This is a genomic window from Lentzea sp. NPDC003310 (assembly GCF_040610935.1).
Classification (GTDB): Bacteria; Actinomycetota; Actinomycetes; order Mycobacteriales; family Pseudonocardiaceae; genus Lentzea.
In genome coordinates this window covers 1-57,121 of sequence record NZ_JBEXNC010000013.1, presented here as the reverse complement: position 1 = coordinate 57,121, position 57,121 = coordinate 1, and the positions used below count along the sequence as shown (strand labels likewise).

General features: G+C 70.6%; 55 protein-coding genes and 1 rRNA gene (1 of these 56 cut by a window edge). 11 read left to right on the top strand and 45 right to left on the bottom strand.

Features of this window, described 5'->3' with window-relative positions; genetic code table 11:
• Window positions 1–1,848: the 5' portion of an immune inhibitor A domain-containing protein gene (locus tag ABZX02_RS26460; RefSeq protein ID WP_355301711.1), read on the bottom strand. It extends 477 nt beyond the left edge of the window; the window shows 1,848 of its 2,325 coding nt (coding positions 1–1,848); it begins with the start codon at window positions 1,846–1,848; the stop codon falls past the left edge of the window.
• A 165-nt stretch (window positions 1,849–2,013) separates the two neighbouring features.
• Between ABZX02_RS26460 and ABZX02_RS26455 the strand changes: the two genes are divergently transcribed.
• A complete protein-coding gene (locus ABZX02_RS26455; protein ID WP_355301709.1) occupies window positions 2,014–3,492 on the top strand; it encodes an Nramp family divalent metal transporter in 1,479 nt (492 codons plus the stop codon).
• Here ABZX02_RS26455 and ABZX02_RS26450 read toward each other — a convergent pair.
• From ABZX02_RS26450 to ABZX02_RS26440, 3 genes are read right to left on the bottom strand one after another with little or no spacing between them, the layout of a single operon-like run.
• Entirely contained in the window at window positions 3,464–3,922 is a 459-nt protein-coding gene (locus ABZX02_RS26450; protein WP_355301707.1) for a hypothetical protein, read from the bottom strand. The two genes, ABZX02_RS26455 and ABZX02_RS26450, sit on opposite strands and share 29 nt — an antisense overlap.
• A gap of 25 nt (window positions 3,923–3,947) precedes the next feature.
• On the bottom strand, window positions 3,948–4,466 hold the full coding sequence (locus tag ABZX02_RS26445; protein WP_355301705.1) for a hypothetical protein: 519 nt from the start codon (window positions 4,464–4,466) through the stop codon (window positions 3,948–3,950).
• Window positions 4,463–4,792: a TfoX/Sxy family protein gene (locus ABZX02_RS26440; protein ID WP_355301703.1), complete on the bottom strand. Its 330-nt coding sequence runs from the start codon at window positions 4,790–4,792 to the stop codon at window positions 4,463–4,465. Before ABZX02_RS26440 ends, ABZX02_RS26445 begins: the two co-directional genes overlap by 4 nt.
• Window positions 4,793–4,875: 83 nt before the next feature.
• On the opposite strand from ABZX02_RS26440, the gene ABZX02_RS26435 reads away from it, so the two are divergent.
• The gene (locus ABZX02_RS26435; RefSeq protein WP_355301701.1) at window positions 4,876–5,148 is read left to right on the top strand and encodes a YggT family protein; all 273 of its coding nucleotides are present in this window, start codon (window positions 4,876–4,878) and stop codon (window positions 5,146–5,148) included.
• On the opposite strand, the gene ABZX02_RS26430 is transcribed toward ABZX02_RS26435, so the two are convergent.
• From ABZX02_RS26430 to ABZX02_RS26410, 5 genes are all read right to left on the bottom strand, one after another.
• On the bottom strand, window positions 5,129–6,661 hold the full coding sequence (locus ABZX02_RS26430) for an FAD-binding oxidoreductase (protein ID WP_355301699.1): 1,533 nt from the start codon (window positions 6,659–6,661) through the stop codon (window positions 5,129–5,131). The genes ABZX02_RS26435 and ABZX02_RS26430 overlap by 20 nt on opposite strands.
• A 22-nt stretch (window positions 6,662–6,683) precedes the next feature.
• A complete protein-coding gene (locus ABZX02_RS26425) occupies window positions 6,684–6,860 on the bottom strand; it encodes a DUF397 domain-containing protein (protein ID WP_355301697.1) in 177 nt (58 codons plus the stop codon).
• A gap of 10 nt (window positions 6,861–6,870) precedes the next feature.
• A complete protein-coding gene (locus ABZX02_RS26420) occupies window positions 6,871–7,701 on the bottom strand; it encodes a helix-turn-helix transcriptional regulator (protein WP_355301695.1) in 831 nt (276 codons plus the stop codon).
• An 86-nt stretch (window positions 7,702–7,787) separates the two neighbouring features.
• Window positions 7,788–10,376 (bottom strand): CHAT domain-containing protein, encoded by a 2,589-nt coding sequence (locus ABZX02_RS26415; RefSeq protein ID WP_355301693.1) that lies wholly within the window; start codon window positions 10,374–10,376, stop codon window positions 7,788–7,790.
• On the bottom strand, window positions 10,373–10,795 hold the full coding sequence (locus ABZX02_RS26410; protein ID WP_355301691.1) for a hypothetical protein: 423 nt from the start codon (window positions 10,793–10,795) through the stop codon (window positions 10,373–10,375). The genes ABZX02_RS26415 and ABZX02_RS26410 overlap by 4 nt, the downstream gene beginning before the upstream one ends.
• Between ABZX02_RS26410 and ABZX02_RS26405 the strand changes: the two genes are divergently transcribed.
• The 5 genes from ABZX02_RS26405 to ABZX02_RS26385 all read left to right on the top strand — a co-directional run bounded on the left by ABZX02_RS26405 (window position 10,757) and on the right by ABZX02_RS26385 (window position 15,481).
• Window positions 10,757–11,653 (top strand): S8 family serine peptidase, encoded by an 897-nt coding sequence (locus ABZX02_RS26405; protein ID WP_355301689.1) that lies wholly within the window; start codon window positions 10,757–10,759, stop codon window positions 11,651–11,653. The genes ABZX02_RS26410 and ABZX02_RS26405 overlap by 39 nt on opposite strands.
• A 54-nt stretch (window positions 11,654–11,707) precedes the next feature.
• Window positions 11,708–12,325, top strand: coding sequence for a sigma-70 family RNA polymerase sigma factor (locus ABZX02_RS26400; RefSeq protein WP_355301687.1), 618 nt, complete (start codon window positions 11,708–11,710; stop codon window positions 12,323–12,325).
• Entirely contained in the window at window positions 12,303–12,746 is a 444-nt protein-coding gene (locus tag ABZX02_RS26395; protein WP_355301685.1) for a hypothetical protein, read from the top strand. Before ABZX02_RS26400 ends, ABZX02_RS26395 begins: the two co-directional genes overlap by 23 nt.
• Before the next feature lie 99 nt (window positions 12,747–12,845).
• The gene (locus tag ABZX02_RS26390) at window positions 12,846–13,646 is read left to right on the top strand and encodes an SAM-dependent methyltransferase (protein ID WP_355301683.1); all 801 of its coding nucleotides are present in this window, start codon (window positions 12,846–12,848) and stop codon (window positions 13,644–13,646) included.
• Window positions 13,646–15,481 (top strand): diguanylate cyclase, encoded by a 1,836-nt coding sequence (locus ABZX02_RS26385; RefSeq protein WP_355301681.1) that lies wholly within the window; start codon window positions 13,646–13,648, stop codon window positions 15,479–15,481. The genes ABZX02_RS26390 and ABZX02_RS26385 overlap by 1 nt, the downstream gene beginning before the upstream one ends.
• A 285-nt stretch (window positions 15,482–15,766) precedes the next feature.
• Here the strand turns inward: ABZX02_RS26385 and ABZX02_RS26380 are convergent, their stop codons facing one another.
• From ABZX02_RS26380 to ABZX02_RS26360, 5 genes are all read right to left on the bottom strand, one after another.
• Window positions 15,767–16,282: a snapalysin family zinc-dependent metalloprotease gene (locus ABZX02_RS26380; protein ID WP_355301679.1), complete on the bottom strand. Its 516-nt coding sequence runs from the start codon at window positions 16,280–16,282 to the stop codon at window positions 15,767–15,769.
• Window positions 16,283–16,617: 335 nt separating this feature from the next.
• Entirely contained in the window at window positions 16,618–17,214 is a 597-nt protein-coding gene (locus tag ABZX02_RS26375) for an ATP/GTP-binding protein (RefSeq protein WP_355301677.1), read from the bottom strand.
• Between the two features lie 16 nt (window positions 17,215–17,230).
• Entirely contained in the window at window positions 17,231–17,653 is a 423-nt protein-coding gene (locus tag ABZX02_RS26370; protein ID WP_355301675.1) for a roadblock/LC7 domain-containing protein, read from the bottom strand.
• Window positions 17,650–20,430, bottom strand: coding sequence for a nitrate- and nitrite sensing domain-containing protein (locus ABZX02_RS26365; protein WP_355301673.1), 2,781 nt, complete (start codon window positions 20,428–20,430; stop codon window positions 17,650–17,652). Before ABZX02_RS26365 ends, ABZX02_RS26370 begins: the two co-directional genes overlap by 4 nt.
• Window positions 20,431–20,649: 219 nt before the next feature.
• The gene (locus tag ABZX02_RS26360; RefSeq protein WP_355301671.1) at window positions 20,650–21,669 is read right to left on the bottom strand and encodes an ABC transporter substrate-binding protein; all 1,020 of its coding nucleotides are present in this window, start codon (window positions 21,667–21,669) and stop codon (window positions 20,650–20,652) included.
• A gap of 179 nt (window positions 21,670–21,848) precedes the next feature.
• Between ABZX02_RS26360 and ABZX02_RS26355 the strand changes: the two genes are divergently transcribed.
• Entirely contained in the window at window positions 21,849–23,018 is a 1,170-nt protein-coding gene (locus ABZX02_RS26355; protein ID WP_355301669.1) for a 4-hydroxybenzoate 3-monooxygenase, read from the top strand.
• A 174-nt stretch (window positions 23,019–23,192) separates the two neighbouring features.
• Window positions 23,193–23,918 (top strand): IniB N-terminal domain-containing protein, encoded by a 726-nt coding sequence (locus tag ABZX02_RS26350; RefSeq protein WP_355301667.1) that lies wholly within the window; start codon window positions 23,193–23,195, stop codon window positions 23,916–23,918.
• Between the two features lie 145 nt (window positions 23,919–24,063).
• Here the strand turns inward: ABZX02_RS26350 and ABZX02_RS26345 are convergent, their stop codons facing one another.
• The 14 genes from ABZX02_RS26345 to ald all read right to left on the bottom strand — a co-directional run bounded on the left by ABZX02_RS26345 (window position 24,064) and on the right by ald (window position 41,282).
• On the bottom strand, window positions 24,064–24,864 hold the full coding sequence (locus ABZX02_RS26345; RefSeq protein WP_355301665.1) for an ABC transporter ATP-binding protein: 801 nt from the start codon (window positions 24,862–24,864) through the stop codon (window positions 24,064–24,066).
• On the bottom strand, window positions 24,848–25,615 hold the full coding sequence (locus ABZX02_RS26340) for an ABC transporter permease (protein WP_355301663.1): 768 nt from the start codon (window positions 25,613–25,615) through the stop codon (window positions 24,848–24,850). Before ABZX02_RS26340 ends, ABZX02_RS26345 begins: the two co-directional genes overlap by 17 nt.
• Window positions 25,612–26,355 carry an ABC transporter permease gene (locus tag ABZX02_RS26335; protein WP_355301661.1) on the bottom strand — a complete coding sequence of 248 codons (744 nt, stop codon included), beginning with the start codon at window positions 26,353–26,355 and terminating at the stop codon, window positions 25,612–25,614. Before ABZX02_RS26335 ends, ABZX02_RS26340 begins: the two co-directional genes overlap by 4 nt.
• Before the next feature lie 81 nt (window positions 26,356–26,436).
• Complete coding sequence (locus ABZX02_RS26330; RefSeq protein WP_355301659.1) at window positions 26,437–29,169, bottom strand: helix-turn-helix domain-containing protein; 2,733 nt, start codon at window positions 29,167–29,169, stop codon at window positions 26,437–26,439.
• Window positions 29,170–29,284: 115 nt separating this feature from the next.
• Window positions 29,285–31,999, bottom strand: a complete 2,715-nt coding sequence (locus tag ABZX02_RS26325; RefSeq protein ID WP_355301657.1) for an XRE family transcriptional regulator — start codon at window positions 31,997–31,999, stop codon at window positions 29,285–29,287.
• A 173-nt stretch (window positions 32,000–32,172) separates the two neighbouring features.
• A complete protein-coding gene (locus tag ABZX02_RS26320) occupies window positions 32,173–34,896 on the bottom strand; it encodes an XRE family transcriptional regulator (RefSeq protein ID WP_355301655.1) in 2,724 nt (907 codons plus the stop codon).
• Window positions 34,897–35,062: 166 nt separating this feature from the next.
• On the bottom strand, window positions 35,063–35,797 hold the full coding sequence (locus tag ABZX02_RS26315) for a pseudouridine synthase (protein WP_355301653.1): 735 nt from the start codon (window positions 35,795–35,797) through the stop codon (window positions 35,063–35,065).
• A complete protein-coding gene (gene scpB / locus ABZX02_RS26310) occupies window positions 35,790–36,794 on the bottom strand; it encodes an SMC-Scp complex subunit ScpB (protein WP_355301651.1) in 1,005 nt (334 codons plus the stop codon). The genes ABZX02_RS26315 and scpB overlap by 8 nt, the downstream gene beginning before the upstream one ends.
• The gene (locus ABZX02_RS26305; protein ID WP_355301649.1) at window positions 36,791–37,636 is read right to left on the bottom strand and encodes a segregation/condensation protein A; all 846 of its coding nucleotides are present in this window, start codon (window positions 37,634–37,636) and stop codon (window positions 36,791–36,793) included. Before ABZX02_RS26305 ends, scpB begins: the two co-directional genes overlap by 4 nt.
• Window positions 37,633–37,953 carry a hypothetical protein gene (locus ABZX02_RS26300; RefSeq protein WP_355301647.1) on the bottom strand — a complete coding sequence of 107 codons (321 nt, stop codon included), beginning with the start codon at window positions 37,951–37,953 and terminating at the stop codon, window positions 37,633–37,635. Before ABZX02_RS26300 ends, ABZX02_RS26305 begins: the two co-directional genes overlap by 4 nt.
• The gene (locus ABZX02_RS26295) at window positions 37,950–38,873 is read right to left on the bottom strand and encodes an AAA family ATPase (protein ID WP_355301645.1); all 924 of its coding nucleotides are present in this window, start codon (window positions 38,871–38,873) and stop codon (window positions 37,950–37,952) included. The genes ABZX02_RS26300 and ABZX02_RS26295 overlap by 4 nt, the downstream gene beginning before the upstream one ends.
• Window positions 38,874–38,973: 100 nt before the next feature.
• Window positions 38,974–39,303, bottom strand: coding sequence for a helix-turn-helix domain-containing protein (locus tag ABZX02_RS26290; protein WP_355301643.1), 330 nt, complete (start codon window positions 39,301–39,303; stop codon window positions 38,974–38,976).
• A 24-nt stretch (window positions 39,304–39,327) separates the two neighbouring features.
• Window positions 39,328–40,203 (bottom strand): site-specific tyrosine recombinase XerD, encoded by an 876-nt coding sequence (gene xerD, locus ABZX02_RS26285; protein WP_355301641.1) that lies wholly within the window; start codon window positions 40,201–40,203, stop codon window positions 39,328–39,330.
• Window positions 40,204–40,211: 8 nt separating this feature from the next.
• Window positions 40,212–41,282, bottom strand: coding sequence for an alanine dehydrogenase (gene ald, locus ABZX02_RS26280; RefSeq protein WP_355301639.1), 1,071 nt, complete (start codon window positions 41,280–41,282; stop codon window positions 40,212–40,214).
• Window positions 41,283–41,334: 52 nt separating this feature from the next.
• Between ald and ABZX02_RS26275 the strand changes: the two genes are divergently transcribed.
• Window positions 41,335–41,922 carry an NINE protein gene (locus ABZX02_RS26275; RefSeq protein WP_355301637.1) on the top strand — a complete coding sequence of 196 codons (588 nt, stop codon included), beginning with the start codon at window positions 41,335–41,337 and terminating at the stop codon, window positions 41,920–41,922.
• Here the strand turns inward: ABZX02_RS26275 and ABZX02_RS26270 are convergent.
• From ABZX02_RS26270 to ABZX02_RS26260, 3 genes are read right to left on the bottom strand one after another with little or no spacing between them, the layout of a single operon-like run.
• Window positions 41,919–42,314: a DUF2752 domain-containing protein gene (locus ABZX02_RS26270; protein ID WP_355301635.1), complete on the bottom strand. Its 396-nt coding sequence runs from the start codon at window positions 42,312–42,314 to the stop codon at window positions 41,919–41,921. The genes ABZX02_RS26275 and ABZX02_RS26270 overlap by 4 nt on opposite strands.
• Window positions 42,315–42,323: 9 nt before the next feature.
• Window positions 42,324–42,941: an NUDIX hydrolase gene (locus tag ABZX02_RS26265; protein WP_355301633.1), complete on the bottom strand. Its 618-nt coding sequence runs from the start codon at window positions 42,939–42,941 to the stop codon at window positions 42,324–42,326.
• Window positions 42,938–44,623 carry a CTP synthase gene (locus ABZX02_RS26260; protein WP_355301631.1) on the bottom strand — a complete coding sequence of 562 codons (1,686 nt, stop codon included), beginning with the start codon at window positions 44,621–44,623 and terminating at the stop codon, window positions 42,938–42,940. The genes ABZX02_RS26265 and ABZX02_RS26260 overlap by 4 nt, the downstream gene beginning before the upstream one ends.
• Before the next feature lie 176 nt (window positions 44,624–44,799).
• Here ABZX02_RS26260 and ABZX02_RS26255 point away from each other — a divergent pair, with 176 nt between their 5' ends.
• Complete coding sequence (locus tag ABZX02_RS26255) at window positions 44,800–45,459, top strand: hypothetical protein (RefSeq protein WP_355301629.1); 660 nt, start codon at window positions 44,800–44,802, stop codon at window positions 45,457–45,459.
• Here the strand turns inward: ABZX02_RS26255 and ABZX02_RS26250 are convergent.
• From ABZX02_RS26250 to rrf, 14 genes are all read right to left on the bottom strand, one after another.
• Entirely contained in the window at window positions 45,456–46,394 is a 939-nt protein-coding gene (locus ABZX02_RS26250) for a copper transporter (protein ID WP_355301627.1), read from the bottom strand. The genes ABZX02_RS26255 and ABZX02_RS26250 overlap by 4 nt on opposite strands.
• Window positions 46,391–47,575, bottom strand: a complete 1,185-nt coding sequence (steA, locus tag ABZX02_RS26245; RefSeq protein ID WP_355301625.1) for a putative cytokinetic ring protein SteA — start codon at window positions 47,573–47,575, stop codon at window positions 46,391–46,393. Before steA ends, ABZX02_RS26250 begins: the two co-directional genes overlap by 4 nt.
• Window positions 47,576–47,637: 62 nt before the next feature.
• Window positions 47,638–48,078, bottom strand: coding sequence for a hypothetical protein (locus ABZX02_RS26240; RefSeq protein WP_355301623.1), 441 nt, complete (start codon window positions 48,076–48,078; stop codon window positions 47,638–47,640).
• Window positions 48,075–48,509, bottom strand: coding sequence for a hypothetical protein (locus tag ABZX02_RS26235; RefSeq protein WP_355301621.1), 435 nt, complete (start codon window positions 48,507–48,509; stop codon window positions 48,075–48,077). Before ABZX02_RS26235 ends, ABZX02_RS26240 begins: the two co-directional genes overlap by 4 nt.
• The gene (locus ABZX02_RS26230) at window positions 48,506–49,156 is read right to left on the bottom strand and encodes a hypothetical protein (protein ID WP_355301619.1); all 651 of its coding nucleotides are present in this window, start codon (window positions 49,154–49,156) and stop codon (window positions 48,506–48,508) included. The genes ABZX02_RS26235 and ABZX02_RS26230 overlap by 4 nt, the downstream gene beginning before the upstream one ends.
• Window positions 49,149–49,751, bottom strand: coding sequence for a hypothetical protein (locus ABZX02_RS26225; RefSeq protein ID WP_355301618.1), 603 nt, complete (start codon window positions 49,749–49,751; stop codon window positions 49,149–49,151). Before ABZX02_RS26225 ends, ABZX02_RS26230 begins: the two co-directional genes overlap by 8 nt.
• Window positions 49,752–49,830: 79 nt before the next feature.
• Entirely contained in the window at window positions 49,831–50,007 is a 177-nt protein-coding gene (locus ABZX02_RS26220; protein ID WP_355301616.1) for a hypothetical protein, read from the bottom strand.
• Window positions 50,008–50,057: 50 nt separating this feature from the next.
• Window positions 50,058–51,839, bottom strand: a complete 1,782-nt coding sequence (recN, locus tag ABZX02_RS26215; RefSeq protein ID WP_355301614.1) for a DNA repair protein RecN — start codon at window positions 51,837–51,839, stop codon at window positions 50,058–50,060.
• Between the two features lie 80 nt (window positions 51,840–51,919).
• Entirely contained in the window at window positions 51,920–52,810 is an 891-nt protein-coding gene (locus tag ABZX02_RS26210) for an NAD kinase (protein WP_355301612.1), read from the bottom strand.
• Window positions 52,807–53,604: a TlyA family RNA methyltransferase gene (locus tag ABZX02_RS26205; RefSeq protein WP_355301610.1), complete on the bottom strand. Its 798-nt coding sequence runs from the start codon at window positions 53,602–53,604 to the stop codon at window positions 52,807–52,809. Before ABZX02_RS26205 ends, ABZX02_RS26210 begins: the two co-directional genes overlap by 4 nt.
• Before the next feature lie 6 nt (window positions 53,605–53,610).
• Window positions 53,611–53,823 (bottom strand): hypothetical protein, encoded by a 213-nt coding sequence (locus ABZX02_RS26200; protein ID WP_089914144.1) that lies wholly within the window; start codon window positions 53,821–53,823, stop codon window positions 53,611–53,613.
• Complete coding sequence (locus ABZX02_RS26195) at window positions 53,783–54,577, bottom strand: HAD-IIA family hydrolase (protein ID WP_355301607.1); 795 nt, start codon at window positions 54,575–54,577, stop codon at window positions 53,783–53,785. The genes ABZX02_RS26200 and ABZX02_RS26195 overlap by 41 nt, the downstream gene beginning before the upstream one ends.
• A complete protein-coding gene (locus ABZX02_RS26190) occupies window positions 54,574–56,925 on the bottom strand; it encodes a hypothetical protein (protein WP_355301605.1) in 2,352 nt (783 codons plus the stop codon). Before ABZX02_RS26190 ends, ABZX02_RS26195 begins: the two co-directional genes overlap by 4 nt.
• Before the next feature lie 92 nt (window positions 56,926–57,017).
• A 5S ribosomal RNA gene (rrf, locus tag ABZX02_RS26185) occupies window positions 57,018–57,121 on the bottom strand; the annotation flags it as partial.

Sequence of the window (57,121 nt, the reverse complement as noted above, 5' to 3'; positions counted from 1 at the left end):
GTTCGACGCGATGTAGAACTGGTCGAACGTCTTCGTCTCCTTGCCCGCGGTCGTGCGGAAGCCGCGCGTGGTCCACACGCCCGCCGTCTCGCCGCCGTCGGTCAGCACCGGCGCGCCGTCCGCGGTGACCACGATCTGGTCGGCGAAGAAGCCTTGCAGCGCAAGGGCTCCGTCGGTGCGGTAGGCGAAGCGGAGCTTGGTGTTCTTGCCCGCGTAGGCGGCGAGGTCCACGTTCACGTCGACCCACTGGCCACCGGACGAGCTGCTGATCGCGGGCGAGTTACCGGAGTCGCGGGCGAACGGCTGACCGCCGGCCGTGCCGTCGAGCTGCGTCCAGCTGCCGTCCTCGTTGGACGCTTCGACGTAGAGGTAGTCGTAGTCCACCTCGATGTCGAAGCGCGCCTTCAGGGTGAGCGACGCCGTCGTCTTGCCGCGCAGGTCCAGCGGAGCCGTCATGGAGTGGTCGAGGTCGTTGCCCTTCTCGCTCCACCACATCTTGCCGCCGGCGAACGGGGCGCCGTAGTCGAAGTCCTTCGAGATGTCGGGCAGCACGACGACGAGGCCCTGGGCCTTGGCGCTGTTGTACTCGTGCGGGCCGAGCTCGAAGACGCGTTCCTGACCGGCGACCGCGACCTCGTAGTCGAGCCAGCCGAGCTGCAGCTTGTCCCACGCGGAGAACTCGTTGGCGCGCTCACCGGGAGCCTCGCCCGGCGCGTTCACGCGGTTCTGCGCCATGATCGACCACCAGTTGACGCCGTTCGAGCCGCCGTTGGTGTCGTAGTGGTCCGGCAGGCCGAGGTCGTGGCCGTACTCGTGCGCGAAGACGCTCACGCCGCCGTTCTCGGGCTGCACGGTGTAGTCGCCGACCCAGAGGCCGGTGTCGCCGATCTGCGCGCCGCCGAGCTTGTTGGTGCCGGGACCGGTCGTGTAGTTCTTGTACGCGTAGCCGCGGTGGCTCCAGAGCGCGTCCTCGCCCTGCAGCGGGTCGCCGTCGGCCTGGTCGCCGCCGGCGTGCACGATCTGGAAGTGGTCGATGTAGCCGTCGGCCTCGTTGAACTCGCCGTCGGAGTCGTAGTCGTAGCGGTCCCACACGTCGTACTCGGCGAGCGTCGACCTGATCTGCTCGGTGGTCTGGCCGGCCGCCTTCTGGTCGGCGACCCACTGCGTGACGGCGTCCTTGATGAGCTCACGCGAGTTGTTGCAGATGTTGTCGTTGCACGGGTAGCCGTTGCTGCGGCCGTAGCGCGCCTCGTTGTACCTGACCTTCACCCAGTCCGTGACGAGACCGTTGACGGTGTAGCGGCCGCTCGACTGCTTGTCGTAGAAGTTCGCGACGGAGTTGGCGTCCTTCTTGCGGCTGAAGTAGAGGTCCTGGAAGTACTGGCGGCTGAAGTCCGGGCGCCAGATGGTCGTGTTGTCGACCGCGCGGTCCGGCTCCGGGATCTGGTTGTGCGTCGGCCCGTCGAACCGCTGCGGTCCCGGCGTCGCGGGACTCGTGTCCTGGTCGGGGAAGTCGGGGTGCCGCTCGTCGCCGAACTCCGCGAGGATCACGAAGATCTTGTCGGTCTTCTCCCGCTTCAGCTCGACGTACTGGTCCTTGCCCTGCTTGCGACCGACCTTCGCGACGGTGCTGGTCCCCCGCTTCTCGGTCGTGGCCTGACCGGTCAGCACGTCGGCGAGCGCCTGCTGCTTCAACGCGCGGCGCTTGACCTCGAGCTCGTGCGGCTGTTCGTCGGACTGCCGCGTCTGGAGCCTCTCGGGCTGCGCGGGCGGCGTCGCGGTGGCCGGTACGACCATGCCCGCGGTGACGAGCGCGAGCGCCGTCGCTCCCACCAGAATTCTTCGCACTTCGTTTCCCCTCCTAGGAATCCGGAGGGCACGCTACGTCCGGCTCCCGGGACTCGACACGTCCGAAAGTCGGTTCTGCGCACGAGGTGTTGACCGGGTGCCCGGAACGTCGGGAAAGTGGTGGATTCCGTTCCCCGACGTGTCGGGAGGTCGACAGTGTCGTCGATGCAAATCGGAGTGAGCAGGCCGCCGCTGGACGTGGCGGACCTGCCGGAACCGGAGAAGGTGTTCAAGGTCCGCAAGCTCGGACCTGTCCAGGTCGTCCAGTTCGTCATCGGCCCGAGCCTCATCGCGCTCGGCATCTCGATCGGCAGTGGCGAGTGGTTGCTCGGCCCGCAGGCCGTGGGCAAGTTCGGGTTCGTCGGCATCGGCTGGGTGATCACGGTGTCGGCGTTGCTGCAGACGTTCTACAACGTGGAGATCGCCCGGTACGTGGTCGCGACGGGCGAGACGCCGGTCGTCGGCTGGGGCCGGGTGCCGCCGGGCTGGAAGTTCTGGGTGCCGGTCTCGCTGGCGGTGTTCTACTTCGCGTTCATCTTCGGCGGCTGGGCGGCGGGCGCCGGACAGGGGCTCTTCGCCCTGATCGCGGGCCGGGGCTACCGTCCCGACGAGATCGAGTACGTGCGGCTGCTCGCCATCGGCCTGCTCGTCGTGGTCTTCCTGATCACGGCGGGCGCCCGCAAGGTGTCGCGCGCGCTGGAGCTGACGAACTGGGTGCTGGTCGGCTCGTTGCTGCTGGTGCTGATCGTCGTGACGCTCGCGATCGTGCCGTTCTCGGTGTGGTCGGAGGGAGTCCGCGGCCTCGTGACCCCGGCGGCACCCCCGGAGGGCATCACGGCCACACAGCTCGGCGGCCTCGCCGGCTTCACGGCGCTCGCGTCCGGGCTGAACTGGTACGCGATGAGCCACTACCGCGACAAGGGCTACGGCATGGGCCACCACGTCGGGTTCATCGCGGGCCTGCGCGGCGGCAAGCAGGAACTGCGCCCGGTCGGCGTGACCTTTGTGGACACTCCGGCGAACGCGTCGCTGTGGCGGCGCTGGTACCGGTTGCTGCTGATCGACCAGTGGGCGGTGTTCTTCGTCGGCGCGATGCTCGGCATGCTCCTGCCGACCGTGCTGATGGCGCACCTCGTCGCCGTGTCCGGTCAGCAGCCGACGGCGGCGAACGTGCCGACGTTCTCCGCCGAGCAGCTCGGCCTGCTCTACGGGCAGGGCATGTTCTACCTGATGCTCGTGGTCGGGGTGCTGGTGCTGTTCTCCACGCAGCTCGGCATCTTCGAGGCGTTGGTCCGCAACTTCACCGACGCCATGCACGCCGTCTCACCCCGGCTGCGGCGGCGGATCGAGGACGACCCGCGCCGCTTCTACTACCCGTTCATGCTGGTGGTGCTGGCGATCATCGCCGGCGCGCTGCACCTCGCGCTGCCCGTGGAGCTCGTGCAGATCTCGGCGAACATGTCGAACCTGGGCGCGCTGATGTTCCCGTTCGCGTTGATGTACCTGAACTCCCGGCTGCCGCGACCGGCTCGGCCGCGGTGGTACCACCACGTGATCTTGGTGCTGAACGTGGTGTTCTTCGGGTTCTTCTTCGTGAACTTCGTCTACGAGTTCTTCACGGGAGGTCCGTTGGTGCGGTTCTGACCCACACCTCGGCGGACACGATGTCGTGCCCGCCGGTGTTGAAGCCGTCCTGCGAGAACAGGTCCATCACCGGCTGGCTGACGACGAGGTTGGTGCCCCTGTCGGCGAGCCCGAGGTCGTCCACCCCGGGCTCGCCGTGCACCTTGAGCCACACCAGGTCCGGCAGCACACCGTCCGGGTTGAAGACGTGGTGCTGGTCGCTCGCCGTCACGAGCGCGTCGTCCAGCGAGAAGCCGGTGAAGCCCGCCTCGGTCATGCGCCTGCCCGTCTCGCGCAGCACGAGGTACACGGGACTCGTCGTGACGATGCAGTCGCCGAGCCAGTCGGCCACCTCGTAGTGCACGCGCGTGACGACGTCGTTCGCGTGGTCGATCTCGAACTCGTCGCCCCAGCCGCCCGCGACCTCGGGTTCGATCAGGTAGAACGTCATGCCCGCACTCTAGGAGGGTGGTGGCTCAGCGCCCGGCGAAGGACTCGATGTCCCCGAGCGCGTCCTCCGCCCGTCCGCCGAGCTGCGGGTCACCGAGCAGTGCCCGCAGCCTCGGCACCACCTCCGGCAGCACCGCGCGGTCGATCCTGCCGACGTGGCCCAGGCACGTGACGGCGAGCTGCGCGAGATCCCGGTCCGGGCCGTGGTCGACGACGTCGAGCAGGACGCGTTGCAGTTGTTCGCGTTCCGGGTCGTGCCGCACCAGGGCGAGCATGGCCTGGAACGCCGGCAGCCCACCCGCGCGGAGTTCCCCGTGCCAACGCACCACGCACTCGTCGATGACGACACCCGCTGACCGGTCCAGCGCCTCGTCGAGCGGACCCGTCGCGGTGGCCCAGCCGCCCTCGGCGCGCACGACCAGCGCCCCGTCCACGACACCGACGAGCGGGTCACCGGCCCACTCGAACACGACGCCGCCGAGCGCCTCGGTCTCCGTGATGTCGCGCCAGCCCTCCAGGGCCGCGCGGACCTCGTCCGGCGTCACTTCGGCGGCAGCGCTTCCACGAACTCGCGGCACAGCGCGAGCCAGTCCTCCAGCGCCTCGTCCTCCGAGATCGCCTCCCCGTCCACCACGACCCAGCCCTTCATCGGCTTGCCGGTGAAGTCGAAGACGCGCGTGCCCGGCCGAGCCAGCGCGTCGGCCTGCGCCTCCGGGCCGACGCGCGCCAGCAGGTCCGAGCCCAGCGCCCCCACCAGCATGTTCCCCCGCCACAGGAACACCAGGGTGCCGAACATCTTCTTCGTCGCCAGGTCCGGCAGGTCGCCCAGCGACTCGCCCAGGCGGTGCGCCAGGCCCTCGTCGTACGCCACAACTGAATACTGTCTCAGCGAGTTGCCAGGCGCCTCTCAGTTTCATGTGGCTTCATGGACATACAGGACATAGGGAGGCCCACTTGTTCGGCTTGGTCGGCTGGATCGTCGGGTGGCTGTTGACGCTGTTCATCCTCGTGATGATCGGCCGCATGATCGTGGACTGGGCGGTCACGCTGCAGGCTCGCGGTGACTGGGTGTGGAAGGTGCGGCGGGTGACGCACGGGGTGACCGAGCCCGTGATCTCGCCGGTGCGCAAGGTGCTGCCGCCCGTGCGGTTCGGCGGGTTCGGGCTCGATCTCGCGTTCACCGTGGTGTTCATCGCGGCGTTGATCCTCAGGTCGATCGTGTGGTGAGGACGCCGGGGTTGAGCAGGTTCTGAGGGTCGAGTGCCGCCTTGGCGCCGGCCAGGGCCGTGCCGAAGACGTCCGGGCGTTGCCGGGTGTACCAGGGCATGTGGTCGCGGCCCACGGCGTGGTGGTGCGTGATCGTGCCACCGGAGGAGATCAGCGCCTCGGAGACCGCTGCCTTGATGTCGTCCCACTGCGCGGTGAGGCTGCCCCAGCGGCCGGGCGCGTAGATGCCGTAGTACGGCGCGGGGCCGTCCGGGTAGACGTGGGTGAAGCGGCACGTGACGATGCCGATGCCGCACACCTCCTGCAGCGCCTCGGTCGCCACCGACGTGACGGCCGCGTGCAGGTCGGCGAAGCGGTCCCAGGTGCAGGCCGTCTCGAACGTCTCGGTGATCATCGCGTGCTGCGCCATCGCGTCGCGCTGGTAAGGCATGCGCAGGAACGACTTGCGCCACTGCTGCGACGCGCCCTCCACGACCTCGCCGCCCGCGCAGAGTTCCAGGGCACGGGCGAGCAGCGCGTCGACCGGGTGGTCGGCCGACTCGAAGGCCAGCACCAGCACGGAACTCGGTGAGCCCGCGTTGAGGAACGCCTCCGCGGGGTCCAGCAGGCGGCAGTTCGCCGGGTGCAGGCCGGACTGCGCGATCAGCCTCGTCGCCTCGACGGCGCGGTCCCACGACGCGAACCGCACCGACGCGCCCGCGCGGTGCACCGGCGGTTCCTGCAGCCTCATCCACGCCTCGGTGATCACGCCGAGGGTGCCTTCGGAACCCAGGAAGAGCCGGTCGGGCGACGGTCCGGCGCCGGAGCCCGGCAGCCGCCGCGACTCCGAGATCCCCTGCGGCGTCACGACCCTGAGCGACTCGGTCAGGTCGTCGATGTGCGTGTAGAGCGTGGCGTAGTGGCCGCCGGCGCGGGTGGCGAGCCAGCCGCCGAGCGTCGAGAACTCGAACGACTGCGGGAAGTGCCGCAACGTCAGTCCGTGCGGCTTGAGCTGCGCTTCGAGCGACGGACCGAGCACCCCGGCCTGGATCCGCGCGGCCCGGCTGACCGGGTCGACCTCCAGCACCCGATCCAGCCTGCCGAGGTCCAGCGACACAACGCGGTCGAGGTCGCGCGGCTCGACCCCGCCGACCACGGACGTGCCGCCACCGAACGGGATCACCGCCACGTCGTTGCCCGCGCACCAGTCCAGCACGTCCACGACGTCCTGCTCGGTGCGCGGCCGGGCCACGGCGTCGGGCACCACGCCGATGTCCCCGGCCAGGTTGCGGGTGACGTCGCGGTAGGCCTGGCCGCGGGCGTGCGCGAGGCGGTCGACGCGGTCGGTCGAGTAGAGCTCCCCCGCCTCGATCCGCGACTCCGGCACGTCGAGCGCGGCGGGATCAGGCGGTTCGTGGAACGTCAGGTCCGCGTCCGGCAGCACCGCCCGCACCCGCTCGACCAGCGCACGGCGTTCCTCCGGGGTGACGGCGTCCTCGACGTTGCCCCAGCCCCACCACGACCTCGTTGTCATGGCGAGCAACCATAAGCGAAACTCAGGCGTTCTGGAATGGTCCGAAGTCGTCGTTCTTGGCCGAGGCGAGGAACGCCTCCCAGGCCGACGAGGACAGGGGCAGGTGCGCCGCGGGCGACTTGCTGTCCCGCAGCCCGATCCCCGCACCGATCTCCACGCAGTTGTCGCCATCAGGGCTGTAGCTGCTCTTGCGCCACACGGTGGCCTCCTCAGGAGACGAGGTCGGTGATCAACCTCCTCGATTCTTCCTCACCCAGCGCCAACCCCGCCAGGGCGGCCAGAACGCTCGTGTACAGGTCGACCGACTCCTTGTCCTCCATGAAGGTTCCCGAGTTCATCGTGTCCGTGTAGACGACGGTCGGGATCTTCTTGAACTTCATGACCTTGAACTCGCCCATGGTTCCGGGATGCGCGCCGATCGCGGTCGGCACGACGCGGATGCTGATGTACGGCCGCACCGACATCCTCAGCAGGTGGTGGAGCTGGTCGCGCCACACCGACTCGCCACCGACCGGCAGCAGCAACGCCTGCTCGTGCACGTAGAAGAAGAACTTCCGCCCGCTCTCCAGGACCCGCTGGCGGGCCACTCGCGCCTCGACCCGCAGGTCGATGTCCTGGGGCTCGATCTTCGGCCACACCACGTACAGCGGCCGGATGTAGTCCGGGATCTGCAACAGGCCCGGCACCAGCGTCAGGTGCCAGCTGTGCATCTCGCTCATGGCCGCCTCGTGCTCGACGAGCGTTCGCATCTTGATGGGCAGCGCGCCTTTGTAGTGCTGCCACCACCCCTTCTCGCGCGACACCTTCAGCAGCGCCATCAGGTGGTCGAACTCGTCCTCGGGCACCCGGCAGAGGCCGAGCAGCCGGGCCAGGTCGATCTCGTCGACGCCGCCCTTGCCCGTGAGCAGGTCCGAGAGCTTCTGCGGGTCCCACCCCAGCACGTCGGCCATGGCGCGGTGCGACATCCCCGTCGCGTCTACTACTGCGCGGACTCCCGCCCCGAACTCGCGGCCGCGCACCGTGGAGGTTCTTGCTGGCATGGCAGGGAAAATAAGGCCGATCGCCGCCCCTCAAAGGGGGTTCGGCCCGAAGTCCAACCGAAGTGATGGCCGGTGGAGGCTCTCCATCACCCCGCGCCGAAGCAGACGAACCCGACCGCCGCGGCGTAGGCGGCGTCGTCGGCCGCGGCCCGTTGCACGGCGGCCAGCGCCTCGGCCGGCGCCATGCCCGCGGCCAGTTTCTGGTGCAGTTCCACCATGACCGGCGCGGTGCCGTCGGTCGGGACCGGCACCACGGGTGCGATCAGCGTGCGGGTGCCCAGACCGAGCAGCGCGGCCGTGAAGCCCATCAGCTCGTCGCCGGGACGGACGGCGGACTGCCCGGTGTCGCACGCCGAGAGGACCACGCGCGTGGGCGGGCGGCGCAGGCGTTCGATGTCGTAGACGGTCAACGGGCCGTCGGCCAGTTCCAGCGCGGAGAACAGCGGGTTGTCGACGCGGAACGAGCCGTGCGCGGCGATGTGCGCCAGCGCGGCACCGTCCATTGCGGACGCCACGGCGCTCACGGTCGCCTCGTCGTCGACCAGGACGCGGCCCGGCACGTGGGCGCTGACGGCCTTGATCTCGGCCGGGGCCGCCGCCATCCGCGGTCCCGCCGCCAGCACGGCCTCGCCCGGAGCGTCCTCGACGGAACACGCGCGCAGCCACACCGAGGCGGATGGGGCGACGGTCACCTGCCGGTTCAGCACGGCCCACGGCAGGCCGTTGAGCGCGCCGGTAGGGACGACGACCAGTGGGCGGCCGTCGATGCGCGGCGCCAGCGGGTCGAGCAGGCGGCGGGCCAGCAGCGCGGCGGCGTGCGCGGCCGACGAGCGGGCCACGGCCAGGTTCGGCAGCTGGGGCGGCAGGGTGACCAGGCGGTGCAGGGCGAAGCGCAGCAACCGGATCTCGCGGACCACACCCTCGACCGGGCCCAGCGAGTGCAGCGAGGAGCGGCCGCCCGCCAGCACCACGGCCATCAGCGTGCCGTCGTACTCCACGAACTCGACCAGCGCCGCCGTGCCGAGCGCGGCGACGAGCGACGCGACCGGTGGCGGCTTGAAGACAGCCACCTCGCCGGACATCTGGCGGGTCAGGTCGCGGACGCGCTGCTCGGCGCGCACCAGCTTCGCGCGCAGGGCGCCGGCGGGTTTCCCGGCCAGCACGGCGGACTCCACGTCGGCGGCCACCGCGCGCAACGACGCGAGCGCGTCCTCCAAGCGCGGGTCGTCCGGTGGCGACACGGACTTCATCCGCAGCGCGCCGGCCCGCCAGGTCTCGGTCCACGACAGCACGCGCGCGGCGTTGCCCGACGCCACGGCCAGCCGCAAGCCCTCCAGCGCGAGGGCCTGGCCCTGCACGCCCGCGGACGCCCGCAGTTCGGCGGCGCCCAGCGACACCCGGTACTCGTCGAGCAGCCCGATCCCCCGCCGCAGCGCGGACGACGTGCCCCGCACGTCGCCGGAGAGCTTGCGGCGCAACGCTTCCGCGTACCAGCCGCGCACCCGCAGTCCGGCCGGGCCGCGCGACCGGGCCGCGGCGGCGAGCGAGAACTCCTCCACCGCACGGGCGCGGTGACCGAGGTCGGCGGCGACGAGACCCGCGTCGATGCGGGCCTCCAGCGCGGGCAGCCGCCAGTCCATCGCGTCCAGCTCCGCCGCCACCCGCGACAGCGCGAGCCGCAACGGACGGGAGCGGTCACCGCGCAGCACGGCCGCGTGCAGTTCCAGGTACCGCGCGCCCGCCGCCCACAGCAGGCGCTGCTCGCGGCGGAACCGGCGACGGGCCTCGGCCGCGAAGCCGTTCGCCGCGTCGGGGTCGTCGTCGAGCAGAGCGATCCGGGCGCGGAAGTACAGGGCCTCCGAGACGCCGAGCGGGTTCTTCAGCTCCTTCAGCTCGGTGACCGCGCGGTCGGCCGCGGCACGCGCCTCGTCCAGCAGCGGCACCGAGACGAGCAGTTCGAGGCGGTTCACCAGCAGCACCGGGCGCATCACGTCGAGGCGGCGGTACACCTCCTCGGCCTTGTCGAACAGCGACAGCGCGGCCGGGACGTCACCGCCCCGCGTCGCCATGATGCCCGCGTTCCAGTTGACGTCCGCGACGCCGAGCTCCTGCCCCAACTCGCCGAGCCGGGCGGCGGCCAGTTCGAAGTCGGCCGACGCCTCACGCATGTTCCCCACATATGCGCGCACGAGACCGCGGTTGTTCAGAGCGCGCGCCTCGACCAGTTGGTCTCCCACGCGCCGCGCACCGGCGATGGCGGCCGTGTAGTCGCGCTGAGCGTCGTCATATCGGGTGAGGTAGTGGAAGACGACGCCGCGCTGCATCAGCGCGGCCACCGAGTCCGCTCCGGTCAACGACGGCATGGCGTCGTCCAGCAACGTCAGCGCGGCCTTCTGCTTGCCCGTGTAGGCGAGCACCCAGGCCAGGCTCATCTGCGCCAAAGCGGACAAACGGGGCAGTGAGGCCTCGGCCGCGATGCGGATCGAGCGGCGCAGGTGCCGCGCCGCGCCGGAGAAGTCGTGCATCTCCCGCAGCGCGAGGCCGATCGCGCGCTCGGCGATGGACCATTCCGAACGGTCTTCGGTCGCGCGGAGGACGGCGCGGGCCATCTCCACGGCCGCGCGCGGGTTGCGCTGCCTGGCCTCCAGCGCGTCCTCCGCACAAAAGTCGGTCACGGCAACACTTTATCCGCTGTGGTAGCTTGATCAAGCTCGGTCGGGGTGCCCGTCAACGCTGCTTTAGTGAGGCCGTGGTGTCGAAATCGCCAGAAAGCGCGGAGCTTTACCAAAGAGCTTTCCTGCAGCTCATCGCCGAGGACAAGACCATCAGCTTCCACGCCGAACGCGGGCGTGAATTCCTTTATCGACCCGGTCAGCTGCTCGTCGGAGCCGAGGACCAACAACGTGTGATCGAAAAGCTGCGCGAAAACAACATCGTCGCGCGGCCCGGCGAAGGATTCGCCGGTTTGGCACGATTGACGTTGCCGGACAACCCCGAGGACATTCCGCGCATTGTCCGGCTGTTGCGGGACCAGCGGAACTGGCCGAACGAGCGCGTGCCGCTCGTGCAGCCGCACCACGTGGTCGTGGGTCACGGCGGCCTCGTGATGGGCAACCCGGGCGACCGGCCGTACCCCGCCGACCCGGTCTCGGCGCCGAAGTTCGACGAGCGCCTGAAGGACGTCCGGGTGGGCATCATCGACACCGGCATCTCGCACGGCGCCGACAGCGAGCACTCCGACTGGTTCGGCGGGCGCTACGCCAAGGAGGCCGACGACGTCGACGCCGCCTACAGCAGCGGCGACAACTTCGCGTTGCAGGGCGGGCACGGCACGTTCGTCGCGGGTGTCATCCAGAACGCCGCGCCCGGCGTCACGTTCGACCCGGAGGTCGGCCTCGACCCGAACGGCTTCGGCGACGAGGAACGGATCTGCCGCAAGATCACCGAGCTCGGCCGCAAGAAGATCAACGTCCTGAACCTGTCGCTCGGCTGCTTCACCGAGGACGACGTCGCGTCCGAACCGCTGCGGCGCACCATCGAGGCGCTGCCGGACGACATCGTCGTGGTCGCCTCCGCGGGCAACCAGGGCACGCAGCGCCCGAGCTGGCCCGCCGCGCTGTGCGGGGTCACCGCCGTCGCCGCCGCCCAGCAGGAGCGCGACGGGTCGATCGGTCCCGCGTTCTACTCGAACTTCGGCCACTGGGTCGACGCCTGCGCGATCGGCAACCGCGCCTCGACCTACCTCAAGGGCGAGTGGCAGCTGCCGGGCGAGGCCGCCGCCACGCCGTTCGCGCTGTGGGCGTACTGGTACGGCACGTCGTTCGCCGCTCCCCTGGTCACCGGGCGGATCGCCGCGACGATGGTCTCCGAGGGCATCGACGCACGTCAGGCGCGTGACAAGCTGCTGCAGGGCACCGAGTTCCACCCGGGCTACGGAATTTTCGTCAAATAGTTGTATCTGCGAGGCAACCTCGGCCTCCGCCAGTTGTGACCGCAAGGAGTCGACGTGACCTCTGCATCCCCGATCGCCGCGCTCGTGAGCGCGGCGGCCGAGGGCGACCAGTCGGCGTGGAACGAGATCGTGGACCGTTACACGCCGCTGGTGGTGTCGGTGATCTACAAGCACCGGCTGCGCCCTTCGGATGCGGCCGACGTGAACCAGACGCTGTGGCTGCGGCTCGTGGAGCAGATCGGACGGCTGCGCGAGCCGGAGGCGTTGCCGGGCTGGATCATGACGACCACCCGCAACGAGTGCCTGCGCGTGCTGCGCGTGCAGCAGCGGACGCACCTCTACGACCCGCTGTCCTCCTCCGACGCGCTGGAGTCGGAACAGGTGGACGCGGACGTCGAGGCCGACCTGCTGGCCGTGGAGCGGCGGCAGGCGTTGCGCGACGGGTTCGCGGAGCTCACCGACCAGTGCAAGCGGTTGCTGCAGAAGCTGATGACCGATCCGCCGCCGAGCTACCAGGTCGTGAGCGAAGAGCTCGCGATGCCGGTCGGCAGCATCGGCCCGACGCGAATACGGTGCCTCGAGAAGTTGCGCAAGACCCCTGCGATCGCAGCGTTCCTGGGATCGCCGGTGAAGAGAGGAGGTGTGCTGGGTGCGGCACGACTGGGACAGTGACGAAGTACTGCTTGACGCCTTGCGCGACGCGTTGAGCACACCTTCCGAAGAAGTTCCGCCGGAGTTCGTCGAGGCCGCGAAGGCCGCGTTCACCTGGCGGAACATCGACGAGGAACTGCTGCTCATCACGTCGTACGACTCGGTGCTCGACGACACGCTGTTCGCCCGTGCGCGATCCACGGCCACGGCGCGGCAGCTGGTGTTCGACGCGGACGGCGTGATGCTGCAGGTCGAGGTGTCCGCGGCCGGGGTCACCGGTCAGCTGGTGCCGGCGTCCGGCGCGGTCACGCTGGTGACACCGGGCGGCGACCACGAGACGGCCGAGGTCGACGAACTGGGGATGTTCGTCATGGGGGTCGCGCCGCGCGGACCGGTCAGGTTCCGGTTCACGAACGGTTGCACCGATTGGTTCATCCTCTGACTCTCATTCGCGTGACACAGCAATTCCCTCGTTCGGCGTACAACCACGGCCAGTAGGGTTGTCGACGCTCAGAATTCGCATCGCGAGAGGTGTGCTGCTGTGGTCGATCGAGTCAGCTGGGTACCGGAAGGTGTCAACGTCGACGTCCCGAGTTCCGCCCGGATCTACGACTACCTGCTCGGCGGCGGACACAACTTCGAGGCGGACCGCGCCACGGCGGAGGCCCTGATCAAGGTCCTCCCGGTGCGGGGCATGGCGCGGCTGAACCGCGCCTACCTGCGCCGTGCGGTGCTGGAACTGGCAGAGGTCGGCATCCGGCAGTTCCTCGACCTCGGCTCGGGCATCCCGACCGTGGGCAACGTGCACGAGGTGGCGCACGAGGTCGCCCCGGACTCGAAGGTCGTCTACGTCGACTTCGAACCGGTCGCGATCACCCACGCCGAGCTGATGCTGGCCGACGAGCCGAACGTGACCGCGCTGCTGGCCGACCTGCGCGAGCCGGAGACCGTCGTGGCGCAGGCCGCGAAGCACCTCGACTTCTCCCAGCCGGTGGGGCTGCTCGTCGTCGGCGTGCTGCAGTTCATCCCCGACTCGGACGACCCGTGGGGCGTGCTGTCCCGGTACGTCGACGCGCTGTCGTCCGGGTCGTACCTGGCGATCTCGCACTTCACCGCGGACAGCATGCCCGCGGAGATGGCCGCGGGTAAGGAGATCTTCGCGAAGACCGCGGAGCCGATCACGCCGCGCACCAAGGCGCAGGTCGCGGACATGCTGGCGGGCACCGAGATCGTCGAGCCCGGCATCGTGTTCACGCCGCAGTGGCGGCCGGAGACGCCCGAGGACGTCGGCGCGGAGCCGTCGAAGGCGAACCTCTACGCCGCGGTGGGCCGCAAGCCCTGATGGCACCCTCTCCCCTGGCTCAGCGCTGGGCGGCTGTTCTGATCGAGAGCGCGTACTCGCCGATGTCCCGGCGGAAGCTGACGCAGCACCTCGACGAGCACGCCGCCCGGCTGCGTGCCGGTCAGGCGGCGGTGGCCATCGGGGAGTGGTTGGTGCGCAAGCGCTTCACCGGTCCGGACTCGCTGCGGCGGACGCTCGAGGTGCTCGGCCCGGAGTTCGCGCCGGAGGTGCTCGGCGCGCTCGCGGCCGGGTACGTGCGGGCGACGCGCGACCAGTTGTTCGCCGAGCAGGAGAAGGTCAAGAACTCGTTGCTGAAGGCCGTCGAGGACGCCCAGCGCGACCTGCACGACAGCGAGGCGCGGTTCGCCCAGGTCTTCGCGACGACCGCGGTGGGCATCGCGATCTTCGACCTCGCCGGCGCGGTCGTGGAGGCGAACGAGGCGCTGGCCGCCATCCTCGGCCACGAGGAGATGCCGAAGGAGCTCTTCACCGAACCGGACGCGGCGGCACTGGCCGCGGCGTGCCACCGCCTGATCGAGTCCTCTGTGGACACCGACCGGCGCGAGTGGGAACTGGCCCGCGACAACGGGGACACGGTGTGGGCGAACGTCGTGCTGTCCGTCCTGCGCGGCTCGGACGGGCTGCCGAGGTTCTGCGTCGCGCTGGTCGAGGACGTCACCGAGCAGCGCATGCTCCAGGAGTGGCTGCGGCACCAGTCGCTGACAGACCTGCTGACCGGCCTGCCGAACCGCGCGTCGTTCACCGACAAGCTGGAGTCCGCGCTCGCGACCGGCGAGCCGCACACGCTGGGGTACCTCGACGTCGACAGCCTCACGATCGTCAACGACGGCCTCGGCTACGCGGCGGGCGACGCCGTGCTGGTCGAGGTGGCGAAGCGACTGCGGTTCGCGCTGCCGGACGCGGTGGTGGCACGGATCGGCGGCGACGAGTTCGTGGTGCTCGTCCACGGCACGCCCGACGTCGCGGCACTGGCCGCGATGATCGACGAGGAGCTGTCCGAACCCGTGTACCTGCAGGGCGCGGGCGTCGCGGTGTCGACGTCGATCGGTTTCGTGCACACCTCGGGTCCCGGCGCGGACCCGAAGTCGGTGCTGCGGCGCGCGCACTCGACGTTGCGCAGAGCCGAGATCGGCGGCAAGAGGCAGTGGGGCATCTACGACCACGAGGCCGACACCGCCGATCGAGCCCGGTTCGCCCGCATCGCGGCGATGCCCGGCGCCTTCGAGAACGGCGAGATCTCCGTGGAGTACGCGCCGGTGTCGTGGGTTCCGGGATCCCCGGCCTTCGTGGAGGCGTCGGTGCGCTGGGGCGAGACCCGGCACGCCGACGTCGTCGCCTACGCGGACGCGCTCGGCCTGGCCGGCCGCCTCGGACAACTGGTGCTGGACGACGCCTGCTCACGCGGCGAGCCGGTGCTGATCAGGCTGTCCCGCGACCAGTCCCGGGACCCGGACCTGGCAACGCACGTGCGGTCGACGCTGCGGGCGAACTCGTTCCCGGCGTCATCGCTGTTCCTGGCGTTGGACGTCCGGTCGATGCCGGACGGCGAGGAGAACCTCGAGGTGCTGCACGACATGGGCGTGCACGTGCTGCTGCACGAGTTCGGCGGCGGCTTCGGTGGTTTGTCCACTGTGGACCGCGCTCCGGTGTGGGGAGTCCGGCTGGCACCGCCGCCGTCGGAACGCCTGGCGCGTCAGGGGCTCGCGCTGCTGGTGCCGCTGCTGCGGTCGGCCGGCGTGCACGTGATCGGCGGGCCGGGCGACCCGGACGAGCTGCGGGCGCTCGGGGTGGACCTGGTCGTCTCGGCGCCGTGACGGACGCTGGGGCGGGTGGCGGGGCGAACCGCGAAGCGACGCGCGCGTCCGACGAACCCAGGCGGCCCTCCGGCGCCTCGCGGCGATCCGCGCTACCCGCAGCCCCGCCGCGTTCCGCTCAACGAGCGGCCCTCGCCGCATCGCCGCGACCAGCCAGCCCCGCCGCCTCACCGCGTTCCGCGCGACGAGCGGCCCGTCGCCGCCTCGCCGCGACCCGCGAACCCCACCGCCTCACCGCGAGTGGCCGTGGCCGTCAGGGAGACCACGGCCACTCAGCGGGCTAGCTCAGGCCGCGTCCTCGAACGTCGTGGCCTTGACCGTCACCATCGTGCGGAAGTTCGCCTCGACCTCCGCCTTCTCCTTGGCGTTCGGGTTCGGGTTCTTGCACGACGTGCCGGCGCTCGCGCCGGACATCAGGTCGGTGCAGAGCCCCGTCCGGCGGTCCGGCAGGCCGAGCAGGTGGCCGAACTCGTGCGACGAGATGCGCACGGTGTCGTGGCCCTCGTTGACCGCCTGGCGACCCATGACCCACCGGCCGCGGCCGAGGCTCGTCACGTAGGCCCGCGGCCACTGGTTGTCCACGCTCACGGTCACGTTCGCCGCGCCGGTCACCTTGCGGAACTGCACGTTCACCACGCTGGCGTTCCAGATCTGCGCGCCCTTGTCGATCGCGGCCTGGAACTCGCCCGTGTTGCTCGAGTTGTAGGTGACGATGCGGGGCGCGGCCTCCGCGGTGCCGATGAGGCCGACCGAGAGGCCGACGACACTGGCCGCCACGGCGATTGTTTTGCGCAGGGACACAGGAATCTCCTCGCAATGCAGGGTAATTGCACCCCGACTGTATCGCCGACCCGTTGGCGCACAAGAAGAGTCAAGTGTGAAGCGGCACTGACACGGTCCAGAACGTTCGCAGGTGATCAGCCGGGCACGGCCTCCGACGTGCGACGCGGCGAGCGGAAACGCGCCCTACTACTGGTTTTCCGGCCGGCCAAGACCTCGAACAGGCCGCCGCCGGACGGGCGAATAACTGTTCACACGCGATCGGTTCTTATGGACCGGACGGCGCAGCCCGCCGGGCACGGCAAAAGGGCCGGCACCTGACGGTACCGGCCCCTGTTTTCCGCGGGAGCGAAAACCTAGGCGAACGACGGCTGGCGCATCGCGTGCTCCACCAGCGCGATCAGGATCTGCTTCGTCGACTGCCGGTTCCGCGCGTCGCACGGGATGATCGGCACGGCCGACGAGATCGTGAGCGCGTCCCGGATCTCCTCGGCCCGGTGGTGCATGAGGCCGTCGAAGCAGTTCACCGCGATCACGTACGGCAGGTCGCGGTCCTCGAAGAAGTCGATGGGCGCGAACGCGTCGTCGATCCTGCGGGTGTCGACCATGACCACGGCACCGATGGCGCCGCGGACCAGGTCGTCCCACATGAACCAGAACCGGTGCTGACCGGGCGTGCCGAACAGGTACAGGATCAGGTCCTTGTCCAGCGACACGCGGCCGAAGTCCATGGCCACCGTCGTGGTCACCTTGTCCGGCACGTGGGACAGGTCGTCGACGCCGACCGAGGCCTGGGTCATCACGGCCTCGGTCGTCAGCGGGGTGATCTCCGAGACCGACCCGACGAACGTCGTCTTGCCGACACCGAACCCACCCGCGACGACGATCTTCGACGACACCACGTTCAGGTCGACGCCAGGTGACCCCGGACGACCCGGAGCACCGTTGCTCATGGGAACTTCTCTCTACTCAGGCGCGCATGGAAACGTGCAGCTGGGCTCTGATCTCCGGCGTGAGCTGGAGGCCCACCCTCTCCACCAGGCGGGTCATCGCGTACCCGATGAGCCCGATGTCGCAGTTGGGCGCGGCGAGCACGGCGAGGCAGGACCCGTCGCTGATGGACATCAGGAAGAGGTAACCCCGTTCCATCTCCACGACGGTCTGCTTGACCTCACCGGCCTCGAAGCAGCGTGCCGCGCCGAGGTTCAGCGAGACCAGGCCGGACGCGACGGCGGCGAGCTGTTCCGCGCGGTCGTGCGGCAGCCTCTCCGACGTGGCGAGCAGCAGGCCGTCGGCGGAGACGACGATCGCGTGCGCGACACCGGCCACCCTGCTGACGAAGTCCTCGACCAGCCAGCTGAAGTTGTCCAGTTCCTCAGTCGCGGTGGTCACTGGCGTTCCCTTTCTGCGATCACGGGGATGCCTCCGACGGCGGAGTCGAAGAGCGACTCACGGCCCATCTGGACACCCTTCTGGTACGTGGCGAACCGCTGGCGCAGCCTGTCCGCGGACCGCCCGGGGACGGCGGCGGCGGTCGCCAGCTGGGGTGCCGGCGACGACGGCTTCGGCAGCGAACCCGGGACCAGGCGCGCCTTCGGGACGCGCTTGGGCAGACCGTTCTCCGTCGTCTGCGCGGGTGCTCCCTTGTCGAGCGCGCCCGCGGCCTTCCAGCCTTCGTCCGCCGCTCCCCAGTCGGACTCGGCGTAGTCGGCGACCGCACGGGGCACCGCGGTGGGCGCCTCGATCTTCACGGTCTCCGCCGAACGCTGCCGCTTGGGCAGACCGTTCACGGTGGCGGGTTCCGCGTCCTCCTCGTGCTGCTCGGCACGTACCGGCTCCGCTGACGGGACGTCCCTGGGGGAGGGTTCGGGTGCCGAGGGGGTCTGGAACCACCTCGACAGGTCGTCGTGCGAGATCAGCGGTTCGTCGTCCTCGACGACGATCGCCGGGAAGATCTCCGTGGCCGGGTCGGTGGGACGCTCGACCGGAGGCTCGTAGGTGTAGCCGTCCTCCGCCGCCTCCTCCGACGCCTCGATCCGCGCGGTGAACAGGCCGTCCGTGGACGTCTGCTCGATGCGGTGCCGGCCGGAGTTCTCCTCCTCGGTGGCGGGCGACGGCACGACGAGCGGGTGCTCCGGCGTCCACTTGGGAACACCGGACAGGACCTCGCCCGCGCTGGTCGTCTCCGACGTGGACGGCACCGGGGCGGACGGCAGCGGCAGTGCCGGCGCCGAACCCTTGTGCAGCAAGGAGATCGGCAGGATCACCTGTGCGGTGACGCCACCCTCTATGTCGTCGTTGTTCGCCAGCGTCACGCGGATCTCGTGGCGCTTCGCGAGCTGACCGACCACGTACAGGCCCATCTCGCGGGCCACCGAGACGTCGACCTCCGGCGGCTCGGCGAGCTTCGCGTTGAACTCGCCGACCTCGTTCTCCTGCATGCCGACGCCGCGGTCGTGGATGCGGATGGCGACCTCGCCCTTGCGGGTCTCTATCGTCCGCACCGTCACCTTGGTGGTGGGCTTGGAGAACGCCGTCGCGTTGTCGAGCAGCTCGGCCACGAGGTGCGCGAGGTCGTTGACCACGCGGCCCTGCACCATGAGCTCCGGCGTCGGCGCGATCTGGACGCGCGCGTACTTCTCCACCTCGGAGACCGCGGCGCCGAGCACCTCGGCGATCGCGACCGGGCGGGTGACGCGGCGGTTGACCGTCGTGCCGGAGAGCACCAGCAGGTTCTCGCTGTTGCGCCGCATCTGCGTCGCGAGGTGGTCGAGCTCGAACAGCGACGCCAGGTGGTCCGGGTCCTGCTCGTCCTGCTCGAGCCGGTCGATCACGCTGATCTGCCGCTCCACCAACGCCTGCGACCGCCGCGACAGGTTGATGAACATGTCGTTGACGTTCGCGCGCAGGGCCACCTGCTCGACGGCGAGGCGGACCGCTTCGCGCTGCACGAGGTCGAACGCCCGTGCCACCTGGCCGACCTCTTCGGTCGTGTTCAGCGGCACCGGGACGATCGCCTCCTCCGCGGCCCGTTCGGGGTCGCGGTGCGAACGGATTCGCTTGATCGCCTCGGGCAGCTGGTTGCGCGCCACGTCGAGCGCGCTGCGGCGCAGCACGCGCAGCGGCCGCAGCATGGACTGCGCGACCATCGCCATGAGGCCGAACGCGACCAGCAGCGAGATGGCGACCAGCGCCGCGTCACGCCAGGCGTCCGACCGCGCCGTCGCCGCGAGACCCGCGGTCGTCGTGTCGGCCTGGCCCTCCAGCTCGGCCGCGACCTCGCGAACCAGCTTCGCGGTGTCCTCGCCGATCTTGAGCACCTCGGCGTCCGTGATGGACACCGCCTCGCGCTCGAAGTCCTGCGCGAGTGCCAGCTTCACGAGCCGGTTGCGCCCGTCGACGGAGGCACCGGACACGACGTCCTGGAACTTCTGCCGGTTCGCCGGCGACGCCACGTCGTTGAACTCGGTGAACGCCGCGTCCAGCCGGGACTGCGCGGCCCGCAGTTCGTCCGCGGAACCGGGAGCGAAACTGCGGCGCAGCGCGGCGGACGTCAGGATCGCGTTCTGCTGGCCGAGCTGCTCCTGCGCCGAGTACAGCGCCAGCGCGGCGGTGGCCAGCGGCACGATGTCCGGCTCGCTGATGCTGGAGATCGCGGCGCGGTGCACCTGCGTCAGCGACGCGATGATCTGGTTGTACGCACTGATCACCGCGACGTCGGGGTACTTGGTGCTCAGCAACGTCACGCGCAAGCTCGCCAGTCCGTCGAGGGACTGCAGCGACTTGGTGAAAGCTTCTTGCAGGGGCGCGCTCATGGCCGTGGCCGTCGCGCCCGAATCCCGATACTTGCCCAGCTCCGTGTCGGTCAGGCCGGTGCGGGCGGCGTGCTCGGGGCACGCGTTCTGCCGGCCGGCGGCCACACACTGGACTGCCCAGTCACGTTCGACCTGTAGAGCGTTCTCCACCTTCGCGGCCTGGTGGCTCACGGCGAGCTCGCGCTGGACGTTGCCGAAGAGTTCGACGTCGTCGAGCTGGGTGTTCAGCCTCAGGCCCGCGAGAGTCGCGGTGCTCAGGGCCGGAACTAGCAACACCACTGCGAGCTTGCTCCGCAACCGCCAGTTGCGTAGGCGGAACCGGTCGATGCCTCGCTGGTCCTCACGACCGCGCACCGTCAACACTCCCCGCCCCGTTTAATAGCAGCAAACCTGGTGGATCTTGGAGTAAAACGCGCTGTTCTCATACCGCCGTTCGGACGACAAAACGCTGGTTCGAGAATCAACAACTTTGACCTGCGCGGCTAAACGGCCCCCGCGCGATAATTCATCTGGAGGAAACGATCGCGCGGGTGACCGTGATCACGGCCTGATCACAGTCACCCGCGCTGTTCGTCAACTACCGGAGGGCTGGATGAGCATCGGCTTGACGTCGAGCTCCTTGTCCAGCATCTGGTACCGCTGCATCAGCTGGACGACGCGCTGCAGGCGCGTCGCGTCGAGCGTCGTCGGGAACGCGCCGAAGTGGACAAGACCTGCGGTTTCCTTGTCGACCTTGGCGTACTCGACGAGCAGCGGCTCGACCGTGGGACGGTCGGTCGCGGCGGCCTGGCCCTTGGCCATCGCGCGCTGGAACGCGGCGACGGTCTTGGGGTTCTCCTTGGCGAAGGCGCCCGTCGTCGCGTAGCCCGCGATCGGGATGTTGTCGGTCGGGCCGGACGCGGCGTCCAGCACCTTGATCTGACCGGCGGCGCGCTGCGCACGGGTGATGAACGGCTCGACCATGAAGGCCGCGTCAACGGTCTTGTTCTGCAGTGCCGCCTGCATGTCCGGGAACGGCATCTCCTTGAACTTGACCGAGTTCACGTCCACGTTCGCGGCCTCGAGCGTGGCCTTCGCGGTGAGCTCCGCGATGTTCTTGAACGTGTTGATCGCGATGGTCTTGCCGGCGAGGTCGGCAGGAGCCTTGATGGCCGAGTCACCGTTCGCCAAGATCAGGAACATGTCGGGCTTCGCCTGGTAGCCGTCCGAGATCAGCTTGATCCCGTCGACCGCCTTGGCAGCGTCCTTCGACTGGGCGGCGAAGAACGAGACCCAGTTGCCGAACGTGAAGTCCAGCTCCTTGCTGACCAGGCCGGGGATGGCCGCCGCGCCACCCTGGATGACCTTGAGGTCGACCTGGAGACCTTCCTTCTCGAAGAAGCCCTGCTTGATCGCCACGTGGACGGACGCCACGTCGAGGATCGGCAGGACCCCCAGGGTGATCTTGGACTTCTCGACCGGTCCGCTGCTGGTGTTCGCATCGGACGCGGGCGCCTTCTCTTCGCCGCCAAGCAGGCCACAGCTCGCCACTGTGGCGAGCAGCGTGGCAAGGGCGATGCCACGGACGGCGATGCGGCGGACTCTTCGACTCATCGGGAGCACTCTCCTGTCGGAGCGGTGTCGTCATTGCGGGGGGAATGATCGCGACGGTCAACCACTCAGAGTAAGGATGCTGCTCCAAAAGACCCCAGTTGACCGACACGAGCAGGTTCAAGTCCACTACCTGCGGTGAGCATCTAAGCACAGCAGGTCTAGGGCTAGGAGAACCCCGAGTGAAGCGCGCAGTGACCGTGATCGGCGCCGGGCCGGCCGGTCTGACCTTGGCAAACTTGATCCAGCAGTCAGGTATCGACTGCGTAGTCCTGGAAAAAGCTAGTCGATCCCATGTGGAAACCCGGCCACGGGCAGGAGTCCTGGAGCACCGCTCCGTGACCATGTTGGAGTCACTCGGTCTGGCAGATCGTTTGCTGATGGAAGCAGACCGTCACGGAACGTGTGAATTCCGCGTCAACGGCAAGGCGTTCCAGGTCTCGTACAGCGACCTCTACGGAGGGCGCGAGCACTACGTGTACCCCCAGCAGGAAGTGGTCAAGGACCTCATCGGGGGATTTTTGGACAGAGGAGGGGACATCCGCTTCTCGGTCAGCGACGTGGAGTTGCACGACCTGACCTCGTCCAGCCCCTCAGTGGCCTTCACCAGCGAAGACGGCACCCGGGAGACCGTCAGCAGCGACTTCGTCGCGGGGTGTGACGGGTTCCACGGAGTGAGCCGTCCGTCCATTCCCGAGGGGGTGCTGTCGGAATTCACGCACCAGCACGGGATCGAGTGGCTGACCATTCTCGCGGAAGCCCCTCCGTCGACTAAAGCAACCATTTACGCGTTGCACGACGACGGTTTCGCCGGACACATGTTGAGGTCCGCCACGGTGTCCCGGTTCTATTTGCAGGTACCCGTCGGGACCAAAGCCTCGGAATGGTCCGACGAACAGGTCTGGGAAGCTTTGCACAAACGTTTCGCGCTGCACGAGTCGTCGTGGTCGCTGACCGAAGGAAAGATCATCGAGAAGCGCGTGCTCGACATGCGCAGCCATGTGGTCGAGCCGATGTCCTACGGCCGGCTCTACCTCTTGGGTGACGCAGCACACATCATCACTCCAGTGGGCGCCAAGGGCATGAACCTCGCCATGAACGACGCCGCAACGTTCGGACGTGCGCTTATCGACTTCTACGGCACCGGATCCGAGACCGGGCTCAAGACCTACTCGGAGGACTGCCTCCGTCGCATTTGGCGGGCCCAGGAGTTCTCCCAGTGGATGGTGAACATGATCCACACGGACGTGAGCTCCCCGTTCTTCGGACGGTTGGCCCAGGCGCGGCTGGAGCACCTGGCCGAGTCGGCCACCTACCGGGCGACGTTCGCGGAGAACTACGTCGGTCCCTGATGGGAGAAAATCAGCCCTGGAGGGTGAAATCCCCGCTCCCCTAACGGGTGAAGCGGATCCCCTAGGGACATCGCAACGTCACGATCTGGGGCCAACTCCCGATGCCGGGGGATGTCGTTCATCCATACGGTTCAACACGACATCCCCCGGATCCACCACAGGAGCTTGAGTTCCATGGGCACCCAGCAGACGCTGCACGACTTCACCCTCGACCTGCTCGGCGACCTGGACGCCCGCGAGGCGTTCCAGCTCGACCCGGAGGGCACCCTCGAAGCCGCCGGTCTGGGCGACATCTCCCCCGTCGACGTCCACGAGATCCTGCCGCTGGTGCTCGACAGCGCGTCCGTCGTGAAGATCGACGCGATCGACAAGGTCCTGGCCGAGGCGGGCGACATCACCGCCGTCGACAGCCTCAAGCTGATCACCGGCAACGTCGAGGGCGTCACGGGCATCGCCGACATCGCGGCCCCGTCCTCGATCACCGCGCTCGTCACGGACTTCGACGGCCTCGGCGACGTCACGAAGACGCTGGACCTGGTCGACGCCGACGAGGTCGTCGCGAACGTCACCGACGTCGCCTACGACAACTCCGTCGTCACCAAGGTCACCGACGTCGCGGACGTGCACGACGTCGTGAACACCGACGTCCTGGTCAAGGACCTCGACACCGACGTGCTCGTGAAGGACGTCGTGGACACCGACGTGCTGGTCAAGGACGTCGTCGGCGACGTGGACGTCAAGGACGTCGTCGACCTCAGCCACAACGTGGTGCAGGACGTCGCGCAGGTCGGCGACGTGCACACCGACCTCGGCGGCGTCATCGACGACGTGAAGATCGGCGACATCGACCTGCTGCACGACGGCATCGCCAACGGCAACGACTTCGACCTGCACCTGTAAAGACGCGGGAACGGCCGCTCAGCGCTCTGCCCCCGAGCGCGGGCGCCCGGCCCCTCCCTCCAGTGCCGCGCCCTCCTCAAGGCACTGAGAACGCAGCTGAGCCCCGGACCGCGGCGGTCCGGGGCTCAGCTGTGCGTCGAACGGGTCAGGAAGAAACGGTCTCGCTGAGCGACTCCCGCTCCGCCGCGGCCCACTTGTCCATGTCCAGCGCGGGCTTGCCGCCGACGTTCAGCAGCCGGGCCACCTTGGACCGCAGCGCCACGAACGCCTCGTCCGTCCGCGTCGTCACCTGGTCGCGGTCGGCGGGCAGCGGCACCTCCAGATCGGCCACCAGACGCGCGGGCGACCCGGAGAGCACCAGGATGCGGTCGCCCAGGTACACCGACTCGTCGATGTCGTGCGTGACCACGAGAACGGTCGTGTCGTGCTCACGGCGCACGCGCAGCAACAGGTCCTCGAGCTCGAACCGCGTCTGCGCGTCCACCGAGGCGAACGGCTCGTCCATGAGCAGCAACGCCGGCCGATACGCGAGAGCGCGCGCGATCGCCACACGCTGTTGCATACCACCGGAAAGCTGCCACGGCCGCTTCTTCGCGGCCGCGCCGAGGCCGACCCACTCCAGGGCCTCCGAGGCGCGCTTGCGGCGTTCGGCGCGCGGGAGGGAGCGGAGCGGGAACTCGACGTTGCCCTGCACCGTGAGCCACGGGAACAGGGACCGCTGGTAGTCCTGGAACACCACCGCGAGGTGGGATCCCTTCAGGGACACGTCACCGCGCGAAGGCTTGATGAGTCCCGAGATCGTGCGCAGCAGCGTGGACTTGCCGCAGCCGGAAGGCCCGACCACGCACACCAGCTCTCCGGCGCGCACGGTGAACGTGAGGCCGCCGATGGCCTCGTAGTCGCCGTAGGTGTGGCCCAGGTCGGCCACCTCAAGCATGTTGCTCATCCCTGCTCCTCGGTTGCCAGGCCAAAGCCCTGCGTTCCACCGCCAGGAGAGCGGTGTTGAGTCCGTAGCCGAGCACGCCCAGCAGGACGATGCCGGCCCACATGCGCGTGTAGTCGAACTCGCGCTGTGCCGTCATGAGTTGCGAGCCGATGCCGTTGTCCGTGCCCACGAGCTCGGAGATGACCATCAGCACCAGGGAAAGCGACAACGACACCCGCAGCCCCGCGAAGATCTTCGGGGAGGCCGCGGGCAGCACCACTCCGAGAACCCACTGGTGGCGAGGGATCCGGAAGACGGCCGAAGTGTCCACTTTGGTCACGTCGACGGAACGGGCACCGTCCACGCTGTTGAGCAGCACCGGCCAGATGACACCGAAGATGATCGTGGCCAGCTGCATCGAGGTGCCCGCCTTGAACAGCAGCAGGAACACCGGCACCAGCGCGGGCGGCGGGATCGAGCGGAGGAACACGAGCAACGGGCCCGCGTACTCCATCGCCCGGTCCGAACGACCGAGCAGCAGTCCCAGCGCGACACCGATGACCGAGGCGATCGCCCAGCCCGCGAGCAGCCGGCCGATCGACGGCAGGATGTGCTCGGTGACGTTCTCGGGTTCGAGGACCCACCACTCCCAGGCCGCCGTGACGATCTCGGACGGCGGTGGGAAGAACGGGTCGTCGGCCGCCACGCCGAGCACCTGCCACACGACGATGAGACCGGCGAACACGGTCCACCGCTGAAGGAACTTGTTCACCAGGCCACCCAACGCTTGCGGACGCGTTCGAGGCCGCTGTTCAGCAGGACGCCGATGACGCCCGCGACCACCGTGCCGACCAGCACCTGGTCCATCCGGCCGGGCCCGCTGCGGGCCTCCATGATGAAGTAGCCGAGCCCGATCTGGGCACCGGCCATGAGCTCGACGCTCACCATCACGATCAGCGCGGTGGTCGCCGCGAGCCTGATTCCGGTGAGGACGAACGGCAGGGCGCTCGGCAGGGCCACGCGGAACAGCACGCCCACGCGTCCGGTGCCGAACACCCGTGACGTCTCGACGAGCAGTGGATCGAGCTCGTCGAGCGCGTAGATGGTGTTGAACAAGATCGGCCACAGTGCCGCGTAGACCGCGAGCGTGATCTTCGTTTCCGGACCGAAGCCCAGGACCACGAGCGCGAGCGGAATCAGTGCCACAGAAGGGATCGGGCGCAGGAACTCGACGACCGCCCTGGTCGCGTGCCGCACCGCCGGGACGCTGCCGAGGACGAGTCCACTCGGCACCGCGATGGCGATGGCGATCACGATGGCGATCAGTACGGCCAGAACCGTTGCCACGACATGACTGATGAAATCGGGAGAGGTCATCTGCGTCACGAGCTCACCGAACACTGCGGACGGTGGGGGGAGCGCGTGTGCAGGTATGAGGGGTGAGCGCCCTAAAAGTTCCCAGAGCGCGAGGAACCCGGCTATGCCGATGAGTCCCCTTGTGAACGCACGCACTCGGTCACCCTAGAGAGTGGATCTAGAGTTCACAATGCGTGCTGGCTCAACTCCGGGTTGTTTCCCGCTCGGCGCGGCGGTTCAGCAGACCTCCACGCGCTCCACTTCGCCGAAGCTCTTCACCCATTCGGAGTCCGTGAGCCTCGCGCCGTCTTTTTCACACATCCTCTTGATGATGCGGCCGGTGTCGAGGTCGTAGGGCAGCAGCTCCGGGTCCTGGCCCCCGCTGCGGACGAGGAAGTCCCGGTTCTGCGGACGGTAGACCGCGCGCGACGAGCCGCCGTGCCCGACGACGTACACGAGCCGGTCCGCTGGGCGGTCGGTCGTGTAGAGCTGCTGCACCTCGAAGACGTTGTCCCGGACGACCGCCACCCGGCCGTCGTCGGAGAACGTGACGCGCGCGCCGGCCCGCAGCGCCGTGTCGAGCCGGGCGCGCAGCACGGGCGTGCCGCTCGGCACGCGCTGCCACACCTCGACGACCGACTCGGGCGCGGAGTGCTCGACGGCGAGCCAGCGCCCGTCACCGCTGTAGGTGATGCCGCGGACGAACGCGTGCTGCGACAGCGGCGGACCCGCGGACTCGACGGTGCCGCCGATGCTCCAGAACTCGACCGTCGTGGTGCCGGTGGCCGCGTCCCAGACGCCGGTCGCGAGCTCGCGGCCGTCCTGGCTGAGCGCCACGGTGCCGGGGTTGGTCACCGGCATCGGGAGCTTGCGGGGGGTGCGCGGGTCGCTCAGGTCGTAGAGCTCCGCGTACTCGGACTCGTCCGGCGTCGGCAGCCCGACCTCGACCGAGGCGCCGACCTTGCCGACGAGCCGCGACCCGTCCGGGCTGAGGTCGAGCGTGCGGAACCGGCTGGGCAGCGCCGTCAGGTAGGTGATGTCGTTCGCGTCGTTGACGGCCCACAGGTGTTCCTGGCCGTTGAAGTCCTTGGTGACCGCACGGCGTTCGGCGAGCTTCACGACGCGGTGGCGGTCGGCGAACTTCTTGCCGGGCACCGCCTTGTCGTCGTCGACGGCCCACATCCGGTCGGTGCCGTCCTGGTCGGTCACCGCGGCCATCTCGCCGCGCGGGGCGACGACCACGTCCGCGTCGTCCTTGGGCGTGCCCGTGAACGGGATGCCGCGGGCGACCGCGCTCGCGAGCCGCAGCACCTTCTCGGACTCGGCCGACGGGCTGACGTCGTAGCCGACCAGCGCGTACTTGTCCGCGTACGGCCGCCGCTGCTCCAGCAGCAGCTCGGACTGCGTCAGCGCCTTGCCGCCGAGCGCGCTCGCGTTCATCTCGCTGATCTTGCGCTCGTTCGAGAGCGCGTAGACGACGGTGCCGGGCACCAGCGCGACCAGCACCGCGACGACCGCGATCAGGGCCGTGGACCGGCGGGTCTCGCGGCGGGCGCTCATGGCGACGAACCGGCGTTCCGCGACCGTGAGGAACTCGCCGAGCTCCTTGGCCTTGCGCAGCCGCACGCCCCGGTAGAGCGCGAGCGGGTCGCGGTCGCTCGCCTCCCACAGCTCGATCGCGGTGACGAGCTGCTGGTGCGTCTTGAGGTTCTCGCGCTCCTCGTCGATCCACCCGGCGAGCCGCGGCCAGCGCAGCACGGCGTCGTGGGTGAGCTCGGCACCGTCCTCGGTGACCGTCACCAGCCGGGCCTTCACGAGCAGGCCGAGCAGGGTGGCGTCGACGTCGAGCAGGCGGGTGCGGCGTTGCGCGATCCCGTTGGGGCGCATGGAGACGAGCCGCAGGAACAGCTGGCGCGCGGCGTGCCGGCCGGCGTCGTCCAGGTCCGCGAAGAACGCCTCCGCGGACCGCGTGACGACGTGCTCGAAGCCGCCGGACTCCTCGAAGCCCGCGAGCGGGAGCGTCATACCGCGCTTGCGCCGCCACGTCTCGACCAGCGCCTGCTGCACGAGTGGCAGCGCGTGCTGGTTCGCGGCGTCGGCGACCAGGCGCGCGATCACCGCCGTCTCGACGGTGGCGCCGATCCTGGCGGCGGGTTCGGTGATGGCGCGCCGGACCTGGTCCGCGCTCATCGGCTCGATGGTGATCTCGGTGGCGCCGAGGCCCAGGTCGCGCCAGCGGCCTCGTGCGTCGGCGCGCACGGCCAGCACGACGTGGGGGCAGCGGGTCACGGCGGCCACGAAGTCGGCGTCGTCGAGCGCCCGTTCGACGTCGTCGACGAGGAGCACGAGGCCGGGGCGGTGCTGGCGGACGCGCAGCCGCAGGTGGTCGGGGTCCGCGCGGAACTCCTCAGCGAGCTCGCTCGCGGTGGTGCGCTCGAAGACCTCGGCGAGCGCGGCGGCGAGGTCCGCGACCGGGTCGGCGCCCGGTGTGACCACCACGGCGTCGGGAAGGGCGGGCAGCAGGCCGGCGTGCAGCAGGGAGGTGCGGCCCGAGCCGGAGGCGCCGAAGACGACGGTGAGGGGCTTGGCCCTGACCGCCTCGACGACCTGCTCGACGAGGCACTCGCGGCCGAAGAACAGCTTGGCGTCCGCCTCGGTGAAGGGCTCGGCGCCGGGGTAGGGGGTGTTCGGGTGCACGGGCTGGGCGTGCTCGGCGGCGAGCTCGCGCCACCGCTTCGTCCAGGAGCCGGGGTCGGCCTCGCAGGCGCGCACGAACGCGAGCGTCAGGGCGAGCGACGGCAGCTTCCGCCCACCGGCCGCGTCGGACAACGCGGTCGGCGAGTAGTTCGCGCGCCGCGCCAGCTCGCGATAGCTCGGTTTGCCTGCCTGGTCACGCAGTCTGCGCAGGTCACCGGCGAACCGCAGCAACGCGGTGTCCTCCGGGCCGAGCGGACGTTCCCCTCTTGGCATGCCGCCTCCCGGCCGGATTGTCCACCAGACGTTCGCCGCCCGTCTAACGGGCCGCTAATCAGCCACGGTACGTTCGTCTGCTTCGTGATCGTTCCACCTGCCCGGTGCTGCGGGTTCAGTCGCGGCACGGTGGCGTGAAGTCGATCCCGTCGAAGTACTGCTCCCACTCCTCCCTGCTCATGCGGGGGATGGCCTGCTCGCAGATCCGCACCGCCGGGTCGCGCGGGTCGGCGTTCCACAGCCGCACGGCCCGGTCCGCACCGCCCGTCACGACCTCGTCACCCGTGGGCGTCAGGCCGACCGCGGTGACCGGTCCGGTGTGCCCGCGCAGCAGCGCCTGCTCGACCGGTTCGCCGTCGCCGAGCCGCCAGAGCCGCACCAGCCCGTCGTCGGTGGCGACCGCGATCCGGCCGCCGCCGAGCCAGGCCGACGTCACCTCGCCGCCGCCCGACCGGATCTCGGCCCGCAGCACCGGTCCGCGCGGGTCGGTGGTGTCCCACAGGTGCACGGCGGTGCCCGCCGTCGTCAGCAGCTCACCGGCGCCGGCGAACTGCGCGCCGCGGGCGAACTCCCTGGTCAGCGCCAGGAGCTTCACGTCGCGCGGGTCCGTGACGTCGACGAGGTGCACGGCGTGCCCGGTGGTGACGGCAGCGAGGACCCGGCCGTCCGGGCGGAACGCCATGCCCGCGAGCGGTCCGAGGCCGAGCTGCGCGGTGGTGAGCAGGCGTGGGCGGTCGCGGCGCAGGTCCGTCCAGAAGCTCAGGGCGCCGTCGGAGTCGGTGGTGACGAGAGTGCTGCCCTGCCAGGCGATCGCGGTGGCGCGCACGGGCAGCACGGCCAGTTCGCGCGGCTTGCCGAGGGAGACGTCGACGACGTGCACGCTGCCGTCGTCGGCCGCCGACGCGACCATGCCGCCGGTCGAGTCCATCGTGAGCGCGGTGACGGCGCCGGCGTGCCGGGTGGCCTCGTAGGAGGTGCGCGGCGCGGGCAGGTCGTCGAGCGCCGTCAGCACGACCGCGCCGTCGCGGTGGCCGGTGGCGACCTGCTGCTGGGTCGGGCCGACCACGAGCGCGGTGACCTCGGTCTGGGCGTCGCGCAGCACCTGCGACGCCACGTCCTCCTGCCGCAGGCCGTTGCGCGCCTGGGGCAGCGGCACGAGTTGGTAGGCGGCGAGCGCGACCTGCTGCGCGAGGACGGGGTTGGTGGAGCGCAGGGCGGCGGCCTCCCCCACCGCCGTGAGCACGGCGGCGTTGGCGCGCTGCTCGTCGGCGGCGATGCTCGCCCGCAGCGCGAACACGGTCGTGCCGGCGGCGACGACGATCAACGCGACGAGGGCGGCGAGCAGCTGACGTTGCCGGCGCGTGCGTCTTCGGGCACTCAGCGACACCTCTTCCTCGGCGGCGAGGCTCGCGGCGAGGAAGGCGCGTTCCCGGGCGTTGAGGGACAGTCCGTCCGGGACGGTGCCGAGCCGGCGGCCCCGCCACAGCGCGCCGGCGTCGCGGTCGAGCGACTCCCAGGTCTGCACGGCGTGCGTGAGCTCGCGCTGCGCCTTGATGTTCTCGCGGTCCTCCTCGACCCAGCGCTGGAACGTGGGCCAGCTGCGGATCAGCGCCTCGTGCGCCAGCTCGACGCCGTCGCGGTCGATCACGACCAGCCGCGCGGCCGCCAGCGCGACCAGCACCTCGTCGTCCGCCTCGAGCTCGGACCGCGACGCGCGGCGCTTGGTGTCGTCCGCCGTGACGAGCCGCAGCAGGATCCGCCTCGCCTGCTCCCGCCCCGCCGCCGACAGCTGGTCGAACGCCTCCTGCGCGGTGCGGGCGACGGCGTGCTCGACACCGCCGACCTCCTCGTACCCGGACAGCGTGAGCGTCAGGCCGCGCCGGTGCTGCCAGGTCTGCGCGAGCGCGTGCGACAGCAACGGCAACACGGCCGCCTGCCCGACCGCGTCCGCCATGAGCCGCGCCAGCAACGCGCTCTCGACCTTGGCCCCCACGACCGCGGCCGGCTCGGTGATGGCGAGGCGGAGCTCGTCCGGCGTCATCGGGCCGACCAGGAGCTGCGCGCCCTCGAGGGCGGCGACGAGGTCGGGGTACTGGGCGCAGTGGCCGTAGTAGTCGGCCCGGACACCGATGACGACCCGGCGGCAGCTCGTGAGCGCGGCGACCAGCCACCGCCGCAGCTCCTCGTCGCGGCACAGCGTGAACAGCTCCTCGAACTGGTCGACGACCACGAGGTGCCCGTGCTTCGCGTTGAGCCGCAACGGATCTCGCAGTTCGTCGGCGAGTTCGGTCGCCTCCTCCCCGGTCAACCGGGCCAGCGCGAGCGCGCACTCCTCCACCGGGTTCGCGCCGGGCGTGAACAACAGCACCGGTTCGCGGGTGCGCGCGATGAGACCGGCGCGCAACAACGACGACTTGCCCACACCGGACGGTCCGAACACACCGGTGAAGGGCTTCGCCGTGCCGAGCAACTCGGCCGTCAACCGCTCGCGCCCGAAGAACTTCGGCGCGTCACCGGGTTGGAACACCGCGAGCCCGACGTACGGACTGTCGTCGGCCACACCGGGTTCGGACTCGACGACCGCGCGCCACCGCCGCGCCCACTCCTCCGGATCGCCGTCGCAGGCCTTGGCGTACGCCTTGGTCACCGCGAGGCTCGGCAGCTTCCGCCCACCCGCCGCCTCCGACAGCGCCGCGGCCGAGTAGTGCGCCCGCCGGCTCAGTTCCCGGTAGGTGGGGCTGCCCGCACGCTCCCGCAGCCGGCGCAGATCCGCCGCGAACCGCAGGAGACCGCTCTCGCCCTCGTCGAGAGGGCGTTCCCGTCTCGGCATCCCGTCATTGTTCAGAGAACTTTGTTCAGCTGCTGACACATGACCGTGAACAACCCGTTCGCCCTAACGTGGGCGGACAAGCACCACACGGGGAAGACCCGGTGCTCGCGCCCCGAACCGGCGCCGGAGTGGCCGTGGGTGGACCGCGCTCGCGCCACCCACGGCTCAGGCGGTCAGCAGACGGGGACGCGTTCGACGCCCGGGAAGTAGCGCCGCCACTCGTCGTCGGTCAGCTCGATCTCCCGCTCCCGGCAGAGTCCGTCCCGGACCTTGTCGAGGTCGGTGGTCAGGGTCCAGGTGAAGTCCCTGCCGTCGACGATCCCGAACGACTTCGCCCGCAGCCGGTAGCGCAGCCCGTCGGGGGCGTTGATGGAGCCGAAGGATCCGGCGCTCACCGCGTCGCCCTGTGCGCCGACGTCCCAGACGTCGACCACGGTCGTGCCCAGCACGGCGAGTTGCTCGCCGCCCGGGCTGAAGGCGACCGCCGTGACGGAGCCGTCCGGCAACCGCGGCACCGTCACCCACTCCCGCGGCTCCGCCGAGAAGTCCCAGACGACGATCTCCTTCCCCGACCTCACCGCGAGCTTGCTCCCGTCGTCGCTGATCGCCGCCGGAACGGACTCCGGCGGCACCCGCAACGTCCGCCCCGGACGCGGTTCCCCGTCACCGATGTGCCAGATCTGCGCCGAAGTGGTGCCGGTGTCGTCGCGGGACGTGAGCAGGACCTCCCGGCCGGACGGTGCGATCAGGAGGTGCGTCGCCCGGCTTCCGGGCAGCACGATCTCCCTGGGCCGCGCGGGATCCCGCAGGTCCCACAGGCGCACGCGTTCGCCGAGTCCGGTCGCCGCGACCGCCCAGGTGCCGTCCCGGTTCACCTCCAACCAGTCGACGCCCCAGCGCAGCGGCAGAGCACCGACCTGCTTCGGCCGCCGGAGGTCCGCGACGTCCCAGATGCCCACCTCACCGGACCTCTCGTAGGCGAAGACCCACCGGTCGTCCGCGGTGAGCTCGACCTGGGCGACGTCGGTGCCGAACGCCGCACCTCCCGAGCTCGCGTCGTACCGGCCGACGATCCTGGCCGGCCCCGACCTGCTGACCGCGATCAGCAGCTCGCCGTCCGACGGCAGGGTCAGGCGCGCGCCGGAGAGATCGGGTCCGAGCACCACGGCCTGGGCGAGCCGCGCGGCATCGGCGTTGAGCAGCGCGTCCCGCGTGGCCTGGCTGGGCGTCACCGCGTGGGCGGCGAGCGCGAGACGTGCGGCCTGGCGCGGGTCCGCGGGGATCAGCCGCATGACGTCCGTCGCGGCCCGGCCGATCAGTGCTTCGTTGCGCTGCTGTTCCACCTCCCGCGTCTGGGACACCGCGAACACCACCGTGCCGGCCAGCAGCAACACCAGGACCGAGAGGACGGCGATGACCGCGCGGCCGCGGCGAACCCGCCGACGGCCGGCGGCCTGGCTCGCGGTGAGGAACTCCCGTTCGGCCTCGGTCAGCGAGTCCGGGTCGAGTTCGCCGGCCTGCGCCAGCCGTGCGCCCTGGTAGAGCAGGTCGCGGTCGCCGTCCCACTGCCTCGCGGCCTCGGTCAGCCGGTGGTGGACGCGCAGCGCTTCGCGGTCCTCGGCGATCCAGTCGCGCAGCCTCGGCCACGAGCGGATCAACGCCTCGTGCGTGAGCTCGGCGTGCTGCTCGGTGAGGGTGACGAGGCGTGCCGTGGCGAGGCGTTCCAGGACGTCGGCGTCGAGGTCCTCACGGTCCGCGCGCCGTTTGGTGTCCTCGGTGCCGTCGCCGAGTGCGACGAGTCGCAGGAACGTCCTGCGCGCGTGCTGCCGCTGGTCGTCGTCGAACTGCTCGTACACGGACTCGGCGGTGCGGGCGATGGCGTGTTCGACGCCTCCCGCCTCCTCGTAGCCGACGAGCGACAGCGTCATGCCGCGGCGGCGGTGCCAGGTCTCGACGAGGGCGTGCTGCACGAGCGGCAGTGCCGCCGCCTGGCCCGCGACGTCGGCGACGAGGCGGGTGACCAGGGCGGACTCGACGGTGGCGCCGACGCGCTGAGCGGGTTCGACGATGGCGCGGCGCAGTTCGTCGGTGGTCAGCGGGCCGACCAGGAGCTGGGCGCCGTCGAGGGCCTCGACCAGGTCGGGGTGGCGGCCGACGTGGCCGTAGAAGTCCGCGCGGACGCCGATGACCACGTGCGGGGCGCTCAACAGGGCCTGCACGAACCAGTCGCGTTGCTCGGGGCTCGCGAGGGTGAAGACCTCCTCGAACTGGTCGATCACCAGGACGAGGTCCTCGTCGTGCTGCCGGACCAGCAGCCCCAGTGCCTCGGGATCAGTGAGCTCGCTGCGCAGGACGACCGCGGAGTGCCCGGTCAGCTGGGCGAGGCGGACGGCGCACTCGTCGAGCGGCTGGACGCCGGGCGTGAAGACCAGCGCCTGCTCCAGCCTCGGCAGCAGGCCCGCGCGCAGCAGCGACGACTTGCCGGAACCGCTCGCGCCGAAGACGCCGGCGAACGGTCGGCGGCGGGTCAGTTCGACGAGCTTCTCGGTGAGTTTCTCGCGGCCGTGGAACCGGTCGGCGTCCTCCTTCTGGAACGCCTGGAGACCCACGTAGGGCGCTTCACCGCTCGGCTCGGGCGGTGCGGCGATGTCGCGCCAGCGCTGTTCCCACGCCCGCACGTCGCCGCCGCACGCCTTCACGTAGGCGAGCGTGACCGCGAGACTCGGCAGCTTCTTGCCCCCGGCGGCGTCGGACAGCGTCGCCGCCGAGTAATGCGCGCGTGAAGCGAGCGCGCGGTAGGACGGTCTGCCCGCCTTCTCGCGGAGTGCCCTCAGGTCGGCCGCGAACCGGCCGAGCTCGGTGTCCGCGCTCTCCAGCGGGCTTTCGGTGCGTGGCATGTCGGTCTCCCCCGGTGACCGATTGTCCACGCCGTGTCGTTCACTGCGCACTGCCGACCCCTTACAACGTCGTCGCCGTAGCGTTCTCGTCGCAAGGTGAATGGGGATTCACCCGCAGGTCGCTCCTCCGGCATCGGGGGCCGGAGGGGCGCGCGGGGAGTGCGGGTCAGAGACCGACGAGCTTGTACAGCCCGCCGACCTCCTGGCGGTTCAGCACCCGCATCGAGCCGGGACGCTGGTTGCCGAGCGAGACGTCACCGACCGCGACGCGGACCAGCGACTGCACCGGGTAGCCCGCGGTCTCCATCAGACGGCGGACGATGTGCTTGCGGCCCTCGTGCAGCACGATCTCGACGAGCGCCTTGCCGGGGACGGCGCTGATGAGCTTGAAGGAGTCGACCTTGACCGGCCCGTCCTCCAGCTCGATGCCGGCCTTGAGCTTCTTGCCCAGGCCCCGCTCGACCGGTCCGGGGACCTCGGCGAGGTAGGTCTTCTTGACGTTGTAGCTCGGGTGCATCAGCCGGTGCGCGAGCTCGCCGTCGTTGGTGAGCAGCAGCAGCCCCTCGGTCTCGGCGTCGAGGCGCCCGACGTGGAACAGCCGCTCCTTGCGGTTGCGCACCAGGTCGCCCACGCACGGCCGGCCCTGGTCGTCCTCCATCGTGGAGAGCATCCCGAACGGCTTGTTGAGCGCGATCGTCACGACGTCCTCGCGCAGCTGCACGCGCACCCCGTCGACGTGCACGACGGCGGTCTCGGGGTCGATCCGGCGGCCCTGCTCGCGCACGACCTGGCCGTCGACCTGCACCCGCCCCTGCTCGATCAGCTCTTCGGAAGCGCGGCGCGAGGCGACGCCCGCCTGCGCGAGCACCTTCTGCAGGCGCACGCCCTCGTTCTCAGACATCGTCGATCGCATCCACTTCGGGCAGCAGCGGGGCGATTGGCGGCAGGTCGGCGAGCGACGACAGCCCCAACCGCTCCAGGAACAGTTCGGTCGTGCGGTACAGGATCCCACCCGTGTCGCTGTCGGTGCCCGTCTCCTCGATGAGCCCCCGGGCGACCAGGGTCCGGATCACACCGTCCACGTTGACGCCGCGAACCGCCGCGATCCGCGCCCGCGTGACAGGCTGCCGGTAGGCGATCACCGCGAGCGTCTCCAGGGCCGCGCGGGTGAGTTTCGCGCGCTGCCCGTCGAGCAGCAGCTTCTCCACGAACGGGGCGTACCGGTCCCGCGTGTAGAACCGCCAGCCGTCCCCCGCCCTGCGCAGGTCGATGCCGCTGCCGGACTCGGTGTACCGGGTGGAGAGTCTACGGAGTGCCTGCTTGACCCGCTTAACCGGCTGCTCCAGGGCACTGCCGAGGGCGTCCTCGGCGATGGGGCTGTCGACGACCAGCAGGACGGACTCGAGGGCGGCCTCGAAGGTCGCGTCGTCGGACAGGTCCGGCAGGCCGCTGTCCTCGATGGCCTCCTCGGGGGCGGCGGCGAGCAGCTGGGCCTCGAGGGTGGCGGCGTCCTCGGTGTCGGCGGCGGCGTCGGCGGCGGTGACCTCGGACTCGGCGACGTCGGCGGCGGCGTCCTCGGGCTCGGCCGGGTCTGCCACGGGGGCCTCCGGCTCGTCGAGCACGACGGCAGCCGGGGCGGCGTCGGACAGGGCGGCGTCGTCCCCGGTCTCGGTCACCTCGCCGACCGGCTCGGCGGGCTCACCGGCCGGGTCGTCGAGCACGACCGGGGCGGGCGCGGCGTCGGAGAGCGCCGCGTCAGCGGGCTCGTCGGACGCCGTCTCGTCGGACCGGCCGGCCGCCGGCTCGTCGGTCGTCCCCTCCGCGGGCTCGCCCCCGTCGAACGCCGGCCCCGGCTTCTCGATCTCCGCCGCGTCCGGCCCGACCAGTGGCTCGCTCATCCGCCGTAGTCCTCATCCTCGTCGCCCGCGTGCGCCTGCGCCTGCGCGTCTTCCAACGTCCCGCCGACCCACGTCACCTGCAGCGGCCCGAGCGGGTCCTCCTGCTCGAAGGCCAGCGACTTCTCCCGGTACAGCTCCAGCAGCGCGAGGAACCGCGCCACCACCTGCATGGTCTCGGTGCACTCCGCGACGATCTCCGCGAACGAGGCCGTGCCCTTCTCGATCATGAAGGCGCGCAGCACGTCGGCCGTCTCGCGGATCGACACGCGGTGCTGGTGGATGTGCGCGACCGAGAGGGTGCGCTTCTGCTTCGGGCGGAACGCCGCGGCCGCGATCAGGGCGAACTTGTCGGGCGTGACGCCGAGCATCACCTCGGGCAGCAGGCCCTCGAAGCGCGGTTCCAGCGACACCGAACGCGGGTAGCGGCGGTACGCGCCCTGCTCCAGCTCGGCGAAGAGCGCGGCCACCTGCTTGTACGCGCGGTACTGCAGCAGTCGCGCGAAGAGCAGGTCGCGGGCTTCGAGCAGGGCGAGGTCGTCCTCGTCCTCCACGTCGCCGGACGGCAGCAGACGGGCGGCCTTCAGGTCGAGCAGCGTGGCGGCGATGACCAGGAACTCCGTGGTCTCGTCGAGGTCCCACTGGTCGCCCATGCCGCGGATGTGCGCGATGAAGTCGTCGGTGACCTGGTGCAGCGCCACCTCGGTCACGTCGAGCGTGTGCTGGGAGATCAGCTGCAGCAGCAGGTCGAACGGGCCCTCGAAGTTCGTGAGCCGGACCTTGAACCTGCCGTCGTCCGCCTTGGGCTCCTCGACGGCGGCGTCGGCTGGGGCTTCCTCGGTCACTGCTCGCGCAACCTGCGCACCAGCAACGACGCGTCACCGTGCGTTTCGAGGTCGTCCAGCACGATGGCGATCGCCTCGCGCACCACGCGGCCGCGGTCGACGCCCAGGCCGTAGGAGGCGCGCAGCGCGAGCCGCGCGGTCTCCAGGGCGAGCAGTTCCTCGTCGGACACGTAGACCGTGATCTTCGTGGTGTGCTTGGTGCGGCCGGAACCACGGCGTTGCTGCGGCGCCTCCTCCGAGGACGAGACCTCGGTGGACGGAGCAGCAGTCAGCCGGAACAGTTCCGCCGCGCCCGGAAGCGAAGGGCGACGGTTCACCGGGCGATCACCTCGCGGGCCAGCGCGCGGTAGGCGTTGGCACCGGACGAGCGGGGCGCCCAGCGGGTGATCGGCTCGCCCGCCACGGTGGTCTCCGGGAAGCGCACCGTGCGGTTGATGACCGAGTCGAACACGATCTCGCCGAACGCCTCCACGACGCGGGCCATGACCTCGCGCGAGTGCAGCGTGCGCGGGTCGTACATCGTGGCGAGGATGCCGGTGATGTTGAGCTTGGGGTTCAACCGTTCCTTGACCTTCTCGATGGTGTCGATGAGCAGCGCCACCCCGCGCAGCGAGAAGAACTCGCACTCGAGCGGGATCAGCACACCGTCCGCGGCCGCGAGGGCGTTCACCGTGAGCAGGCCGAGCGAGGGCTGGCAGTCGACCAGCACGTAGTCGTAGTGGTCGATCACGGGACGGAGGGTGCGCACGAGCGTGTGCTCGCGGCCCACCTCCGACACGAGCTGGATCTCCGCCGCCGACAGGTCGATGTTGCTCGGCAGCAGGTCCATGTCGTCGACCATGGTCTTGCGGATCACGTCGGGAACGGCGGTGTCGTTCTCCATGATGACGTTGTAGATCGTGGTTTCCAGCTGGTGCGGGTGCACGCCGAGGCCGACCGAGAGCGCGCCCTGCGGGTCGAAGTCGACGAGCAGCACCCGTCTGCCGTACTCCGCCAGGGCCGCGCCCAGGTTGATGGTCGTCGTCGTCTTGCCGACGCCGCCCTTCTGGTTGCAGACGGCCAGGATCTTCGCCGGCCCGTGGTGCAGCAGGGCCGGCGGGTCGGGGATGTGACGACGCGGCCTGCCCGTCGGACCGATGCCGTCGACCTGCTCGTGGGCGACGTCGTCCACCGGCGCGGCGTGCGGAGCCAGGTTCAGATCGGCACGGGGCGCGAAAGCGTGCTCCGGTGTCGACATGGCTGGCGTTCCTCACTCGTCGTAGTCGTCTCTCGGGGCGCAGCCTAGGCCGCACCCGTGCGAGCGGCAACGCGCCTCGCCGGTGTTTGTCAAGACTGAGTTAGGCCGGGACATCCGAACGTGTGCGCCTGTCCGCGGCGGACAGGACCACGTCGAGCAGGCCCGGGAAGAGAAGATCCAGGTCATCGCGGCGCAGCGACACCCAGCGCTGGTTGCCGCGGCAGCGTGTTCGGGTGATGCCCGCTTCGCGCAGCACGCGCAGGTGCTGGGAGAGAGTCGACTTCGCTACGTCAACCTCGAAGGCCCCGCACAGCCTCTCGCCGCTGATCTGGATCTGGCGCACGACCGCGAGCCTTGTCGGGTCACTCAGCGCGTGCAGCACGGCGGCTAGATCGATGGCCTGTGGGGACGGCTCGTCCAAGTTCGGCACCTGCCCACCGTACCCGTGGAAGCCTCATGTTCCAGTGGCCCGAGGGTGTGCAGTTGCGTAGACCTCCCTCAAAGTCGTAACGGTTACCAGTGTGTACACCTGAGTGGTCGTAACGGATGCGTGCCCAAGGAGTTCCTGCACCACCCGAACGTCCGCACCCCCTTCGAGCAGATGGGTGGCGAACGAATGCCGCAACGTGTGAGGGGACACCGCGGCACTGATCCCGGCCTCCTCCGCGGCCGTCTTCAGCACCGTCCACGCGCTCTGCCGGGAGAGCCTGCCGCCGCGCGCGTTCAAGAACAACGCCGGTGTGCCACGCCCCTTCGCCGCCAACGCGGGGCGCGCGCGAACCAGGTACGCGTCCACCGCCGCCAACGCCGGACGCCCCACCGGAACGAGCCTCTGCTTGCCTCCCTTCCCGTCGAGCAGCACGGTGCGCTCGGCCGCGTCGACGTCGTCGATGTCGAGCCCCACCACCTCGGAGATCCGGGCTCCTGTCGAGTACAGCAGCTCCAGCAGGGCTTTGTCCCTGAGGTTTCCCACAGTTTCCAGGAGGGTGAGAACCTCATTCACCGGCAATGCTTTCGGCAGCCGCTTCGGCGGCGACGGTGGATGCACGGCCCGTGCGACGTCATGGGGCACAACGCCTTCACGGTGTGCGAAGCGGTGTAACCCGCGCACGGCGACCAACGTCCGTGCGGCGGACGACGCGGCAAGCCCGCTCTCGCGCAACACGGCCAGGAACTCGCTCACCTGCAGCTCCGTCACGGCCCCGAGTTCCGTGACACCAAGGGATTCCAGGTGTTCGGTGTAGCGGCGCAGGTCGCGGGTGTACGAGTCGAGCGTGTTGCGGGCGGTGCCGCGTTCCACGGCGAGGTGGTCGAGGTAGGTCGCCACCAACTCAGCAATCACACGAGCCCTTCCAACACGATCTCCCCCGCACGCGCGTTGACGCCCTTGGCCAACGCCGGGTCTTCCGCCACGGCACGCTCGAAACCCTTGTCCGCCAACGCGATGACGTACGGCAGCGTCACGTTCGTGAGCGCGTACGTCGACGTGTTCGGCACGGCACCGGGCATGTTCGCGACGCAGTAGAACACGGAGTCGTGCACGCGGTACGTCGGCGCGTCGTGCGTGGTGGGTCGCGTGTCCTCGAAACACCCGCCCTGGTCGACCGCGATGTCCACGAGCACGCTGCCGGGCCGCATCCGCGAGACGAGCTCGTTGCTGACGAGCTTCGGCGCCTTGGCCCCCGGCACCAGCACCGCGCCGACGACGAGGTCCGCCCACTGACAGGCCTTCTCGACCTCGTAGACATTCGACGCGATCGTCTGCAGGTGCCCGCGGTAGGTGAAGTCGATCTGCCGCAACCGGTTCACGTTGGTGTCGAGCACGACGACCTCGGCCTGCATGCCCACGGCCATCGTCGCCGCGTTCATCCCGGCCACGCCCGCGCCGATCACCGCGACCTTGCCCGCCGCCACCCCGGGCGCCCCGCCGAGCAGCACCCCGCGCCCGCCCTGCGCCCGTTCCAGGCAGTGCGCGCCGACCTGGGCGGCCATCCGCCCGGCGATCTCGCTCATCGGCGCCAGCAACGGCAGCGAGCCGTCCGGCAGCTGCACGGTCTCGTAGGCGATGGCCGTGATCCCGGACGACGCGATCGCCGCGGTGCACGACGGCGAGGCCGCGAGGTGCAGGTAGGTGAACAGCACCTGGTCCCGGCGCATCCGGTGGTACTCGGGCTCGATCGGCTCCTTGACCTTCAGGACCAGGTCCGCCGCGCCCCACACCTCGTCGGCGGTGGCGGCGATCCGCGCGCCCGCCGCCACGTACTCCCCGTCGGGGAACGACGAGCCCGCTCCGGCGTCCTGCTCGACGAGAACGGAGTGCCCCCGGCGCACCAGCTCGACCACCCCGGCGGGGGTGATCGCCACGCGGTACTCGTGGTTCTTGATCTCCTTTGGGACACCGACCAGCATCGTCGCAGCGTATTCCCGATATCGATCTGCTGCATCGGATACCGTGCGAGCCGTGTCAGAAGCATTCGGGCCCGAGCACCAGCGCATCGGCAACCAGCAGCGCGAAGAGGCGATCACCGCTCTCAACGACCACTTCGCGATGGCGCGGCTCGACATCGGCGAGTACCAGGAACGCGTGAACCGCGCGTCCGGGGCGCAGAGCTACGCCGAGCTCGCGGAGCTGTTCCGCGACCTGCCGCAGCCGCACCCGCCGTTCCTCGCGCCGCCGTCGCAGCCGTTCGCGGTGCCGCCCCAGCCCACCCAGCAGTACTACCAGCCGCCGACGGGCCCGCAGCCGCAGTACGCGGTCCCGCCGCCCCCGCCCGGCATGCTCCCGCCCGGCTACGGCACCCCCGGAGCGCCCTACGGCTTCGACCCGATGACCGGCGTGCCGCTGTCGGACAAGTCGAAGGTCGCGGCCGGCGTGCTGCAGCTGTTCCTGGGCAACCTGGGCATCGGCCGGTTCTACACGGGCCACACCGGCATCGCCGTCGCGCAGCTGCTGACGTGCGGTGGGTGCGGCATCTGGTCGCTGATCGACGGGATCATCATCCTGGTCAACGGCGGCGAGGACGCGCAGGGCCGCAAGCTCCGGGACTAGATCCCGGCGAGATTCCGCCCCACGCCCCACACGGCGGCCACGACGAGAACGGCGACACCGACCGACTTCGGCACGGATCGCCGTTCGCCAGTCCACCGGTCCCGCGTCCACCGCGTGAAGAGCCACACGGCCAGAGGCACGCCCAACGCGAGCAACACGGCGTTGTAGTGGAACGCGCTCACGATGTCGCCGTGCAGCAACGCGTGCACCATGCGCGTGGCACCGCAGCCGGGGCAGTTCAGCCCGGTCAGCCAGTTGATCGGGCACTTCGGCAGCAGGTTGCCGGGCTGGTTCGGGTCGACGAACAGCAGCAGAACCGCGCCCGCGCCGCCGAGCGCGAGAACGCCGAAGGGTGCCTTCAACCGTGCGAAGGCACCCTTCAACGTCTGCATCAGCCCAACTTACTTCCTGCGCGCGGCGAACCGGGTCGGCTTGTCGCGGAACGGTGCGTCGGCCGGCCGCGGTTCGACGCGTCCCTCCAGCACCTCCCGCGCGGCGAGCAGCCCGGCCACGGCCGAGGAGTTCACGATCTCGCCCGCCAGCACCATCCGCACGGCCTCGTCGATTCCGAAGCGGTGGATCTCCAGGTCCGCCTCCTCCTCGCCCTGCACCTCGCGGTCGACCTCGGACAGGCCGCGCGCCAGGTACACGCGCACGACCTCGTCGGTGAAGCCGGGGGAAGCGGCCGTGTCGACCAGCGTGTCCCAGCGCTCGGCGTCGAGCCCGACCTCCTCGGCCAGCTCCCGGCGCGCGCCGACGACCGGCTCCTCGCCGTCGTGGTCGAGCAGCCCGGCCGGCAGCTCCCACAGGTGGCGGCCGAGCGGGTGCCGGTACTGGTGGATCAGCACGACCTGGCCGGCGTCGTCCACGGCCACGACCGCGACGGCGCCCATGTGCTCGACGACCTCGCGCTTGGCCGTGCCGCCGCCGGGCATGCCGACCTCGTCGACGCGCAGCGCGACGACCTTGCCGACGTGCAGGTCCTCGCTCGAGACCGTGCGGAAGTCGTGCCTGCTCACTTGGACGCCCCGGCCTTCAGCGGCAGCCGGTCGGCGACGCGGTAGTCGATCGCGGCCTTCACGAACGCCGCGAACAGCGGGTGCGGCTTCGTCGGGCGCGACTTGAGCTCCGGGTGCGCCTGCGTGGCCGCGTAGAACGGGTGCACGTCGGCGGGCAGCTCGACGAACTCGACCAGGCGGCCGTCCGGGGACACCCCGGAGAACACCAGGCCGGCCTCGCTGAGCTTGCCCCGGTAGGCGTTGTTGACCTCGTAGCGGTGGCGGTGCCGCTCGGACACCTCGGTGGCGCCGTACGCGGACGCGACGACCGACCCCGGCGTGAGCTTCGCGACGTACGCGCCGAGGCGCATCGTGCCGCCCATGTCGCGCTGGCCGGAGACGACGTCCTGCTGGTCGGCCATCGTGGAGATGACCGGCGTGCCGCCCTCCTCGAACTCGCTGGAGTTCGCGTCCTCGATACCCGCGAGGTTGCGCGCGGCCTCGATCACCATGCACTGCAGGCCGAGGCACAGGCCCAGCGTCGGCACCCCGCGCGTGCGGGTGTACTTCAGCGCGCCGATCTTGCCCTCGATGCCGCGCACGCCGAAGCCGCCGGGGATCAGCACGGCGTCCATGCCGGACAACGCCCGTGCGGCGCCCTCGGGCGTCTGGCAGTCGTCCGACGGCACCCACTTGATCTCGACCTTGGCGTGGTGGGCGAACCCGCCGGCACGCAGCGCCTCGGTGACCGAGAGGTAGGCGTCGGGCAGGTCGACGTACTTGCCGACGAGCGCGATCTTGACCGTCTCGGACGGGTTGTGCACCCGCTCCAGCAGGTCGCCCCACACCGTCCAGTCGACGTCGCGGAACGGCAGGTCGAGGCGGCGCACGACGTAGGCGTCGAGGCCCTCGGCGTGCAGCACCTTCGGGATGTCGTAGATCGACGGCGCGTCCACGGCCGCGACGACGGCGTCGGTGTCGACGTCGCACATCAGGCCGATCTTGCGCTTGAGCGAGTCCGGGATCTCCCGGTCCGCGCGGCACACGATCGCGTCGGGCTGGATGCCGATGTTGCGCAGCGCCGCGACGGAGTGCTGGGTGGGCTTGGTCTTCAGCTCGCCGGACGGCGCCAGGTACGGCACCAGGCTGACGTGCAGGAAGAAGACGTTGTCGCGGCCGACGTCGTGGCGGACCTGGCGGCACGCCTCGAGGAACGGCAGCGACTCGATGTCGCCGACGGTGCCGCCGACCTCGGTGATGACCACGTCGGGCGTGACGCCGTCGGCGTCCGGCTCGGCCATCGCCCGGATGCGGCGCTTGATCTCGTCGGTGATGTGCGGGATCACCTGGACCGTGTCGCCCAGGTACTCGCCGCGCCGCTCCTTGGCGATCACCTCGGAGTACACCTGGCCGGTGGTGACGTTCGCGTCGCCGCTCAGGTCCCGCGCGAGGAACCGCTCGTAGTGGCCGATGTCGAGGTCCGTCTCCGCGCCGTCGTCGGTCACGAAGACCTCGCCGTGCTGGAACGGGTTCATCGTGCCGGGGTCCACGTTGAGGTACGGGTCGAGCTTCTGCATCGTGACCCGCAGGCCGCGCGAGGTGAGCAACTGCCCGAGGCTGGAGGCGGTGAGCCCCTTGCCCAGGGAGGACGCGACGCCTCCCGTGACGAAGACGTGCTTGGTCGTACGTGCCTGCTGCACCAACGGGGCTCCCGTGAAAATCGTGGGGGCCGAAATCCCCCTATCCACGGGCCATAACGCTAACACGCCGCCGGTCACTCAGCGCACCACGACCCGGCAGATCACATCACCCGATCGGCGCAGCGAGGGGTTTTCCCGAACCTCCCACGGCACAGCGCGGCATCAGGAAAAGTTGTCACGTGACCTTCGACGTGGCAGGGAGCGCCGCACGAGCCGTGCGCGACCGCTCAGCGGCGTGGCGTTTCATCGAGGGATTCGCGGCCGCGTGGGCCGAGCCGATCGAGGCGCGTGACGGCTGGAACCACGCCGACCTGGACGCCGCGGAGGACCGGCTCGGCGTGCGGCTGCCGGACGCCGTGCGCGACGCCTACGCGTTGTTCGGCAAGCGCCCCGACCTCACGAGCAACCAGGACTGGCTGCTCACCCCGAGCGAGCTGCGCCTCGACGGCGAGGTCGTCGTCTTCCGCCGGGAGGTCCACGCCCTCACCTCGTGGGGAGCGGTCCTCGGCGCCCCCGACCCGGCCGTCGTGCAGGAGACGGAGCGCGGCTGGGAACCGTGGCTCCCGCACTTCTCCGCGGCCTGCGTGGAGCTGGTGCTGTCCGAGGCGTTGTTCCGCGACGGGGCCGGAACAGCCGACAGGGAGATGTCCGGGGCGGACATCTCCCTGCTGGAGGACCACTTCGCACTGCTGCCGCTGGGCAGTCCCGGCACCCGCTGGTTCGTCGCGGACGACCTGATCGTCCGCGAGGACGCGGGCCGGTGGCTCTGGGCCCGCGCCCGCACGCCGGAGGCGTTGGGACGGCTGCAGAAGACCTTTCCCGGCGCCTGGGAGTTCTAGCCCGCGGTGCCCGGCGAGGACGCCTCCGCGTTGCCCGCGACGCCGTAGCGGCCGGAGCGGCCCTCCAGCTGCTCGCGCAACGCCATCACCACGACGACCTGGCCCGCCGGGGTGTCGGAGTTGTCGACCGTGGACAGGATCGAGGTGGCGGCGGTGTCCGCGCGGACCACGCCGATCGCGCCCGTGCCGTTCGCGGACCCGTTCGCCCCGGCCAGCACGACCCCCGCGCCGCCCCGGTCGAGCTGGGTGGCGAAGCGCGCGATCGTCGAGGCCCGGTCGGCGGCCGAGTCCCCGATCGCGGCACCGCCGGTCAGCACGATCGCGAGCTGCGCGGGCTTCACGCCCGAGGTCGCCTTCACGAACCCCGCGTTGGTGAGCCCGGACAGCGCCGACGCCGTCTCGTCGGCCGTGGCCTGCGGCTCGTTGTTCGAGGGGTTGAGCAGCAGCAGCGATCCGAACAGGCCGCCGGCGCGCGTGCCGGGGTCGACGGCCGTGGGCAGCTGCGAGCCGGCGGGCTGCAACCGGGCCACGAGGTCGCGCAGCTGGTCCCCGCGCGACGGGTCGGCGAACGCGTCCGTCAGCTGGATCTCGCCGGTGACGGTGGCGCTCGCGGCCTTCAGCAGCCCGGTGAGCGCGTCCCGGTCGGACGGACGGGCGTCCGCCGTGGTCACGATGACGACCGTGCGGTCGGTGAGCCGGTCCTTGACGGCGAGCGGGCCGACGGACGCGGCGAACTTGTCCGCTTCGGACAGCTTGGCGTTCAACGCGTTCCGGTCGTTCTGGAGGTCGTTCACCTGCTGTGCCAACGAGTTCTTCTCGTCGCTCAGGCCCGACAGCAGCCGTCCGCTGATCGCGGTCGACCCCAGCACGACACCGACCGCCAGGGCGAGGAACACCGCGGTGATCGAAACTATGTGGTAGCGCAGCGTGATCACGAGAAGAACCCCTTGAACCAGTTGACGACGGATTGCCAGCCGTCGACCACGATGTCGACGTAGACGTGACCGACGCCGGACACCGCGAGGGCCGCCGCCATGGCGACGATCGCGGCGGTCACCAGCAGGACGATCACGCCCAGCGAGACCCGGCTGCGGTGCAGGGTCGCGACGGCCTCCCCGTCGACGAGCTTGCTGCCGAGCTTGAGCCTGGTGAGGAACGTGGAGGGGTTGGAGCCGGAGTGCCCGCGGTCGAGGAACTCGCGCAGCGTCGCGCGCAGCCCCACCGTGACGACCAGGGACGCCCCGTGTGCTTCGGCGAGCAGCAACGCGAGGTCCTCCGCGTTGCCCGACGCGGGGAAGGTGACCGCGCCGATGCCGAGGTCCTGGATCCGCTGAAGACCGGGCGCGTGGCCGTCGGTCTGCGCGGGCACGACGACCTCGGCGGCCGCGCGCAGTGACGCGGTGCCGATGCCGTCGGGGTCGCCGACGATGATGTCCGGCTTGAGCCCGGCGTCGATCAGCGTGTCCGCGCCGGTGTCGACACCGATCAGCACCGGCCGGTACTCGCGGATGTACTTGCGGAGCTTGCGCAGCTCCTCGGCGTGCGACGGGCCGCCGGCGACGACGAGCACCTGCCGGTCGCGCATCGGCACGTACACCTCGGGCACGCCGACGCCGTCGAGCACGAGCGCGCGTTCGCGGCGCAGGAACTCGATGGTGTTGGCGGAAAAGGCCTCCAGCTGAGCCGACATGCCGGCCTTCGCCTCGATCATGGCGTCGGCGATGGATTCGGCGTTCTGCTCGACGCCCGTGGCGAGTTCGCGTTCCCCGGCGTACACGACACCTTCGTGCAGCCGGATCTTCGTGCCTTCCTTGATCTCGCGCAGCGCGACCGCGCCGACGTCGTCGATCAGCGGAATGCCCGCCTCGATGAGCAGTTCCGGGCCGAGGTTGGGAAAGCGGCCGGAAATGGACGGCGACGCGTTCACGACGCCGACGACCTCGGCCGCGACGAGCGCCTCCGCGGTGCGCCGGTCGAGGTCGACGAGGTCCATGACCGCGACGTCACCGGCGCTGACGCGCCGCACCAGGTCGCTCGCGCGCCGATCAACCCGCGCGACGCCCGTGACACCGGGAAGTTCGTGGTTGGTGCGGCTCAGCAGCCCGGAAAGCTTCATGCGCCGATAGTGACCCACGGTGCGCACGCGACAGGTGAGGCACGCCGGGCATTCTTCGGTGCTCAGTCGTCGGGGTGAACCACTACGGCCCCAAACGCGAGAACGACCGCGACGACGAGCACCCAGATTCCGTTGCCGAACCCGGCTTCCAGCCCTGGATCGATCGCGACGTTGCCCTCCTGGTGAAAGCTGATCGCGTTCAGCAAATACACGAACAACATTCCGGTGACGCCCGCGAGCGCCGCCGCTCCGGCATAAGCGACTTTCCGCCACCGGATGCCCGCCAGCACGGCGACGGCCGCCAACACGATCGGGATGGCGAACAACGGACCGTGCTCGTCCTCGGTGGCACCGAACCGCGTGCTCCACCCCGTGGTGACGTACGCGGTCTGCGGCTGGCCGGGCGCGAGCCGGATCAGCAGTTCCGAGAACGGCAGGAACGTGGCGGCGACCGCGGCCGCGGCGGCGAGTCCCAACAGGACGGTCCCGGCGATCTTCCTCATGCCGCCGCCTCTCGTTGCACCGCAACGGCTCCGGCGAGCGCGACGAGCGTGCCCACGGCGAGGAACACGAGTCCGAAGCCGACCGCGAAGTCGCCCTGCTGTTCGACCGCGTGGCCGCGTTCGGACACGACGAGCGCCCCGATCACGCCGACCGCGCCGAGCTGGCCCGCCGCACCCGCGAGCGCCGCCCGGCTGACCCAGACCCCGGCGACGAGCAGCAGCGCGGTCACCACGACCGGCACCCCGTACCAGGGCGACAGCTCCCCGGCGGGCCAGTCGCCGGGCTTGTTGAGGATCTCGGTCCCCCACGCCCGCACCACGACCTCGACGCCACCGGCGTAGGCGGTCGAGTACCACGGCAGCACCATCGCCGTGGCGGTCAGCACCACTCCCGCCGCGATCAACGCGATCGCCGTGGGTCTGCCGATCACCGGACCTCCCGCTGCTCGTCGTTCAAATCGTTCTGGTCGTGCTGGGACAGTGCATCGTGCTGGGGCAGGGCGAGGCCGAACGGCGGGGTGTCGTCGTCGCCGTCGAGCTGGTGCACGACCACCCCGTCCTCCGGCTCGTCCTCGTCGTCCGCCACGGGCTCCCGGTCGCGCCGTTGCGCGAGCACCGCCCCGACGAGCCCGACGAGGGCGGCGACCAGCAGGAGGTAGTACCCCTCGCCGTAGCGCAGCTCGTCGCTGGTGGGTGTTCCGTTCTGCGTCTCGGTGACGAGCTTCGCCAGCCCGTTCAGCTGGACCGCGTAGAGCAGCACGACCCCGGTCAGCGCACCGGCGGCGCCCACGGCCAGCGGCCGTCCGGCGAACGCGGTCTCCCGGCGCGCCAGCAGGACCACGGCGACGGCCATCCCGATCGCCGTCACCACCACGGGCCACCCGGCGGCGAACAACGCGGGCTGGTCGACCGGCCCGTTCTGCGGGTCCGAGGTGGTGGTCCACAGGTTCGAGGTGGAGGTCAGGTCGGTCCCGAACCCCTTGTACACCGTGCTGAAGGTGTCCTGGAGCGACGCGACCACGGCCAGCAGCGCCCCCAGCGCGAGCAGCACCCACGCGATCTTGCGGCGATCAATCACTCTTCGGCTCCACAACCACCGGATACCCGTACGGCGGGGTGTCCGTGTCATCCGGCTCGTCGTCGATCTGGCGGATCACCACGCCGTCCGCCGCGACCTCCGCCCGGTCCGGTCGCGGCAGTTCCTGGTGCAGCACGGCCGACACGACGGCGACACCGGCGGCCACGATCAGCAGGGTGACCCCTTCTCCCTGCTCGACCTCGACGGCCACCGGCAACCCCAGGTCGCCGAGCTGGTCGACCAGCCCGCGCACCCGGCTGACGGCGGACCACGCCACCCCGGCGAGCAACCCGGCCCCGAGCAACGACGCGACCCGCAACGCAGGCACCCGGAACGCGAGCACCGCCGACAACGCCATGACCAGCGCGGCCGCCACCGCGGGCGCCCCGAACTCGAGGGGCGCGAGCATCAACCGCAACTCGCGGAAGTCGTTGCGCCCGACCACCCACGAGGTGGCCTCGTAGCGCAGTGTGAAGTTCCGGACCTCGATCTGCACGGAATACGCGGAGAGGAAGGTGGCCGCCACCGCCAGCCCGGCGGACACGAGCACCAGCACCGCCGCGACGACTCGGCGCGTGGTCAGGGATCCGGTCACGCTCCCATCATGCCGAACCGCGCGCCGAACAGCGGTGAGGGACGCGACCGGTCCGGCACCGACGACGCGGCGCCGGCGCTCACCTGCACCACCGGTCCAGCCACCAGGCGCCACCGGTCACGCTCTCGAGCCAGCGGCCCCGCCACCCAGCCGCCAACGCCAGCCCGGCGACCACGGTCCAGCCGCCCGGCCCGCCGGCCCAACCCAGCGCCACCGGCCAGCCACCCAGCTCCGCCAGCGCCACCGGTCCAGCCACCCAGCACCCACCGGTCGCGCCTCCCCGAACGGCAGGCGCGACCGGTCCCGTCAGCTCTTCTTCTTCCGCCGCCGCACCACCGGCGCCGCCGACTTGTCGGCCTTCGCCGCCGCCAGCAGCTCCTCGGCGTGCGCCCGGCCGGTGTCGGTCGAGTCCATGCCGGCCAGCATGCGCGCCAGCTCCACGACCCGCTGCGTCTCGTCCAGCTTGCGCACCGCGGACCGCGTGAACGTCCCGTCGGCGGACTTGTCGACCACCAGGTGCCGGTCGGCGAACGCGGCCACCTGCGGCAGGTGCGTCACCACGATCACCTGGTGCGACCGCGCGAGCCGGGCGAGCCTGCGGCCCACCTCGACCGCGGCCCGGCCACCGACACCGGCGTCGACCTCGTCGAACACCAGGGTGGGCACCGGGTCCGAGTGCGACAGCACGACCTCCAGCGCCAGCATCACGCGGGAGAGCTCACCGCCGGACGCGCCCTTGTGCACCGGCAGCGCGGGCGCGCCGGGGTGCGAGATCAGCCTCAGCTCGACGTCGTCGACACCGGACGAGCCCGCGTGCAGGATCGACCGGCCGACGGCCAGCGCCTGCGCATCACCGGACTCGGCGTGCCGGGGGCGGACGGCCAGCTCGACCGAGGCGTGCGGCATGGCGAGGCCGTCGAGCTCCTCGGTGACGGCCTTGCCCAGCTCCAGCGCGGCCTCGGTCCTCGCCGCCGTCACCTGCGCGGCGAGGGTGGCCAGTTCGGCGGCGAGCTCGTCGCGGCGCGTGGCCAGTCCGGACAGGGCCTCCTCGGAGGTGTCCAGCCCGCCGAGCCTCGCCCGTGCGTCGTCGGCCCAGGCGATCACGCCGTCGACGTCGGCCGCGTACTTGCGGGTCAGCGCCTTCAGCTCGGCCTGGCGCTGCAGCACGGTCTCCAGGCGGCCGGGGTCGGCCTCCAGCTGGTCCAGGTAGCCCGAGATCTCGGCACCGACGTCGGCCAGCAGCGTCGCCGCCTCGACCAGCCTCGGTTCCATCTCGCGCAGCTTCGGGTCCTCCGACGCCGACAGCCTGCGGGCGGCCTCGGAGATCAGGCCGAGCGCACCGGGGTTGTCCGGATCGCCCTCCAGCGAACCGGACACCGCGAACTGCGCGCCCTGGGCGGCCTCGCGGAGCTGGTCGGCGTCCGCGAGCCGGCGGGCCTCGTCGTGCAGTTCGCCGTCCTCGCCGAGCTTCGGGTCGACGGCCTCGATCTCGGTCAGGCCGTGGCGCAGCAGGTCGGCCTCGCGGGCCAGCTCGCGGGAACGCTCGGTGCGCTCCTTGAGCTCGGCCGAGACCTTCAGCCACTCCTCGCGGACGGCCTGGTAGGCGCGCAACGGCTCGCCCACGTCGTCGCCCGCGAACCGGTCCAGCACGCCGCGCTGCTCGGTGGGGCGCATGAGCCGCAGCTGGTCGTTCTGCCCGTGGACGGCGATGAGCTGCTCGGCCAGTTCGGACAGGACGCCGACCGGCACGGAGCGGCCGCCGACGTGCGCGCGGGAGCGGCCGTCGGCGCCGACGGTGCGGATCGCGATCAGCGACCCGTCCTCGTCCGGCTCGCCGCCGACCTCGTCCGCGACCTTCGCGGCAGGGCTGCCCGCCGGGGCCTGGAAGCGGCCTTCGACCACCGCCTTGTCGGCTCCGGTGCGCACCCGCGACGCCTCTGCCCGGCCACCGCCCAGCAGGTGCAACCCGGTCACGACCATGGTCTTGCCCGCGCCCGTCTCACCGGTGACCACGGTGAATCCGGGATCTAGTTCAAGGGTGGCCTCGTCGATCACGCCAAGGCCATTGATGCGCATCTCGGCCAGCACAGGGCGAACCTTACTTGTCGACTCCGACATTTCCTCGCGGGCACCATAACGAGCCAGTGCCGACGCACCGAGCGGCGCGGTCAGCCTGCCGATGGTCCCCGCCAGCCCTTCACCGGCAGGTCGAACTTCTCGACCAGCCGGTCCGTGAACGGTGCCTGGCGCAGCCGCACGACCTTGAGCGGCACCTCGCCCTCCACGATCTCGATCCGCGCGCCCGCGGGCAGCTCGAACGTGCGCCGCCCGTCCGCGGACAGCGCCGCCGGGTGCCCGGTCGCCTCGATCTCGAACGCCACGTGCGACTTCGGCGAGACGACCAGCGGCCGGGCGAACAGCGCGTGCGCGTTGCTCGGCACCACCAGGATCGCCTGCACGTCCGGCCACACGACCGGTCCGCCCGCGGAGAACGCGTACGCCGTCGACCCCGTGGGCGTCGCGCACAGCACGCCGTCGCAGCCGAACGCCGACACAGGACGCCCGTCGACCTCGACGACGACCTCGAGGATGCGTTCGCGGATCAGCTTCTCGACGCTGACCTCGTTGAGCGCCCAGGTCTGCACGACGACCTCGCCGCCCACCTTCGCGATGAGGTCGAGCGTCATGCGCTCTTCCACGAAGTAGTCGCGTTCCAGCACGTGGCCGACGGCCTCGTGCACCGCGTCCGAGTCGGCCTCCGCGAGGAACCCGACCCGGCCGAGGTTGACGCCCAGCACCGGCACCCGCGCCGGGCGGGCGAGCTCGGCGCCGCGCAGGAACGTGCCGTCGCCACCGAGGACGAGCACCAGTTCGGTGCCCTCGGCGGCGTGGTCGTCGGCGGGCACGACCTTGGTGCAGCACGACGGGCCGAGGTCACGCGCCTCGTCGTCGAGCACCCTCGTCGTGACGCCGCCGACAGCGAGACGGCCGGCCACCTGACGGGCGAGATCGATGTTGCTCTGGTGCCCGGTGTGGACGACCAGCAGGACTTCCCTCATTGGGGCCCTTCTTCGACGGCGGTGCGCACCATCTCCGCGGGGTCGACCGGGTCGCCCTTGCGGAGCCAGAGGAAGTACTCGACGTTGCCGGACGGGCCCGGCAGCGGGCTCGCGACGACCCCGTGCACGGCCAGCCCCAGGTCGGCTGCGGCCCTGGTCACGTCGAGCACGGCGGCGACGCGCAACTCGGGGTCGCGCACGACGCCACCGGAGCCGAGGCGTTCCTTGCCGACCTCGAACTGCGGCTTGACCATCGGGAGCAGGTCGCCTTCCTCGTTCAGGCACGCGGCCAGTGCGGGAAGCACAAGCCTCAACGAGATAAACGAAAGATCGGCCACCACGAGTTCAACTTCGCCGCCGATGTCCTCGGGGGTGAGGGTGCGGACGTTGGTCTTGTCCTTCACCACGACCCGGTCGTCGGTCTGCAGCTTCCAGTCCAGGAGTCCGCGGCCGACGTCGGCCGCGACGACCTGCCGTGCGCCCTTGCGCAGCAGCACGTCGGTGAAACCGCCAGTGGATGCTCCCGCGTCGAGACAGCGCTTCCCGGTCGGGTCGATCGCGAAGCCGTCGAGCGCGCCGATGAGCTTGTGCGCGCCGCGCGACGCCCAGTTGGGGTCGTTGTCGATGTCCTTGACGACGACCGCGTCGGAGGTCTCGACGGCGGTCGCGGGCTTGGTCGCGACGGTGCCGCGCACCTTCACGCGACCGTCCGCGACGAGTTGGCTGGCGTGCTCACGGGACCGGGCGAGCCCCCTGCGCACGAGTTCGGCGTCGAGCCGCACCCTGCGAGGCACTGTGCATCACACCTTGTCGATGCTCGACAGCGCGTCGGTGAGCGTCGCGTGCACGGCGTCGAACCGCGCCACGTGCTCGTCGAGCGGAACGTTCTCGAGCCCGTCGAGCCGCTCCAGCGCGCCTTCGATGGCGTCGGCCGGGTTGGGCGGCGGTCCGGGCAGGGGGTAGCTCACGGTCTTACGGTAGCCGATGCAAGACCGACAGGTCCGCGCCGACATACGTGGGCCTGAGCTCTTCCGGAAGCGCTTGCGCCTCCTGCTCGGTCGACACACCCGTGAGGACGAGCAGGGAGTCCATCCCGGCGTTGACGGCTCCCAGGATGTCCGTGTCGAGGCGGTCTCCGATGACCAGCGGGCGGTGCGCGCCGAGGTCCTTCGCCGCCTGCTGCAGCAGCGGGGTCGCGGGCTTGCCGGCCACCAGCGGTTCGGCGTCGGTCGCGGCCTTGAGCGCCGCGACGAGGCTGCCGTTGCCGGGCAGCAGGCCGCGTTCGGTGGGCAGGGTGGCGTCGACGTTGCACGCCACCCACAGCGCGCCGCCGCGGATGGCGACCGCGGCCTCGGCCAGTTCGCGCCAGCCGAGGTCCATGGACAGGCCCTGCAGGACGGCCACCGCGCCCTCGGCGGTGTCGGTCGGGACGAGCCCGCGCTTGAGCACCTCGGCCTCGAGGGCCTTGGTGCCCAGCACGAGCACGGTGGACCGCTTGGGCAGGCGGTCGGCCAGCATGGCCGCGCCCGCCTGCGAGGAGGTGCTCACCTCGTCGACGTTCGTCTCGAACCCGAGCTCGACGAGGTGATCAGCGACCATCTGCGGTGAGCGAGAAGCGTTGTTGGTGACGTAACGGATCCCGACGCCCTTGCCTCTGGCCGCCGCGATCGCGTCGGCGGCTCCGGGCACGGCCTCTTTGCCGCGGTAGACGGTGCCGTCGAGATCGATCAGCAGCGCGTCGTACCTGTCGACCAACGTCTCGCTCACTGCTCCGGGGTCTCCTCCTGGGTCAGCTCGAACGCGCGCTCGGCGGCGTCCGTCTCCCCTTCGTCGTCAGCCTCGGCGGCGTTGAGGAACCACTTGACGGCTTCCTCGATCCGGCCGGCCGCAGCCAGGTTGTCGGCGTAAGCGTAGAAGAGCCGCGCCGAGTACGGAGAACGCTGCCCCGGGTCGAGGTCCGGCCCTTGCAACGCCACGACCGCGGCGTCGAGCTGGCCCATGTCCCGGCGAGCACCGGCCGCGACGATCCGCAGCTCGATCTCGTCCTCCTGGCTCAGGTCCTTGACCGCCGGGTCCTTCGCGAGGTCGATGGCCCGCTCCGGCCGGCCCAGTGCCCGCTCGCAGTCCGCCATGATCGCCAGGTGGCCCGGTCCGGGCATCATCCGGCGGGCGGCCCGCAGCTCGCTGAGCGCCTCGGCCCACTCGTCCGCGAAGTAGGCGGTCAACCCGGCCGCCTCGCGCACGACACCGACGCGCGCCGCCTTGCTCCGCGCGTACCGGGCGTGGTCGAGCGCCAGCTGCGGGTCCTCGTCGATCAGCAGCCCGGCCGCGGCCAGGTGCTTGCCGATGATCTCCGCGAGCCCCTTGGGCAGGCTGCGCAGCTCGAGCTTGATCTCGGGGTCGAGCAGCGACAGGTCGGCTTCCTCGGGCAGCTCGGGACGGCCACCGCGCGGCGCGGGAGCCTCGTCCCGCGACTCGGCGGCGTCGTCGGCCTGCTCGGTCGTCTCGACCGGCTTCTCGGCCGACTCGGCCTCGTCGGCCTGCTTGGTCTCCGCCGGGGCCTGGTCGGCCTCGCTGTCGGCGGCGGTCTCACGACCGGCCGCGGCACGCGTGGCGGCAGCGCCATCACCCAGGCGGTAGCCGGCACGCTCGGCGGCCGGCGTCACCTCGGCGGCAGCGGCCTCGTCCTGGCCGGCGGCCTCGACGGCGGTGCCGTCCTGACCAGTGGTCTCCTGCTCGGCCAGACGCTCCTGGAAGCGCGCCGCACGCTCACGGCTGCGCTCGTCGCGACGGTCGTCGGTGCGCGGCGCGGAGGAACGCTCGTCGTTGCGGTAGCCACCCCGGTCACCGGAGTCGCTCTTGCGGTACCCGCCGCGATCGCCGGAGTCGTCCTTGCGGTAGCCACCCCGGTCGTTGGAACGGTCGCCGGAACGCTCGCCGCGGAAACCGCCGCGGTCGCCTTCCTTGCGGTACCCGCCACGGTCACCAGAACCCTGACCCCGGGAGCCACCACGGTCGCCTGAGTCGTCGCGGCGGGAGCCGCCGCGGTCGTTCGACCGGTCCCCGCGGTAGCCACCCCGGTCGCCGGAGTCGCTCTTGCGGTACCCGCCACGGTCGCCGGAGTCGTCACGCCGGAAGCCGCCGCGATCGCCGGAACGCTCGCCGCGGAAGCCACCGCGGTCGCCTTCCTTGCGGTAGCCGCCACGGTCACCAGAGCCCTGGCCCCGGTACCCACCGCGATCGCCCGAGTCGTCCTTGCGGTAGCCGCCGCGGTCGTCGGAACGGTCCCCGCGGTACCCACCACGCTGACCCGAGTCGTCGCGCCGGAAGCCGCCGCGGTCGTTCGACCGGTCCCCGCGGTAACCACCCCGGTCACCGGAGTCGCTCTTGCGGTACCCGCCACGGTCGCCGGAGTCGTCACGACGGAACCCACCGCGGTCGGAAGAACCCTGACCCCGGTATCCACCACGATCGCCCGAGTCGCTCTTGCGGAAGCCGCCGCGGTCGCCGCCGGACCGGAATCCGCCATGATCGCCGGACTCGCTCTTGCGGTAACCACCGCGATCACCGGAGTCGTCACGACGGAAGCCGCCGCGGTCACCGGAACGCTCGCCGCGGTAGCCACCGCGGTCGCCGGCGTCGTCCTTGCGGTAGCCGGGACGGTCGCCGGAGCCCTGGCCCCGGTAGCCGCCGCGGTCACCCGAGTCGTTCTTGCGGTAGCCACCGCGCTCGCCGGAACCCTGGCCGCGGTAGCCACCCCGGTCGCCGGAGTCGTCGCGGCGGAACCCGCCGCGGTCGCTGGAACCCTGCCCGCGATATCCGCCGCGCTCACCGGAACCACTGCGGTCGCCGCGGTAACCGCCGCGATCACCCGAGTCGTTCTTGCGGTAACCGCCGCGGTCGCTGGAACCCTGACCGCGGTAGCCCCCGCGGTCACCTGAGCCGGCGCGGTTGTCTCGACGGTCGCCGCTGCTGTTGCGGTCGCCGGAGCCTTCACCACGCTGCGAGTTGTTGCTGAACTTCCGATCGCCTGATGGACGGCCACCGTCGGAATGGCGCGGTCGGTCTCCCTGGCCACGCTGACGGTCGCCGGGACGATCCCCGAACCTGGACACCAAATCCTCCTACTGTGGACACGCTGAAAGGGGCCTGTGAGCGAAGCACTGTAATTGTGCCCCGCGATCACAAGCCCCTTCAGGGAAGTAAAGTTCGGCGGCGACCTACTCTCCCACACCGTAACCAGTGCAGTACCATCGGCGCAGAAGGGCTTAACTACCGGGTTCGGAATGGGACCGGGTGTTTCCCCAACGC

Bases quoted from the DNA above. Each gene is read 5' to 3' on its own strand.
- ABZX02_RS26455 (WP_355301709.1), top strand. From the start codon at position 2,014: ATGCAAATCGGAGTGAGCAGGCCGCCGCTGGACGTGGCGGACCTGCCG.
- ABZX02_RS26450 (WP_355301707.1), bottom strand. From the start codon at position 3,922: ATGACGTTCTACCTGATCGAACCCGAGGTCGCGGGCGGCTGGGGCGAC.
- ABZX02_RS26430 (WP_355301699.1), bottom strand. From the start codon at position 6,661: ATGACAACGAGGTCGTGGTGGGGCTGGGGCAACGTCGAGGACGCCGTC.
- ABZX02_RS26420 (WP_355301695.1), bottom strand. From the start codon at position 7,701: ATGCCAGCAAGAACCTCCACGGTGCGCGGCCGCGAGTTCGGGGCGGGA.
- ABZX02_RS26385 (WP_355301681.1), top strand. From the start codon at position 13,646: ATGGCACCCTCTCCCCTGGCTCAGCGCTGGGCGGCTGTTCTGATCGAG.
- ABZX02_RS26375 (WP_355301677.1), bottom strand. From the start codon at position 17,214: ATGAGCAACGGTGCTCCGGGTCGTCCGGGGTCACCTGGCGTCGACCTG.
- ABZX02_RS26360 (WP_355301671.1), bottom strand. From the start codon at position 21,669: ATGAGTCGAAGAGTCCGCCGCATCGCCGTCCGTGGCATCGCCCTTGCC.
- ABZX02_RS26350 (WP_355301667.1), top strand. From the start codon at position 23,193: ATGGGCACCCAGCAGACGCTGCACGACTTCACCCTCGACCTGCTCGGC.
- ABZX02_RS26345 (WP_355301665.1), bottom strand. From the start codon at position 24,864: ATGAGCAACATGCTTGAGGTGGCCGACCTGGGCCACACCTACGGCGAC.
- ABZX02_RS26330 (WP_355301659.1), bottom strand. From the start codon at position 29,169: ATGCCAAGAGGGGAACGTCCGCTCGGCCCGGAGGACACCGCGTTGCTG.
- ABZX02_RS26325 (WP_355301657.1), bottom strand. From the start codon at position 31,999: ATGCCGAGACGGGAACGCCCTCTCGACGAGGGCGAGAGCGGTCTCCTG.
- ABZX02_RS26320 (WP_355301655.1), bottom strand. From the start codon at position 34,896: ATGCCACGCACCGAAAGCCCGCTGGAGAGCGCGGACACCGAGCTCGGC.
- ABZX02_RS26315 (WP_355301653.1), bottom strand. From the start codon at position 35,797: ATGTCTGAGAACGAGGGCGTGCGCCTGCAGAAGGTGCTCGCGCAGGCG.
- scpB (WP_355301651.1), bottom strand. From the start codon at position 36,794: ATGAGCGAGCCACTGGTCGGGCCGGACGCGGCGGAGATCGAGAAGCCG.
- ABZX02_RS26295 (WP_355301645.1), bottom strand. From the start codon at position 38,873: ATGTCGACACCGGAGCACGCTTTCGCGCCCCGTGCCGATCTGAACCTG.
- ald (WP_355301639.1), bottom strand. From the start codon at position 41,282: ATGCTGGTCGGTGTCCCAAAGGAGATCAAGAACCACGAGTACCGCGTG.
- ABZX02_RS26270 (WP_355301635.1), bottom strand. From the start codon at position 42,314: ATGCAGACGTTGAAGGGTGCCTTCGCACGGTTGAAGGCACCCTTCGGC.
- steA (WP_355301625.1), bottom strand. From the start codon at position 47,575: ATGAAGCTTTCCGGGCTGCTGAGCCGCACCAACCACGAACTTCCCGGT.
- ABZX02_RS26240 (WP_355301623.1), bottom strand. From the start codon at position 48,078: ATGAGGAAGATCGCCGGGACCGTCCTGTTGGGACTCGCCGCCGCGGCC.
- ABZX02_RS26210 (WP_355301612.1), bottom strand. From the start codon at position 52,810: ATGAGGGAAGTCCTGCTGGTCGTCCACACCGGGCACCAGAGCAACATC.
- ABZX02_RS26200 (WP_089914144.1), bottom strand. From the start codon at position 53,823: ATGTCGGCGCGGACCTGTCGGTCTTGCATCGGCTACCGTAAGACCGTG.